Origin of the sequence: Roseovarius sp. MBR-78 (assembly GCF_040547535.1) — a bacterium.
GTDB lineage: Bacteria > Pseudomonadota > Alphaproteobacteria > Rhodobacterales > Rhodobacteraceae > Roseovarius.
This window is the reverse complement of sequence record NZ_JBEPPX010000008.1, coordinates 107,840-160,873: the sequence shown is the minus strand read 5'-3', so window position 1 is coordinate 160,873 and position 53,034 is coordinate 107,840. Positions and strand designations below refer to the sequence as shown.

Genomic DNA, 53,034 nt, shown 5'->3' with positions numbered 1-53,034 from the left:
GCGGCACATCCCGCGCGGGCCGAGCGTGCGGGCGCGTTCGACTATTACGTGCTGGCGCTGAGTTGGTCGCCGACATGGTGCGCGCTCGAAGGCCGCGCGCGCGGGGCCGCGCAATGCGACCGGGCGCATGGCTGGGTGCTGCACGGGCTCTGGCCGCAAAACACGCGCGGCTGGCCGTCCTATTGCCAGACCGCGCAGCGCCCGCCCTCGCGTGCCATGACCGCGGGCATGGCCGATATCATGGGCGCGCCCGGCCTGGCCTGGCACCAGTGGAAAAAGCACGGAACCTGCTCCGGCCTGTCGGCGGCGGATTATTTCGCGCTGTCGCGCCGCGCCTATGCGCGCGTGAACCGCCCGGCGGTGTTTCGCAAGCTCGACCAGCCGGTGAAACTGCCCGCGCGCGTTGTCGAGGAGGCGTTTCTCAAGGCCAATCCGGGGTGGGGGCGCGACATGCTCACCATCACCTGCCGCGCGGGCCGGATCGAGGAGGCGCGGCTCTGCCTGTCGAAATCGCTCGATCCGGTGCCTTGCGGGCGCGATGTGAGCCGCGATTGCACGCTGGGCGATGCGCTGTTCGACCCGGTCAGGTAATCGCCGGTCCCAAGGGGTTTCTTCTTGGCAAAAATACCCAGATCGCGCGGGTTGCTGCCGCTCACACCGCCCGCGCGATGAGCGCGACCACCACCACCGGCACCAGCAGCGCGTGCAGCACATGATCGAACCAGTTGCTGCTGCCAAGGCCCGCGACCCACAGCGCCTGTCCGGCGACGGCGACGAGCGGCAGGAATACCGCCCCCGACCAAGCCCCGTAGCCACAGACCGCCAACACCATTGCCGCCACCGGCACGGGGGCATAGCCCAGCCGGTAGAGATCGACCGGCACCAACCCCATCGCCGAGGCGAGAAATATCCCGTAGGCCGCGAGGAATATCAGCAACTCCGCCGTGGCAAACGGCACCACCGGCAGCCCCCAGGCCGCCGCCACGTGGCGCAGCGCCAGCGCGGGCAGCATCACGCCCAGTGGTGACAGGAGCGCCATCGCCCCCGCCACCACGACGTTGCCCCGCCATGCCGGCACCAGCGCCGCCACCGCCACGCCTGCCGCGCTCGCCCCCGGAGGCCCGGCCCAGAGACCGGCCAGCGCGAACCCGGCCCAGCCCAGCACCACCGCCAGCCCGGCCCATTCCAGCGCGCCCCTCATCGTGCCGCCAGCCATGAGGCACCCATGATATGCGCCGCGATCCCGCGCTTGCCGCCGGTGGAATGCACCAGCACGATCACGTCGCCCACCCGGCGCAGCATCGGATAGCGCAACGCGCCCGGCCCGCTGAGCCGATGAACCTCGCGCCAGCTTGCGCCCTCATCCCCGGATATCGACAGGATCAGCGCCTCGGGGGCGGTGGCATCGTCATTGGCGGCCATCAGGATGCGCCCGTCGCCCAGTGCCAGCGCCGCCACCGGCGCGCTCGGGTTGGGGCGGCTCGTGGGTTCGGGGGCGCTCCAGCTTTGCCCGCCATCCGCGCTGCGGCAAAGCCAGAGCGTGCCGCTGCGGTCGAAATCGCGCAGGAAGGCCAGCGCGCGCTGCGCATCAAGCGGCACGATCATCGGCTGAATCACCTTGGCGTGGCGGCTGCGCATCCAGCGCCGGTCGCGCACGCGGCCGCTCGCGTCAAAGCGCACCAGCGCGCCGAAGGTCGGCCCCATCTCGAAATAGGCGGGCAGGGCGTGGCTGCCATCGGCATAGGCCAGCATTGGCGATTTCATGAGGAAAGAGCGCCCGAGGATTGGTGACAGGTCAAGCTTGCGGGCCGTCACCGGCCCGGTGCGCGACAGGGTGACATCGGCAATCACCGCCATCGCCCAGCCGCCCACCGAGACCACCGTCGCGAAAAGCCGCCCCGGTGCGGCCTCATGCGCGACGGTATTGCCCAGCGTCACGACAAGTTGCCGCGGCTCCAGTGCGCGGCCAAGCGCCGTGCGGGTCAGCCGGGGGGCGGAGTCCGAGACCTGCCAACCATCCGCGTGCCGTATCAGATCGACACCCCGAATATCGACATCGGGCTGCGCCTCGGCAGAGCCCTCGAACCAGAGCACCGACATGCCGCCCTCACGCGGCAGGATTGCGGGGGCGTGGGCCTGTCCCGTCGAGGGGCGATAATCGAGCACGGTCTCGAACCGCCCGTCGCCAGTTGCAGGCAGTGGGGCAGGCAGGGCAAATAGCCAGCAGAGCGGGGGATCGCGCCGGATCGTCACCGCGCTGAGGACAAGGCTCAGCGCGGCGAGCGTGAAGATCGTCAGCGAAACTGCGTCCAAGTCAGGCGACCTTGAGGACGATCTTGCCGATATGGGCGCTCGATTCCATGCGCGCATGAGCCGCCGCCGCCTCGATGAGGGGATATTCGGAATCCATCACCGGCGCGATGCGCCCCGCCTCCAAGAGCGGCCAGACATGCGCGCGCAAGCCCTCGGCGATGCGCGCCTTGGCGAGATCGCTTTGCGGGCGCAGGGTGCTGCCGGTTATCGTCAGGCGGCGCACCATCACCTGCGCGAAATTCAGCTCCACCTTGGGCCCTTGCAGAAAGGCGATCTGCACCAGCCGCCCGTCATCGGCGAGCGCGCGCACGTTGCGCGGCAGATACGCGCCGCCCACCATGTCGAGGATCAGATCGGCCCCGCCCTCGGCGCGCAGCACCTCGACGAAATCCTCGTCGCGGTAGTTGATCGCGCGCTCTGCGCCCAAGCTCTCGCACACGCGGCATTTCTCTGCCGATCCGGCGGTGGTGAACACCCGCGCGCCAAAGGCATGGGCAAGCTGAATGGCCGTGGTGCCGATGCCGCTTGATCCGCCATGCACCAGAAACCGCTCGCCCCCCTTGAGCGCGCCGCGCTGAAACACGTTGGTCCAGACGGTGAAAAACGTCTCGGGCAGGCAGGCTGCCTCGCGCAGCGCCATGCCCCGTGGCACGGGCAGGCAATGCGCGGCAGGCGTCGTCACATATTCAGCATAGCCGCCACCGGGCAACAGCGCGCAGACCTTATCGCCCACGGCCCAGCCGCTGACGCCCTCGCCAAGCGCCACGATCTCGCCCGCGCCTTCCAGCCCCGGCAGGTCTGATGCCCCCGGCGGCGGCGCATAGCTGCCCGTGCGCTGCAACGCGTCGGGCCGGTTCACCCCGGCCCATGCCAGCCGGATCAGCACCTGCCCCGCCGCCGGTTCGGGCACCGGGCGGGTGGTGGCGCGCAGAACCTCCGGGCCGCCCGGCGCGGTGATCTCGACTGCTGTCATGGTGGTGCTCATGTCGTGCCTTTCTTCAGTTGCGGGCCTGCCAGCGCCCCGGCATTCCTGCCTGTTGCCTGTCTTCCGGGGCCTTTATGCGGCCCATAAACGCCAATGGCCCGGCCATCAGGCCCGCGACAAGCCGGTTCTCGCGCGCCTTGGCCTTGAGTTTCTCGATCTGCATCACGTCCTCGATCCGGCGGTCGAGAAACTCCCATGTTCGCGCCTGCCCGTCGCTCTCGTCGCCCAGCCAGTAGAGCACCGTCGCGCCGTAGACGCCCGACAGCGTGGCGCGTTTGGTATACCAGTTGATATCCCGCGAGGTATCGCCCAGCGCCGTCCAGATGCGATCGGCGGTGCGCCACATGGCGCGGGTGCCGTCGGGGCCATGTTGCGGCAGCGCAAACAGCGTCATCCCGCGCCGCACCAGCTCGCGGTCCTCGACCAGTTCAAGCCGCGTGCGCACGGCAAACGCCACCCGGTCGCGAAACCGCATCGCGCCGAGATCGGCCTCTTGCAGCGCGGCCACCATCGCGGCGTCGCCCGCCTCGTGATAGGCAAGCGCCAGATCGACCGCCCCGCGCGGGCAAACCGCATCGACAATCGCAGGCTCGATTTCGGCCTCTGCAGCGGCAAGGCGCAGCACCGTCTCGCTCCATCCGTCAAAGGGCACATGCGGTTTGGCAGCCTCCAGAAGGCGGGTTTTCACGTCGGTCTCGGACATCGGGTTCCCCTTTTTGCGCACCCTAGACAAGGCGGGGGCGCTTTGCTATACGGCCATCTCCTGCAACTTATTGCAACTTCAACTTGGGAAGGTGGTGACACCACATGCAGGTTAGTGTTCGCGACAATAATGTCGATCAGGCGCTCCGCGCCCTGAAGAAGAAATTGCAGCGCGAAGGCGTTTTCCGCGAAATGAAGCTCAAGCAACATTTCGAGAAACCGTCCGAGAAAAAAGCGCGCGAGAAGGCCGAAGCGATTCGCCGTGCCCGGAAACTGGCGCGCAAGAAGGCGCAACGCGAAGGTATGCTCTAAGCTACGCTGCGATATCATCGCGACACCAAAGACGACCCCCGAGCGGATGCTTCGGGGGTTTGTCGTTTTACGGGGCCTTTTGTTATTCCGCGACCGGCAGGAATGGCGACGGCGCGCCCACGGAAATCAGGCTCAGCCGGTGCATCGCCCGCGTGCAGGCGACGTAGAGCATGTTGCGATCCATCTCGGTGGCATAGACCGCAGCGCTTGCATCGGGCACGATCACGCGGTCGAATTCCAGCCCCTTGGCAAGATGCGGCGTGCAGACCAGAAGGCCGGTGGAAAACCCGGCGCTGCCCTCTTCGAGCAGGCGCGCGTCGATGCCCGCGCCGGTGAGCGCCTTGTGCAGGCGCTTTGCCTCTCCTTGGGTCTTGGCGAGGATGGCCAAGGCGCTGTGATCGGAGGCGGCGAACGCCTCTATCATCGCGGTGATCCGCGCCAGCGCCTCCTTGGGCGTCTGCACCATGTGCAGATCCGGCTCCGGCCCGTGGCGCTCCATCGCGATCAGGTCGGGGTTGGGCGAGATTTTCAGGGCGAATTGCATGATTTCCCAGGTCGAGCGATAGCTCTTGTTGAGCGTCACGCGATGCGCGTCATCAAGCACCGCCTCGATCCGCTCGGGCGTCGAGGCGCTATAGGGGTTCACCGATTGCGTGGCATCACCAAGGATCGTTTTCCGGCACGGGAAAAGCCGCGCCAGAACCGCGTATTGAACCGGGGTGTAATCCTGCATCTCGTCCACCAGCAGGTGTTTGACAGTGCCATAGGGGCTTTCGACGCCTTCGGTCAGCATCTTGAGGTAGATGAGCGGAAACACATCGGCATAATCGAGCTTGCCGCCTTTGGGGGCGAAAAGCTCGGGGCGCTCCAGCCAGTCGTAGAATTTCTTGTAGGCCTTGCGTAGGGTGGTGCGGTTGACCATGCCGCGCACCGCCTTGCGGATCACCGCGCGCTCTTCCTTGCGCAGCTCGATATTGTATTGCGCCTCGAACGCCTGGATCGCCTGATTGCCGGTGGTGGTGATGCGCTCTGCCATCGGCAGGCGGCGCAGGCGTTGCCATGTCGTCTCGAACACGAAGCCGGGCAGGGGGCGCTTGCGGATCACGAGGTCTTGCGGCTGAAACGATGTTTTTTCAAGGTGTTGGGCGTAGGATTCGATCTGGCGCAGGAAATCCGGGGCGGCCTTGGCACGGATGCGCTCCTTCATCCCGGCGTCGTCTGTCTCGAGCAGGCGGGCGGTTTGCTCGAAAAAGCTCTGAAACCGGATCTTGTTGCCAAGTATCTGCGCGGCAAGGGTTTCCATGCCGATCTCGGGCACGGTTTCCTCGCCAAGCTCTGGCAGGACGTTGCCGATATAATCGGCAAAGACCCGGTTGGGCGAAATGATGAGGATATCGCCCGAGGTCAGCGTGTCCTTGAACCGATAGAGCAGAAAGGCGATCCGGTGCAGCGCGATAGAGGTCTTGCCTGACCCGGCAACCCCCTGGATAATCAGGGTTTTCGCATCGGCATCGCGGATGATGGCATTCTGGTCGCGCTGGATGGTGGCGACGATGTTCTTCATGCCCTCGTCGCTGGCCTCGGCGAGGGCATCCTGCAACACGTCATCGACGATATTCACGCTGACATCGAGCATGAATTCCATCTCGCTGTTCTTGATGCGAAACTGCCGCTTGAGCATCAACTCTCCGGGGATCGTGCCGGAGGGGGCGACATATTGCGCGGGGCCGGTCTCGAAATCGTAAAACAGCGACGAGACCGGCGCGCGCCAGTCATAAACCCACGCCTCCTGCGTGTCCTCGTCGCGGAAATCGTGGATGCCGATATAATGCGGCACCGCGTCGCCCCGCCCTTCGCGGCGGAAATCGAACCGCCCGAAATAGGGGGATTTCCGCAGCTTCTCAAGCTTTTGCGCCTGCACGCGCAGTACGTCCGACGAGCGCATCATCTGGTCGATGGATTGCCGCATGGCCGCCTTGTCGAGGTGGTCCATGTCGCGGCGATGCTCCCACATATGCTCGTGGGCGGCCTGTATCTCGTGCCGGTATTCGTCAAGGCGCGTGCCGATGGTGGCAAGGTTGGCGTCGATGCAGGACAGGCAGTCTGCAAGACGCCTGTCTTCGAGTGGTCTGTGGTTGGTCATGGGGGCGGCGTTTGGCGGAAACCGCGCCGGGTTGCAAGCGATCAGCGCAAGGGGCGCGCGACTGTGACACCGGTCGCGGCGCGGGTGGCGGGATTCGGCCTGCTTGCAAACCGGGCCGGGCGGGGCGATTGTCGCGCCATGGAACCCGTGCCCGATAGCCCCCGCCTGCGCATCCGCATCGTCTTTGGCGATGGCGAGATGATCGGCCCCGGCAAGGCCGAATTGCTGGAGCGGATCGCGCGTTGCGGCTCCATCGCGGCGGCGGGCCGCGAGATGGGGATGAGCTACAAGCGCGCCTGGCAGTTGATTGGCACGCTGAACGCGATGTTCCGCGCGCCGCTGGTCGAGAGCACGCGCGGCGGCCCCGGTGGCGGCGGGGCGGTGCTGAGCGAACTGGGGCAAGAGGTTCTGACGCTGTATCGCGCGTTCGAGGATGACGCCGCCCAAGGCGGCGCGGCACGACTGGCGGCGATGCAGGCGTTGCTTAGGGATATTCCCGAGGGAAAATAACGGTTGACCGGCGGGGTGATCCGGGGCGATATGTTTCTTGGAATATATCAGCCGGGGGCAAGATGCTTTTCAACCGCCGATTCCTTCTTGCAGCGATTGCGGCCCTTGGCCTTGGCCCCGCGCTGGCGCAAGACGATGCGCCGGTGATCGCCGCCGCCTCAAGCCTGCAATTCGCCGTTGAAGACGTTGCCAAAGCCTTCACCGCCAAGACGGGCCAAAAGCTGCGCCTGTCGTTTGGATCAACAGGCAATATGTCACGCCAGATCCGCGAAGGCGCGCCGTTCGAGATGTTCCTTGCCGCCGATGACGCGACGCCCACAGCATTGCACGCCGATGGCCTGACGCGCGATGCGGGCATGGTCTATGCGGTCGGTCGGGTCGTTCTGGTCGCCCCCAACGGCTCTGCCCTTAATGTGGAACAGGGGTTTGACGGGGTGCGGACGCTGCTGGACAGCGGGCACCTGACCCGCTTTGCCATCGCCAACCCCGATCACGCACCCTATGGCATTGCCGCGCGCGAGGCGCTGATCGCGCGCGGGCTGTGGGACGATCTGCAACCGGTGCTGGTGCTGGGCGAGAACGTGAGCCAAGCGGCACAGTTTGCGCTCTCGGGCAATGTCGAGGGCGGGATCATCGCCTATTCGCTGGCGCTCGCGCCAGAAGTGGCCCCGCGCGGCACCTACGCGCTGATCCCCGAGGACTGGCACGAACCGTTGCGTCAGCGCATGGTGCTGCTGAAGGATGCAGGCCCCGTAGCCAAGGCGTTTTACGCTTACATGCAGCAACCGGCGGCGCGCGCGATCATGGCGCGCTACGGCTTTACCCTGCCTGAGGGCGAATAACGCATGGATTGGGCGGCGCTTTGGCTGTCGCTGCGGCTGGCGGGGTGGACAGTAGCGATCCTGCTGCCGGTCGCGGTGCTGGCGGGGCGGTTTTTGGCCTATCGGGAATTCCGCGCCAAGGGTCTGGTCGAAGCGCTGGTGATGCTGCCCCTCGTGCTACCGCCCACGGTGTTCGGCTTTTATCTGCTGGTCGCCTTCGGGCGCAATTCGCCGGTGGGCGATCTGTGGCAGGGCCTGTTCGGCCATCAACTTGTGTTCACCTTCGAGGGGTTGGTGCTGGCCAGCGTCATCTTCAACCTGCCCTTTGCCATCCAGCCCGCGCAGCGCGGGTTCGAGGCGGTGCCGGTCGAAGTGCGCGAGGCGGCACGCTGTTGCGGCATGTCGCCGCTGACCGCCTTGCGCAAGGTCGAATTGCCACTGGCCTGGCCGGGGGTGATGACGGCGATGGTGCTGACCTTCGCGCATACATTGGGCGAGTTTGGCATCGTGCTGATGGTTGGCGGCTCGATCCCCGGTGAGACCAAGACGATTGCCATCGCGATCTATGACCGGGTGCAGGCGTTTGACGATCAGGGCGCGGCCACCATGTCCGCCGTGCTGGTGGCAATCTCGCTTTTCACCATCGCGCTGACCTATCGGCTGTCGGCGCGCATGGGGCGGAGGCTCTCCTGATGGCGCTAGAGGTCATGGTGCAGGCCGCATCGCCCATCCCGCTTGATATCGCGTTCCGGGTGGAACCGGGGGAACTCTTGGCGTTGGTCGGGCATTCCGGTTCGGGCAAGACGACGCTGTTGCGCAGCATCGCGGGGCTGTGGCGGCCCGAGCATGCGCGGGTGGCGGTCAATGGCATTCCATGGCTGGACACCGCCGCGCGCGTCGATCTGCCGGTGCATCGCCGCGCGGTTGGGGTGGTGTTTCAGAATTACGCGCTTTTCCCGCATATGACGGCGGCGCAAAACGTGATGGCTGCGATGCAGGCCCCCGATCGGGCCGAGGCGGAACGCATTCTTGATCTGGTCAACTTGCACAATTTGGCCGACCGCAGACCCGCGCAGCTCTCTGGCGGGCAGCAACAGCGGGTGGCGGTGGCCCGCGCCTTGGCGCGCCGCCCGCAGGCGCTCTTGCTGGATGAGCCATTCTCGGCGGTGGACCGCGCCACGCGCGAAAGCCTTTATGGCGAGATCATCGCGCTGCGGGCGTCCTTGGCCATGCCGGTGGTGCTGGTGACGCACGATATGAACGAAGCCCAGCTTTTGGCCGATCGCATGGTGGTGATCGACAAGGGCCACACCGTGCGTGAGGGCACAACAGCCGAGGTCATGGCCGACCCGGACGCCCTGCGCGCCATGGGCATCCGCGAGGTGGCGGCGATGCTGCCCGCCACCGTGGCCGAACATCTGGCGGACGGGTTGACGCGGCTGGATGCGCCCGGCGGGCCGCTGTTCCTGCCCGGCGTCACGGCGGCCCCCGGCGCATCGGTGCGGGTGCGGATCATGGCGCATGAGGTGATCCTGTCGCGCGCGCGCCCCGAGGGGTTATCGGCGCAGAATATCATCAACGGCACCGTCGCGCGGATTGTCGAGGGCAAGGGGCCGGCGGTCACCGTCCATGTCGCCATCGGCGCGCATGAAATCCTTGCCCGCATCACACGGCGCGCCGCCGCTCAGTTGGGGTTGCACCCCGGCGAGACCGTTCATGCCATCGTCAAATCCATGTCGGTCGCCCGCGATCACGTCGCGCGCACCATCGACGGGGCGCACCCATGACCCGCCCGCGCCGTCCTGCGCTCAGCTTTGGCATCGGCGCCGCTGTTGGCACTGTGGGCGGGCTCATTGGCCTTGGCGGGGCCGAGTTCCGCCTGCCCGCGCTGGTCGGTGCCTTGCGGTTTTCCGCGCGCGAGGCGGTGGCGGTCAACCTTGTCGCCAGCTTTATCGTGCTCGCCGCCGCCCTGCCGTTTCGCGCCGCATCGGTGCCGGTGACTGTGATTGCCGCGCATCTCCCGGCGGTTCTGGGGATGCTGGCGGGGGCGATGTCTGCCGCATGGGTCGGCGCGGGCTGGCTGCGGCGCGCGTCAGACAAGCTTTTGGGGCGGCTGATCCTCATCCTGCTGGTCGTGCTGGGGACCGTGCTGATTACTGAGGGGCTGTTCGAGGCAGAACCTGTGCGACGGGTCGGCGAGGGGATGGTTGCCACCGTGCTGGTTGCGGCCGCCTGCGGGGTGGTGATCGGCCTTGTGTCCAGCCTTCTGGGCGTGGCGGGGGGCGAGTTGATCATCCCCGTTTTCATCCTTCTGTTCGGGGTTGATGTGAAAGCTGCGGGGTCGATGTCGATGCTGGTCGGTATGCCAACCATCGCCGTTGGCCTCACGCGCCACTTCGCCGCCGGGTCGGTTTTGCGCGAGCGCGCGGTGTGGCACGCGACGATTCTGCCGCTTGGGGCAGGCTCGATCCTTGGCGCGATCCTCGGCGCGCTGGCGCTTGGGCTGGTGCCCTCTCACGCGCTCAAGACCGGCCTCGGCGTGATCCTGATCTGGTCGGCCTGGGGCGTGTTCCGGCACCTGCCATCCCGCGCGCCATCGCGGGCACCGTGAGATTGCCCCACGCCCCCCGACAAACGCGAAAACGCCGCCCCGAGGGACGGCGTTTTACAGGGTCGTTCAATGCAGGTGCTCAGAACCCGAGACCGGCATATTTGTTCTTGAACTTCGACACGCGGCCACCGGCATCGGTCAGACGGGTGCCGCCGCCGGTCCAGGCAGGGTGCACCGACGGGTCGATATCGAGCGAGAGCGTATCGCCCTCGGACCCATAGGTGGAGCGCATCTGCACGATGGTGCCATCGGTCAGCTTGACGTCGATGACATGGTAATCGGGATGGATGTCTTTTTTCATCAGGCCAGTCCTTACGCCGATTTGCCCTTGAGGGGCTTGTAGTGGGTATCTTCGACGATCCGGGCGGATTTGCCCCGGCGCGCGCGCAGATAGTAGAGCTTGGCGCGGCGCACGCGGCCCCGGCGCACAACCTCGATGCTGTCGATATTGGTCGAGTAGAGCGGGAACACGCGTTCCACCCCCTCGCCAAAGGAAATCTTGCGGACGGTGAATGATCCCGCGATGCCCTTGCCGTTCTTGCGGCTGATGCACACGCCTTCGAAGTTCTGCACGCGGCTTCGCGTGCCTTCGGTCACCTTGTAGCCGACGCGAATGGTGTCGCCAGCCTTGAAATCGGGAATTTCCTTCCCGAGCGAGGCGATCTGTTCCGCCTCGATTTGCGCGATAATATTCATCGCTTAAGTCTCCTGATCTGCCTGCGGTTTGTCCCGCAAGGATTGCGCGCGTCCTCAGAGCTCTTGGTCTTCTTCCGGGTCCGCAGATGCGCCCGCCAGAGATTCAGGCCGTCCTATTTTCGTGTCACGTTGTCTTCCGGGGCTGTCGTATAGGGCCGAAGAAAGCGCCGACAGGATACCAACAGAAAACGCACCGGATACCGCCAAGGCGATTCCAGCCTCGCGGGGTATAGGCGGGAACGTCGTGGCGATCAAGCCTCGGTGTCAGAATTCAACGCCCGCCTGTGCCTTGATGTTCTGCTCGCGGAAGGGGTGCTTGATTTCCTTCATCTCGCTGACCAGATCGGCGATCTCGATGAGCGGGGCCTTGGCGCTGCGCCCGGTTAGAACGACATGGGTCATCGGCGGCTTTTCCTCGGCGAGAAAGCGGACCACCTCGTTGATATCGAGATAGTCATAGCGCAGCGCGATGTTGATTTCGTCGAGCAAAACCATGCGGTTGGCCTCGTTCCTCATGAGCGCCTTGGCCGTCTCCCACGCCGCTTGCGCCATCTCAGTATCGCGCTCGCGGTCCTGCGTGTCCCAGGTGAAGCCCTCGCCCATGACGTGAAAGGCGCAGATATCGGCGAACCGCTCCTTGAGCACGTCGCGCTCGCCGCTTGGCATGGAGCCCTTGATGAACTGCACTACCGCGCATTGCATCCCATTGCCGATGCAGCGCAGAATCATGCCGAAGCCAGAGCTGCTCTTGCCCTTGCCATTGCCGGTATGGACGATGATGAGCCCCTTTTCGCCGGTCTTGGTGGCCATCATCTTGTCGCGCGCGGCCTTGATCCGCTTCATCTTTTCGGTATGCGCTTGCGGGTCGGTGGTCATCGGCGGCTCCTGCGTTAAGGGTGTGTCATAGGGCGTAGCCGGGTCTCTGCGTCCGGCAAGGCGTTCGTCACCCGATATCGTGCGCGCGCCACAGGTCTGGGCGGCGTTCGGCGGTGAGCTGTTCGGACATCGCGCGCCGCCACGCGGCAACCTTGGCATGATCGCCCGAGGTCAGCACCTCGGGGATCGGGCGGCCCTGCCATTCGGCGGGGCGGGTATAGTGGGGATGTTCCAGCAAGCCATTGGAATGGCTTTCTTCTTCGGTCGAGTCCGCGTTGCCCAGCACACCGGGGATAAGCCGCACGGTGGCGTCAATCACCGCCTGCGCGGCGATCTCTCCGCCGGTCATGACGAAATCGCCGAGCGAGATTTCCTCGATTCCGTAATGCTCGATCACCCGCTCATCCAGCCCCTCGAACCGCCCGCAAATCAGGGTGACGCCGGGGCCCGCGGCGAGGCTTCTGGCGCGGGCCTGCGTGAAAGGCGCACCGCGCGGGCTGAGATAGATGAGCGGCCAATCGGCGGGGGTGCCTGCCATTGCCGTGTCGATGGCGCGCCCCATCACATCGGCGCGCAGCACCATTCCCGCGCCGCCACCGGCGGGGGTGTCATCGACGTTGCGGTGCTTGCCTTCGCCAAACTCGCGCAGGTCGATTGTGTCGAGCGACCACAGCCCCTCGCACAGGGCGCGCCCGGTCAGGCTCGCTCCGAGGATGCCGGGAAAGGCCTGTGGCAACAGCGTGATGACCCGCGCGGTCCAACTGCCTGCAAAGACCGGGGCGGGGGTCATCAGGTCGCGCGGCGTCAGCGAGGGGCGGATGCTCTTGCGACCGTGAGACTTGGACATGTGCGATTTGGGGGCGTCGGTCATGGCGCTCAGAATATCCCCTCGGGCGGGTCGGCAACAAGACGCCCCGAGGCAAGATCGACCGTCGGCACCGCCTCGCGGGTGAAGGGCAAAAGCACGGTGCGGCTCTCGCCCGGCAGCTCTATCTCCAACAGGTCCGCCGCCCCGTGGTTGAGCACCGCGCGCACGCGGCCAAGCAGGGTGCCGCCGCTGTCATGGACGCAAAGCCCAATCAAATCAGCATGATAGAATTCATCCTCGGGCAGGTCCGGCAGGCGGTCGCGCGGCACGTATAGCCGCGTGCCGCGCAGCGCGTCGGCTTGTTCCTTGGTCGCGATGCCCGTCAGGCGTGCGGTGAGCGCGCCCGATGTCTGCCCGGTGAGGGTGACCTCGAATTCCCGCGCGCGATCCTCGGTGCAAAGCGGCCCATAGGCGGCGATGTCCTCGGGCGTCGCGGTAAAGCTCTTGAGGCGCAGCTCTCCCTTGACGCCGAACGCCCCGGCGATGGCCCCAACGCAGACCGTGTCACTCATCTCGTGGTCCTTTCGCGGCAAATCATCAGCGGGTTTCCACCGGCACATCCTGACGGCGGTGCTCCCATCCGGCAAGTTCAAGCTCGGGGGTGTCACTCTCGGTCTCGGGCCAGCCGATGCAGAGATAGGCCACAAGCGTCCAATCCTGCGGAATATCAAGGTCTTGGCAAAGGCGCGCGGGATCGAGGATCGACACCCAGCCAAGGCCGAGGCCACGCGCGCGCGCCGCGAGCCAGAATTGCGCGATGGCCCCCACCACCGAATAGCGGCGCATCTCGGGCATGGTCTGCGCGCCAAGGCCCGCGCCTTTTGGCGTCGCCTCGTCGCAAAACACCGCGAGTTGAACCGGGGCTTCGCGCATCCCGGAGAGTTTCAAGCCGCTGTAAAGGCGCGACTTTTCGCCGTCATAGCCGTCAAGCGCGGCGGCATTGGCGGCGGTGAAATTGGCGAGTGCGGCGGCGCGGGCGGCGGCACTTTGCACCCGGACCACGCGCCACGGCTCGCTCAGCCCCACCGAGGGCGCAAGCGAAAACGTGGCGAGGCAATCGCGCAGGATCGTCTCGTCCACGGGATCGGTGCGAAAGCGGCGCACGTCGCGCCGCCGTTGCATCAGGCGCAGAAGATCGGCCTGGAAGTCTGCGGAAAACTCTGACATTCCAGTGCCTTGCGTGCCTTATTCCTCTGCCGGGGCCTCGGCTGCCGCAGCGGCCTTCTCGGCCTTTTGGGCGGCGCGTTCCTGGGCTTTCTTGCCCGGCTCGGCCTTTTTGAGGTTGGCACGCTCTTTCTTGGCGATCACGCCTGCGGCTTCCAGCATCCGGCTGATGCGGTCGGTGGGTTGCGCGCCTTGCGACAGCCAGTGCTGGATGCGCTCGATATCCATCTTCACGCGGTCTTCGCTGTCCTTGGGCAGGAGCGGGTTGTAGGTGCCCAGCTTCTCGATGAAGCGGCCATCGCGCGGCATCCGGCTATCGGCGGCGACGATGCGGTAGAAGGGGCGTTTCTTGCTGCCACCACGGGCAAGGCGGATTTTCATGGCCATTTGAGTGTCTCCTTTAATGGCGGGGGTTGGGCGAGGAAATCCCCGCCCTAGGATTGATGCTTTCGGTGATGACGGATCACCTCGGCGATGATGAAGTTGAGGAATTCGCGGGCGAATTCCGGGTCGAGATCGGCGGATTTCGCCAGGTCTTCGAGCCGTTCGATCTGCGCGGCCTCGCGCGCGGGATCGGACGGGGGAAGGTCGTGTTCGGCCTTGAGCTTGCCCACGGCCTGCGTGTGCTTGAACCGCTCCGCAAGCGTGAAGACAAGGATCGCGTCGAGCCGGTCGATACTCTCGCGGTGCTCCCTGAGCAGTTGCGCAGCAAGGGTGGTTGCATCAGTCAATGGGCATCCCCTTCGGCCTGAAGGACGGGTCGCAGTAATGCGCGATCTCAAGCTCGATCCCGTCGCGGATCTGCCCCGAGGCGGCGGCAGCGGGCGCAGGGTGGCGATAGACCGCGTCAGAGCCGTCGATGGTAGCGGCCTCGCGGTCCTTGGTGCAGCCAAGACGCTCGGCAAGGCGGATGCTGTCGAGGTTCTTGGGGTCGATATAGCTCACCGCCCCCTCCCAGCCCTGGCGCTCGTAGAAATGGCGGCGCACGGCGTGGGTGGCCTCAAGCGCGTAGCCGTGGCCGGCCTTGTTTGGCCAGATGATCCAGGCGATTTCGCGCTCGGGCCATTTGGCCGGAAACCAGCCCCCGGCCATGCCGAGGGTCTCATCCGTTTCCTTGTCATGGACCATCCACATGCCGAAGCCGCGCACGGCCCAATGGCCGATCTCGGCGGCGTAGAGCATCCACGCCTCGTAGGCATTGAGCGGCCCGCCCATGAAGCGCGAGCGGTAGGAGGCGAAGGTTGCCTTGAAATCGGGATAGTCGCCCGCCTCTGGGCCGCGCAGCACCAGCCGCCGCGTTTCGATCACGGGGATGTCGGGGTAGTTGCTCATGCGTAGGCCTCGACCGAGCCATCGGCGTCGGGGCCGGGATGGCGATAGAGGAGGTCGCGGCCCATGTGGATATTGTCATACTCACGCTCGAACCACGCGCCGAGGCGTTCCGCGAGCGCGATGGAGCGGGTGTTGCCGGGGACGATATTGGAGGTAAGCGTGGTAAAGCCGAGCACCTCATAGGCCCATTGGCGGGCGCGGAGTGCTGCCTCATGGGCGATGCCGCGCCCCTCGAAGCCGTCGAACACGACCCAGCCCAGTTCCGGCTCTGGCCAGCCTTCGGGATACCAGATGCCGGTGATGCCCGCGGGCGTGCCGCTTTCCTTGTCCTCTATCGTGAAATAGCCATAGCCGTGGATATGCCAGTGCCCGACATTGAGCGCGAACCAGCGCCACGCTTCGCCCCGGTTGGCGGACGGGCCAAACCCCGCCGCGCGGGTCTGATCCATCAGGAAGGCGATCATCGGCTCGATGTCACACGCTTCTGGCCCGCGCAGGGTAAGGCGGGGCGTGTCGAGCACGGGGGCGGAGGTGAGGGGGGCAGACATCTGTTTATTTCTTCTTGCCAAGGCCCGAGAGGCCGGGGGGCAGGCCCATGCCGCCGCCCATGCCGCCCAGACCGCCGGGCAGCTTGCCGCCCATGGCCTTTGCTGCCTCTTCCATGGCCTTGGGGTCGTTCATGTCGGGCATTCCGCCCTTGCCCATCATGGATTTCATCGCCTGCTTTAGCATCCCGCCCTTGCCCTTGCCGAGTTTCTTCATCATGTCGGCCATCTGGCGGTGCATCTTCAGAAGCTTGTTGAGGTCCGACACATCCTGCCCGGCCCCCTTGGCGATGCGCTTCTTGCGGCTGGCCTGCAACAGCGCCGGGTTGGCGCGTTCCTTTTTCGTCATCGACTGGATGAGGGCGATCTGGCGGGTGATGACCTTGTCGTCAAAGCCCGAGTCCTGCACCTGTTTGGCCATCTTGCCCATGCCGGGCATCATGCCCATCAGCCCCTCCATGCCGCCCATCTTCTGCATCTGCTCAAGCTGGCCCTTCAGGTCGTTCATGTTGAACTGACCCTTCTGCATCCGGCGCATCATGCGTTCGGCCTGTTCGGCCTCGATGGTCTCCTGCGCCTTTTCCACCAGCGCCACGATATCGCCCATGCCGAGGATGCGGCCGGCGATGCGCTCTGGATCGAAGGTTTCGATCGCCTCCATCTTCTCGCCAAGGCCTACGAAGCGGATGGGCTTGCCGGTGACGGCGCGCATCGACAGCGCAGCACCACCGCGCCCGTCGCCATCCATCCGGGTGAGGACAACGCCGGTCACGCCGATCTTGTCATCGAATTCGGTGGCGACATTCACCGCGTCCTGACCGGTCAGGCCATCGACCACCAGCAGCGTCTCGCGGGGGTTGGCCACGTCGCGCACGGCGGCGGCCTGCGCGATCAACTCGGCGTCGATATGCAGCCGCCCGGCGGTGTCGAGCATGTAGACATCGTAGCCGCCAAGGCTCGCCTGCGTTTTCGCCCGTTTGGCGATGGCGACCGGGTCTTCGCCCTTGACGATGGGGAGCGTATCAACCCCGATCTGGCGGCCCAGAATGGCGAGCTGCTCCATCGCCGCCGGGCGGTTGGTATCGAGCGAGGCCATCAGCACGCGCTTGCCCTCGCGATCCTTGAGGCGCTTGGCGAGCTTGGCGGTGGTGGTGGTTTTCCCTGAGCCTTGCAGGCCGACCATGAGGATGGGCGCGGGCGGGTTGTCGATCTTGAGTGCGCCGGGATCACCCTCGCCGCGCAGCGTGTCGATGAGCGCGTCATGGACGATCTTGACGACCTGTTGGCCCGGCGTCACGGATTTGGTGACGGCCTGACCGGTGGCCTCGCGCTCCACCCGCTTGATGAAATCGCGGGCCACGGGGAGGGAAACATCGGCCTCCAGAAGCGCCACGCGGACCTCGCGCAGGGCGGATTTCACGTCCTCTTCCGAGAGCGCGCCCTGTTTGGTGAGCCGGTCAAGGACGCCGGAGAGACGGTCGGACAGGTTTTCGAACATGGCCGGGCCTCCTTTGCCGGTCGCCCCCGAGCGGCAGGGGCCTATCAAAACATAACTGCCCCCACGGGCGCAACGCGCTGGTGGAGGGCGATCCCGGACCAATGCCCAAGGGACCGGAAGCGGCCTGCCTCCGGGGATTGCAGGGCGTTTACGGCGTGGGCATGCCTGAGTCAAGCCTCGGTGATTGCAACCGCGACGGGGCCGCCGCATAGTGGTCGGTGCAGTGCAACAGGCGGGGATCGCGATGGAAAACTGGGACGAGGTGCGCACCGCCTTTCATGTCGCGCGGGTGGGCACGGTGAGCGGCGCGGCCGAGGTGCTGGGCGTGCATCATGCCACCGTCATCCGACATATCGATGCGCTGGAGGAGCGGCTGGGGGTGCGCCTCTTTCAGCGGCACGCGCGCGGCTATACCCCAACCGAGGCGGGGCGCGACCTGTTGCGCGTGGCGCAGGCCACGGATGACCAGTTCGGCCAGTTGGCAGGCCGCATCAAGGGGCGCGGCAACGAGGTGTCGGGCGAATTGGTGGTGACCTCGATCGGCGGGCTGAGCCATCTGCTTGCCCCCGCGCTGGCAGAGTTTCAGCGCGGCTATCCCGATCTGCTGGTGCGCTATCTCACCGGCGACCGGCTGTTTCGTCTCGAATATGGCGAGGCGCATGTGGCGGTGCGGGCGGGGGCCGTGCCCGACCAGCCCGATAACGTGGTGCAGCCGTTCTTTCGGCAGGATTTCGCGCTTTATGCCAGCGAGGGCTATGTCGCGCGCCACGGGATGCCGCAGGGCTGCGGCGATTTCGCCGCGCATCGCTTCGTGGGGGCGGATGACGCCGAGACGCGCGCGCCGTTCCATCGCTGGCTCCATGATAACGTGCCGGGAGAGAATATCGTGTTTCGCTCGGGCGATGTGCACGCGCAGCGCAATGCGATCCTCGCCGGGGCGGGGATCGGGTTTACCTCGGTGTTGCAGGCCGCCGAGGTGCCGGGGCTGGTGCAGGTGATGGCGCCCAAGGCCGAGTGGGCGGCGCCGCTCTGGCTGGTGACGCATATGGATTTGCACCGCACCATCAAGGTGCAGGCGCTGCTTGGCTTTCTCAAGGCGCGTGCGCAGGGCTGGCAGGGCGGCTGAACGTCAAAGAAACCCCGCCCCCCGCAAGGCGCGGCGCAACTCGCCGAGCGCGGGCGGCAGCGGGCCGGTGTGATCGGGGGCCGGGGCAGGCAGATCGCTGATCGCGCCGGTGGTCCACAGATCGGCCTCGGCCATCACCTCGATCTGGCGCACGATGGCGTTGAATGCTGGCTGGCGCGTGCGCCGCTGGATGAGAGCGACGCGGCAGCCGGGGCGCATCACGAAGGGCGCGAGGTGAAAGGCCGAGCCGTCGGGGCCGATGATCGCCTTGGCCGCACGATAGCAGGCGATCTGCTCGGCGATGGAATGGCGCTCGGGGTAAAAGATGTGGTAGCCCGCGCGCGACACCCAGCGCTCTATCTTTTGCTCGAACGGCACCTGCTTGCTGGCGGGCTTGAGGCGGCGGCGCGAGATATAAAGAAGCTCCGGCCCGTCGGGGGCAATGGCGGCGCAGAGATGGCGGCGCATATAGGCGCGGGCCTCGGGCGTGCCGTGGCTCCAGTCGAGATGGCCAAAGCCCTGGGTCGGGATGATCGCCTCATCCACGCGGGTGGGGGCCTCGACAAGGTGCAGCGGCAGCCCCTGGCACAGCATGTCGAGCAGCGGGCGCAGGCGGCGGGCGATGATGGCGGCGATGTCGCGCCCGGCCATCGGCACAAGCGCGATGCCGTCGGGGCGGGCGTCCAAATGATCGAGCGCCCAGAGACGTGGCAGCGCCTCGAGCAGGAAATGCCCGAAATGATGCCGCCCGACCCCGGCGAAAAGCCAGCGGCCGGGCAGGGCTTCGGGCATATCGGCGGGGGCTGCGGGATCGGCGGTAAACCCGTTGGGGCCGATGCGCGTGCGCGCCGCCGCGATGGGGTGCCCCTCGGCGTCGAGCACGCCGCAGGCATGGCCGCGCCCCGGTGCCATCGGCATGAGGATGGCTTCCGGCACGCGCTCGATACAGGGCGCGGGCAGGTGGCGCAGATCAGGGATCACCGGGCAGCTCGCTTTGCAGGAACCGCTCGAACGCGTCGAGATGAACCGCCTCGAACTGGCCAAAGCCCTGCATCCAGATCGAGGCGTCGCGCAACGCGTCCGGCTCCAGCTTGCACCAGACCACGCGCCCGCGCCGCTCCTGGCTGATCAGCCCGGCGCGGCTGAGAATGCCCAGATGCTTGGAAATCGCGGCAAGGCTCATTTCGAACGGTTCGGCCACGTCGGTCACGGCCATGTCATCCTCAAGCAGCATGGCGAGGATCGCGCGGCGCGTGGGATCGGCGAGGGCGGCGAAAACCGTGTCGAGGGCGTGGGCCTTGTCCATGCCGGTGTTAAGCCCGAGCGCGCGGCACGCGTCAACGGGCATCCCCGCCGCGCGCCGCCAAAGCGCCGTTTTTCGCACCAATCTGGCCGGAAAGGGGGTTTGATCTCGAACAAGGCAATGTCAGGCTGGGGGCGCTACGATCCGCAGACCATTCAAGGAAACGCGAAAGGAAAGCATATGTTCTCGAAAATCATGGTTCCCGTCGATCTCGTTCACAAGGACACCCTGCAAAAGGCGCTCGACGTGGCGGGCGACATGGCGAAGCAATACGGCGCGTCGATCGACGTGGTGAGCGTCGGCGGCGAGTTGCCCGGCGAGCTGGGCCACACGCCGCGGGAATTCGGCGACCGGTTGCAGGGCTTTGCCGATGAGTTGCGCGAAAAATACGGCGTCACGGTCAAGGCCGATCCGCTGATGGCGCATGATCCGGCGGTGGAGACCACGGCGGAGCTGATGAAGGCGATCGACAAGATCGGGGCCGACCTGGTCATCATGGCTAGCCACAAGCCGGGATTTGTGGAGCATATCTTCAGTTCTCATGGTGGCTATATCGCGCAGCACGCCAAGGTGTCGGTCTTCGTGGTGCGGTGATACTCAACCGTTCGGTTGAACATGCCGCAGCCGCCCGATGCCCATGCGGGGTGGCTGTGGCAGACTGCCACTGCCGTTTCTTCTTGGTATAAATACCCAAAATATCAATGGCTTGCAGATGTCGCCCCGGCGCGTTCGGCGCGCTTGACTCCGGCCGCCCCTGACCTTAGCACATGGCTCAAGTTCCGAGAGGGGTGCGCGTGTCCGATCCAGACGACAGCGAGCGGCTACGCCAGCTTGAGGCGCGGATCGCTAGGCTGCGTGGCGGCGAGGCGAAGCGCCCTCATCAGGAAGAGCATTATTCCCAGGCGCAGCATGCCTGGCGGATGGTGATAGAGCTTGTTGCCGGTCTGTTGATCGGTTTCGGCATGGGATATGGGCTGGACCTGCTGTTTGGCACGCTGCCGGTTTTCCTTGTCGTGTTCACATTGCTGGGTCTCGCGGCGGGCATCAAGACGATGATGCGCACCGCCGCCGAGATGCAGGAGACGAAAACGCCCGATACGGGCGGGGATGAGAGGGCGAAGGATGGCGACTGAAGCGCATGGGGCCGAAGAGCCCGGTCTGGTTTTTCACCCGATGGATCAGTTCATGGTCAAGCCGCTCTTCGGCGAGGGTGCGGTCGGCATCTTCACGCTGACCAACGTCACGCTATGGATGGCGGTGACCGTGGCGGCGATTTTCGCGCTGCTGGTCCTAGGCACTGCCGGTCGCGCCACGATCCCGAGCCGCACGCAATCCATCGCCGAGCTGGCCTATGATTTCGTGCGCAAGATGGTCGAGGATGTGGCGGGCAAGGATGGCCTTGTCTTCTTTCCCTACATCATGACGCTGTTTCTCTTCATCCTCTTTGCCAACATGCTGGGCCTTCTGCCGATGGCCTTCACCACCACCTCGCACATCGCGGTAACGGCGGTGCTGGCGATGCTGGTGTTCCTCACCGTGACCATTGTCGGTTTCGTGCGTCACGGTGCGGGGTTCCTGAGTCTCTTCTGGGTCACTTCGGCGCCTCTGCCGCTGCGCCCTGTGCTGGCGCTGATCGAGGTGATTTCCTATTTCGTGCGTCCCGTCAGCCATTCCATCCGTCTTGCCGGCAACATGATGGCCGGGCACGCGGTGGTGAAGGTGTTCGCGGCTTTCGCCCCGATGGTCATCCTCTCCACCGGCATCGGCCTTCTGGTCACGCCGCTGTCGGTCCTGGCCATCGCCACCATCTATGCGCTCGAACTGCTGGTGGCCTTCATTCAGGCCTACGTGTTCACGATCCTGACCTGCGTTTACCTCAAGGATGCGCTGCATCCTCATCACTGAGTTACGGTGGGCATAGCCCACTTCCACGAGCTACGAAGCACTGCCAATTCCAACGTAAGGAGACACACTATGGAAGGCGATATCGTTCAAATGGGTGCATATATCGGCGCTGGTCTTGCCTGCATGGGCATGGGCGGGGCAGCGATCGGTGTGGGCAATGTTGCCGGCAACTTCCTCGCCGGCGCGCTGCGCAACCCCTCGGCCGCTGGCGGCCAGACCGCGACGCTCTTCATCGGCATCGCATTCGCCGAAGCGCTGGGGATTTTCTCGTTCCTCGTCGCGCTGCTGCTGATGTTCGCCGTCTGATCCTTACGGGTATCTGATCCTTACGGTCGGGGGGCGGCAGTTGCGCGCCTCCCGGTGTATTCGGACCTTTCCCGAGGGAGACTGACATGGCGAGCGAAGCAAAAGCGGCCGAGAGCGCGACGGGTCTGCCGCAGCTCGATTTCTCGACATTCGGCAACCAGATCTTCTGGCTTCTGGTGGCGTTGGTCGTGATCTATTTCATCCTGTCGCGCATCGCGCTGCCGCGTATTGCGGCTGTGCTGGCAGAGCGGCAGGGAACCATCACCAACGATCTTGCCGCCGCTGAGGACCTCAAGGCCCGCGCGGTCGAGGCGGAAGAGGCCTACAAGAAGGCCCTCGCGGATGCCAAGGCCGAGGCGCAGAAGATCATCGCCGAGACCAAGGCGGCGATCCGAGAGGATCTTGACCGCGCCAATGAGAAGGCCGATGCCGAGATCAAGGCGCGCACCGACGAGGGCGAGAAGCGGATCGCCGAGATCCGCGCCGGTGCGCTCGATGCGGTCAAGGCCGTGGCCGGGGATGTGGCGGGCGAGCTTGTCGCCGCAATGGGCCAGAAACCCGATGGGCGGAGCGTCAACGCGGCGGTCAATGCCCGGATGAAAGGATGAATGCGATGCGCAAGTTGATCCTGACGGCGGGTGCCGCGCTTGCCGCAAGCCCGGCGCTCGCGGCCTCTGGCCCGTTCGTGTCGCTCTTCAATACCGATTTCGTGGTGTTGTTGGCGTTCCTGATCTTTGTCGGGGTGTTACTCTATCTAAAGGTGCCGGGCCTTCTCGGCACCAAGCTTGACGAGCGTGCCGCCGGTATCAAGGCCGATCTCGACGAGGCGCGCAAGCTGCGCGAAGAGGCGCAGCAGGTGCTGGCAAGCTATGAGCGCAAGCAAAAAGAGGCGCAAGAGCAGGCCGACCGCATCGTGGAGCACGCCCGCAAGGAGGCCGAACAGGCCGGCGAGGATGCCAAGGACGAGATCAGGCGCTCGATCGAGCGGCGTCTTCAGGCCGCCGAGGACCAGATCGCCAGTGCCGAGGCGCGCGCGGTGCGCGACGTGCGCAATCAGGCGATTGCCGTGGCCACCGCTGCGGCGCGCGACGTGATCGCCAAGAAGATGAGCGCCGACGATGCCGACAAGCTGATTGATGCAGGCATTGGCGAGGTCGAGGCCAAGCTTCACTGACATCCACGGCGCGAGAGCCAATCAGACAGGGCCGCGCTCCCGCAAGGGGCGCGGCCCTTTCGCGTGGGGTATCGGCGCGATTGAGGGTTTCACATTGCCCCTGTGGTGGGATATGTCGGCGGGTGACCAAGGACGGGAGCCGGGTGACATGGTATTCGACTACGACCTTTTCGTGATCGGTGGCGGATCGGGCGGGGTGCGCGCGGCGCGCGTGGCCGCGCAGGGCGGCGCGAAGGTCGCGCTCGCCGAGGAGAGCCGCTATGGCGGCACCTGCGTGATCCGGGGCTGCGTGCCGAAAAAGCTGATGGTTTACGCCTCGGAATTTCCCGACGCCATTGCCGAGGCACGGGCCTTTGGCTGGGACGTGACGCAAGGGGCGTTCGACTGGCAGGCCTTCCACGCCAAGCTCGATGCCGAGCTGGACCGGCTGGAAGGGGTCTATCGCGGCATTCTGGGCAATAACGGCGTCGAGACCTTCGATATGCGCGCGCGGCTGGTTGATCCGCACATGGTCGAGCTAGCCGACGGCACGCGGCTGAGCGCGCGCCATATCCTGATCGCCACCGGCGGCCATCCGGTCAAGCCCGATCTGCCGGGGGCCGAGCACGCGCTGGTAAGCGATGATATCTTTCACCTCGAGCGGCTGCCGAAATCCATCCTCATCATCGGCGGCGGCTATATCGCCTGCGAGTTTGCCTGCATCCTCAACGGGCTTGGCGTGGAGGTCACGCAATTCTATCGTGGCGCGCAGATCCTGCGCGGTTTTGACGAGGAGGCGCGCGGGCTTGTGTCCGATGAGATGATCCAATCTGGGATCAACCTGCATCTGGGCACCAATATCGCCGAGATGGAGAAGGCCGAGGGCGGCTATCGCGTCTGTGGCACCAACGGGCAGGAGGCGGTCTTTGAGCAGGTGCTCTTTGCCACCGGGCGCGCGCCCAACACGCGCGATCTGGGGCTGGAGGCTGCGGGCGTCGCGGTGGGGCGCAAGGGCGAGATCGTGGTTGATGACTATAGCCAGACCAGCGTGCCCTCGATCTATGCCATTGGCGACGTGACCGACCGGGTGAACCTGACGCCGGTGGCGATCCGCGAGGGCATGGCCTTTGTCGAGACGGTATTCAATGGCAACCCGACGCCGGTGGATCACGACCTGATCCCGACCGCGATTTTCACCCAGCCCGAGATGGGCACCGTCGGCCTCTCTGAAGAAGAGGCGCGCGAGCGTGGACCGGTGGAGATTTACGCCACCGCGTTCAAGCCGATGCGCGAGAGCTTTGCCGGGCGCACGACGCGGGTGCTGATGAAGCTGGTGGTCTGTGCCGAGACGCGGCGCGTGCTGGGATGTCATATCGTCGCCCCCGGCGCGGGCGAGATGATCCAGCTTGCCGGGATCGCGGTCAAGATGGGCGCAACCAAGGAAGATTTCGACCGCACCGTGGCGGTGCATCCGACCATGTCGGAAGAGATCGTGACGATGAAAGCACCGGTGCGGACCGCTTGATTTTTCGGGCATCGCGCACAGGTAGGAAAGCAGGTCCGCCAGAGGCGGAAAAGCAAGGGAAGGTTCAACATGGCAGGTAACAATGGCGGCCCCTGGGGCGGTGGCGGCAATCGCGGCGGCGATGACGACCGGCGGCCCCCTGGTGGCGGCAGGCGTCCGCCCGAGGGCGGGCAACTGCCCGAGATAGACGAGCTTGTGCGCAAGGGGCAGGACCAGCTCCGCGTTCTGATGGGCGGGCGCGGTGGCGGTGGCCGTGGCGGTGCCGGCGGCGGCGGCGAGGGGCCGCAATTCGGCAAGGGCACGATTGGTCTTGCGGCGCTGGGTGCCGTGGCGCTCTGGCTTTTCGCGAGCGTTTACACGGTCAAGCCCGAGGAACAATCGGTCGAGCTTTTCCTCGGGGAATTCTATGCCACCGGCCAGCCCGGCCTCAACTTTGCGCCGTGGCCGGTGATGAGCTACGAGATCGTCAACGTCACCTCGGAACGGACCGAGGATATCGGCCAGCGCCAAAACCGGGGCAACGAGGGGCTGATGCTGACCACCGATGCCAATATCGTGGACATCAATTTCCAGGTGGTGTGGAACATCGCCGATCCGTCAAAGCTCTTGTTCAACATCCGCGATCCGCAACTGACCGTTCAGGCGGTGTCGGAATCGGTGATGCGCGAGATCATCGCCGCGTCGAACCTTGCGCCGATCCTCAACCGTGATCGCGGGATCATCGCCGATACGGCGATGCAGAATATACAGGCGACGCTTGACGAATATGACAGCGGCATTCGCGTGGTGCGGGTCAACCTCGACAAGGCCGACCCGCCGCGCGAGGTGATCGACGCCTTCCGCGAGGTGCAGGCCGCCGAACAGGAGCGCGACCGGCTGCAACGTCAGGCCGATGCCTATGCCAACCGGGTGCTGGCCGAGGCACGAGGTGAGGCGGCGCAGATCCTTGCCGAGTCCGAGGGCTACCGCGCCCGCGTGGTCAACGAGGCCAAGGGGGACGCGAGCCGCTTTACCTCGGTTCTGACCGAGTATCAAAAGGCCCCCGAGGTCACGCGCAAGCGGCTCTATCTCGAGCGGATGGAGCAGGTTCTGGGCGATATCGACAAGACGATCCTCGATCAGGCGATCATCGGCGGCGATGGCGGCAACGGGGTGGTGCCCTATCTGCCGCTCAACGAATTGCGCCGCAACACCACGACAAGCCAGGGGAACTGAGATCATGAACAAGCTGAAATTCGTTATCCCGTTCGTTGTTGTTGTCCTGTTCCTCGGTATGTCGTCGATTTTCGTGGTGGACGAGCGCGAAAAGGCGCTGGTGCTGCAATTCGGCCAGATCAAGGATGTGAAGGAAGAGCCGGGCCTGGCCTTCAAGATCCCCTTCATCCAGGAGGTCGTGCGCTATGATGATCGCATCCTGTCGCTCGATACCGACACCATCGAGGTGACGCCGTCGGATGATCGCCGCCTCGTGGTCGATGCCTTCGCGCGCTACCGCATCAACGACGTGGTGCAGTTTCGTCAGGCCGTCGGCGTGGGCGGGCTGCGCGTGGCCGAGGACCGGTTGTCATCGGTGCTCAATGCGCAGATCCGTGAGGTTCTGGGCGCCGATCAGGTCACATCCGACACGATCCTGTCGGAAAACCGCCGCGACCTGATGCGCCGCATCCAGCGGCAGGCGCAGGCGAGCGCCGCCGGTCTTGGCCTCGACGTGGTCGATGTGCGGCTCAAGCAAACCAACCTGCCGGAGCAGAACCTCGACGCGACATTTGCGCGGATGCGGGCCGAGCGCGAGCGCGAGGCCGCCGACGAGATCGCGCGCGGTAACGAGGCCGCGCAGCGGGTGCGGGCGTTGGCCGACCGGACAGTGACGGAAACGCTGTCGGATGCCGAGCGCGAGGCGCAGGTGATCCGCGGCGAGGCCGATGCAGAGCGCAACGGTATCTATGCCGAAGCCTATGGCTCGGACCCGGAGTTCTTTGCCTTCTACCGCTCGCTCCAGGCCTATGAAACGGCATTGCAGGGCAGCAATTCGTCGATGGTGATGACACCGGACAGCGAATTTTTCGACTATCTTCGCTCGGGTAACGTTGAGCGATGATCGAAACCGCGCTTCTGGCGCTGGGGCTGGTGCTGATCGTGGAGGGGCTGGTCTATGCGCTGGCCCCTTCGCTTATTGATAGGATGCTGCTGGCGCTGGCGACGATCCCGCCCGAGGCGCGGCGGCTGATGGGTTTGTTGGCGCTGGTCAGCGGGCTGTTGCTGGTCTGGGCGGCCAAGGCGCTCGGGGCTTGATTTTGCGGCATGGACGCGGTCACATGGTTGTGAATTTCCGGCACGGGCTTTGCGAATGCCCTTGGCGCACTTACATCTAGGCCACAGAGGCGGGGCGCGGGTTTTGCCGACGCCTCAAGAGATGAACCAGAGGAGAATCCGGCGTGACCAAATCAATCGTTGCCGCGACACGACATCAGGCAGGCACCGCGATGCGGGCGGTCTGGCTGATGGCGCTCATCGTGGCGCTTGTGCTGGCGCAGGCGATCGCCGCGCGGGCGCTGCCGCAAAGTTTTGCCGATCTGGCCGAGAAAATCAGCCCGGCCGTTGTCAACATCACCACTTCGACCGTGGTCGAGCGGGGCACCGGGCCGCTGCCCATGGTGCCCGAAGGCTCGCCCTTCGAGGATTTCTTCGAGCGCTTTCGCGACCAGATGCCCCAGGGCGATCAACCCCGGAAATCTTCGGCGCTCGGCTCGGGTTTCGTGATTTCCGAGGATGGTTATGTGGTGACCAATAACCACGTCATCGAAGGCGCTGACGAGATCAGCATTGAGTTCTTTTCCGGCGAAAACCTGCCGGCCAAGGTCGTGGGCACCGATCCCAAGACCGATATCGCGCTGTTGAAGGTCGAGCCCGCGAAGCCGCTTCCCTTCGTCAAGTTCGGCGATAGCGACACCGCACGCGTGGGCGATTGGGTGCTGGCGATGGGCAATCCGTTAGGCCAAGGGTTTTCGCTGTCGGCGGGGATCGTTTCGGCGCGCAACCGGGCGCTCTCGGGCACCTATGACGATTACATCCAGACCGACGCCGCGATCAACCGGGGCAATTCGGGCGGGCCGCTGTTCAACATGGCGGGCGACGTGGTCGGCGTGAACACCGCGATCCTGAGCCCCACCGGCGGCTCTATCGGGATCGGCTTTTCGATGGCGTCGAACGTGGTGACGCGGGTGGTCGATCAGTTGCGCGAATTCGGCGAGACGCGGCGCGGCTGGCTCGGTGTGCGCATCCAGGACGTGACCGAGGATGTGGCCGAGGCGATGGGCCTCGACAAGGTCGCGGGCGCGCTGGTGACCGATGTGCCGCCGGGGCCCGCCGCCGATGCCGGAATGCTGGCGGGCGACGTGATCCTGAGCTTTGACGGGCGCGATGTCGCTGATACGCGCGGCCTCGTGCGGCAGGTGGGCAACACCGCTGTGGGCAAGGCGGTGCGCGTCGTGGTCTATCGCGACGGCAAGACCCGCACCCTCAAGGTGACGCTTGGCCGCCGCGAAGTGGCCGAGGGCGCGATCCCGGTCGCGCAGCCCGGCAAGCCGGACGCCCCGCAGGAGAAATCCATGAAGGGCCTCACCGTGCAGCCTCTCGATGACGAACTGCGCGCGCAGCTCGAGCTTGATCCGGACATGGCCGGGCTGGTCGTGACCAAGGTGGACGAGCTGTCGGAGGCCTATGAAAAGGGGCTTCGGGCGGGCGATGTCATCACCGAGGCGGGCCAGCAGAAGGTGGCGAGCATCCCCGATCTCGAAGCGCGCATTGCCGAGGCTCGCGAGGCGGGGCGCAAATCGCTGCTGCTGCTGGTCCGGCGTGCGGGCGAGCCGCGCTTCGTGGCGATCAATATCGAGAAATAAGGGTCTGCCAGACCCCGAATCGGGAAAGGGCTCCGCTTTGCGGGGCCCTTTGCGGCTTTGGGGTCTGTTGTTGGCGGGACGCGTCTTGGCACCGCGCTTGACAAGCCCCCGGCCGCGCGCGACACACCGCCACATGATGATGATGGTTTTTCAGGTGGCCGTGGGCGGCGCGCTGGGCGCGGTGCTGCGCCTTGGGGTGACGCTGGGCATGGCGCGGGTGGCGGGCCCCGGCTTTCCCATGGGCGTGCTGGCGGTGAACGTGCTCGGCTCTTTCCTGATCGGGGTGCTGGCGGTGCTGTCGTTCCAGCGCGGGTTCGACCACCTCAACCCGTTGCTCATCACCGGGGTGCTGGGTGGGTTTACCACGTTTTCCACCTTCTCGCTTGAGGCGCTGACGCTGATGGAGCGCGGCGCGCTTGGCGCGGCGCTGGCCTATGTCGGGCTGTCGGTGGGGCTGTCGTTGGGGGCGGTGGCGCTGGGCGCGTGGTCGGTTCGGGCGCTGGCATCATGAGCGGGGTCGAGACGCGCAGCGTGGCAGCAGGCGACGGTGATCAGCGGCTTGATCGCTGGATGCGGCGGCAGTTTCCGCACCTCACCCAAGGGCAGATCGAAAAGATGTGCCGCAAGGGCGAGGTTCGCGTCGAGGGCGGACGCGTGAAACCGGCGACGCGGCTGGAAGAGGGCCAAAGCGTGCGCCTCCCGCCGATCCCCGATCCCGCGAGCAAGCCGAAATACGACACGCCCCGCATCAGCGAGGCCGATGCCGCGATGATCCGCGCCTGCGTGATCTACCGCGACGACCATGTGATCGCGCTCAACAAGCCGCCGGGCCTGCCGGTGCAGGGCGGCAGCGGGCAGGCGCGGCATGTTGACGGGCTGTCGGAGGCGCTGCGCTTTGGCGCGGAGGACAAGCCGCGCCTTGTACACCGGCTCGACAAGGATACCTCGGGGGTGCTGCTGCTGGCGCGCACGCGCGAGGCCGCCAAGGGGCTGACGGCGGCGTTCCGGCACCGCAACACGCGCAAGATATACTGGGCCGCCGTCGCAGGCGCGCCCAACCCGCGCCGGGGCACGGTGCGCTACGGGCTGGTCAAGGCCGCGGGCCACGGCGCTGGCGGCGAGGGCGAAAAGATGCACTGCATCCACCCGCGCGAGGTGGCGGGCACCGAGGGTGCCAAGGCCGCGACCACCGATTACACGATGATCGAGAACGCGGGCGGGCGCGTGGCGTGGATGGCGCTTAGCCCGGTGACGGGCCGCACGCATCAATTGCGCGCGCATATGGCCGAAATCGGGCATCCCATCGCGGGCGATGGCAAATATGGCGGCTCGGGGCAGGAGAACATGGGCGATGGCTGGGGCGCGCAGCTTGGCGGCGAGGTGAGCCGCAAGCTGCACCTGCACGCGCGCTCGCTGACCATCGAGCACCCGGTGACGCGGGCGATCCTGCACCTGACCGCGCCGCTGCCCGAGCATATGGCGCGGACATGGGATCTGTTTCAGTGGCGGGCCTCCGACGCCCCCGAAGACCCGTTCGAGGATTTTGCATGAGCGGGCCGCTGCGGCTTGTGATCTTTGACGTGGATGGCACGCTGGTGGACAGCCAGGGCGATATCCTCGCGGCGATGGCGGCGGGGTTTGCCACGGTGGGCGCGCCGATGCCCGCGCGCGAGGCGGTGCTGGGGATCGTCGGCCTGTCGCTCGACGTGGCGGTGGCGCGGCTGGCCCCGCATCTGCCGGGGCCCGCGCGCGCCGCGATCGTCGAGGGCTACAAGGCGGCCTATATGGCGCTGCGCGCCGAGCAGGGCGTGGCCGCATCCTCGCCGCTCTATCCCGGCGCACGCGAGACGCTGGACGCGCTGCATGGCGTGCCCGAGATCGTGCTGGGCGTGGCCACCGGCAAATCGGCGCGCGGTCTGGCCAAGCTCATCGAGGGGCACGCGCTGGAGCGCTATTTCGTCACCCGGCAGGTGGCTGATCACCACCCGTCCAAGCCGCACCCGTCGATGCTGCGCGCGGCGCTCGACGAGACCGGCATCGCCCCCGAGCATGCGGTGATGGTGGGCGATACCAGCTATGACATGGAGATGGCGCGCGCCGCAGGCATCGCGGGGATCGGCGTGACATGGGGCTATCACCGGCCCGAGGCGCTGGGCGCGGCGGCGCGCTTGGCGGATGATTTCGGCGCGCTGGCGGCGCTGCTGGCAGAGGATTGGGGGGCCTGGGCATGAGCGAATGGGCGGCCAAGCGGTTCTGGAGCGCGGCAGAGGCCGAGGCGGTCGCGGGCGGCTTTGGCGTGCGGCTCGACGGGCGCGCGGTGCGTACGCCTGCCAAGGCCGAACTGGTGGTGCCGACCCGCGCCTTGGCACGCGAGATCGCCGCCGAGTGGGACGCGCAGGAAGGCGTGATCGCCCCCGCCACCATGCCGATGACCCGTGCCGCCAATGCCGCCATCGACCGGGTGGCCCCGGAACGCGAGGCGGTGGCCGCGCTGTTGGCGGAGTATGGCGGCAGCGATCTGCTGTGTTACCGGGCCGAAAGCCCCGCCGAGCTTATCGCGCGGCAGGCGGCGGCGTGGGATCCGCTGCTTGACTGGGCCGAATCGGCCCTGTCGGTGCGGCTGCGCACGACCTGTGGCGTGATGCATGTGGATCAGGACGCGGGCGCGCTCGACCGGCTGCACGAGGCGGTGCGAATGCTCGATATTTGGGCATTGACCGCGGTTCACGATCTTGTCTCGCTCAGCGGATCGCTGGTCATCGGCTTTGCCGCGCTGCGCGATCATGCCCCGGCGGGCACGCTTTGGCATATCTCGCGCATCGACGAATCCTGGCAACAAGAGCAATGGGGTAGCGATGACGAGGCCAGCGCCGTGGCGCAGAGGAAAGAATGTGACTTTCTCAACGCCAAACGCTTTCACGATCTTTCGCGGCCCGGCGTCGAGGGGTGATTTCGGGCGGTTGTCGTAGGGGAAGGGCCTGCGGCTGTTCCGGTTTGCCCGAACAAACTCTTGACGTAGCGCGGTGAATCCACACAAACTCACGGTCACTGATGGGGGAGGGATCCTCTGTCCAGTGTCATATGGGCCTTGCGACAACGTGGGGTCTCAAAGAACCGCCCTTGAAAGGGCGGGAAATCAGGAAGAGGTAAACATGAAAAAAACCGTATTTCTGGGCGCTCTGACCGTTGCCGGCCTTGTTGGCGGCGCGGCGGCTGCGGCCACGCTCGACGACGTGAAGGCGCGCGGCAAGCTCAACTGCGGCGTGACCACCGGTCTCGTCGGGTTCGCGGCGCCCGATGCCAACGGCGTCTGGGAAGGCTTTGATGTGGCGGTGTGCCGCGCGGTGGCTGCCGGTGTTCTTGGCGATCCGACGGCGGTGGAATTCGTGCCCACGACCGGCAAGACCCGCTTTACCGCGCTTGCCTCGGGTGAAATCGACATGCTGGCGCGCAACACCACCTGGACCTTCTCGCGCGATACTGACCTCAAATTCGATTTCGTCGGTGTCAACTACTATGACGGCCAGGGCTTCTTGGTGCCCAAGGCGCTGGGCGTAAGCTCGGCCAAGGAACTCGACGGCGCGACTGTCTGCATCCAGACCGGCACCACGACCGAGCTCAACCTCGCGGATTTCTTCCGCAAGAACAACATGAGCTACGAGCCGGTGCCGGTCGAGACCAACGCCGAAGGCCAGCAGCAATACCTGGCCGGGGCTTGCGACACCTACACCACCGACGCATCGGGCCTTGCCTCGACCCGCGCGGCGTTTGAGAATCCGACCGATCACGTCATCCTGCCCGAGATCATCTCGAAAGAGCCGCTTGGGCCGCTTGTGCGCCACGGCGATAACGAGTGGGGCGATATCGTGCGCTGGACGCTCAACGCGCTCATCACCGCCGAGGAATTCGGCGTGACCAGCGCCAATGTCGCGGAACTGGCCTCTGGCCCGACCGACAGCCCCGAAGTCAACCGCCTGCTCGGCACCGAGGGCAACCTTGGCGAGATGATCGGCCTTGACAAGGATTGGGCAGTGCGTGTGCTTGCCGCCGTGGGCAACTATGGCGAGGTGTTCGAGAAGAACATCGGCGAGAAGACCCCGATTGGCCTTGCGCGCGGTCTGAACGCGCAGTGGACCGATGGCGGCATCCTCTACTCGCCGCCGTTCCGGTAAACCCGGCACTGACAGAAGGGCGCGGTCATCCCGCGCCCTTCACAGCTTGCGATTATCGAAAACAAGCCCACCAAGAATCGGCCCACGGCGGTATCGCCGATAAAAAAACCGGGTTGAACAACAGGGAAATACAGATGACGACGATGACCGACCCTCCGCAGGCGTCGTTCCGGCTGTCGCAGTTGATCTACGACACGCGGTATCGCTCCTACACGTTCCAATTCATCGCCTTGATCCTGCTGGTCGCGCTGATGGCCTATCTTGGGGCGAACCTGGTGACGAACCTCGCCGAGCAGGGGCAGAACATCGCGTTCGGCTTCCTGGCAGAGCCGTCGGGCTATGACATCAACCAGCGCCCGATCGAGTATGACAGCCAGTCGAGCCATTTGCGGGCCTCTTTGGTGGGGGTGCTCAACACGCTGATCGTGGCCTTTCTGGGCTGCCTTACCGCGACCATTCTCGGGGTGGTTGCCGGGGTGCTGCGGCTCTCGCCCAACTGGCTGGTGCGCAAGCTGATGGCCGGGTATGTCGAGGCGTTCCGCAACGTGCCGGTCCTGATCTGGATCCTCATCATCTTTACCATCATGACGGCGGTGCTGCCTGCACCGAACGCGTTCCGGGGCGATAACGCGTCCGCCTCGATGCTGTTCGATGCCTTCGCCTTTACCAATCGGGGTGTCTATACGCCTGCGCCGATCTGGGGGGCGGGATCGCTGGTGGTGGTGCTGACCTTCCTCGCCTCGATCTTTGGCATGTTCTACTATCGCCGCTACGCCACCAAGCTGCTTTACGACACCGGCAAGCTTATCCCGATGGGTTGGCCCTCGCTGGTGATTCTGGTCGTGCCGTCGATCCTTATGTTTTTCGTGATGGGACAGCCGATCAGTCTCGATTACCCGGCGCTGAAGGGGTTCAACTTCCAGGGTGGGTTGCATATCCGCGGCTCGCTTATCGCGCTGTGGTTCGCGCTGGCGATCTATACCGGGGCCTTCATCGCCGAAAACGTGCGCGCGGGCATTCAGGCCGTCAGCAAGGGGCAGACCGAGGCGGCGGCGTCGCTTGGGATGCGGCCCAACCGGATCATGAACCTGGTGATCCTGCCGCAGGCGCTCCGGGTCATCATCCCGCCGCTCATCTCTCAATATCTCAACCTCACCAAGAACTCGTCGCTGGCGATTGCCGTAGGCTATATGGATGTGACCGGCACGCTGGGCGGCATCACGCTCAACCAGACCGGGCGCGCCATCGAATGCGTGCTCTTGCTGATGATATTCTATCTCACCATCAGCCTCGCCATATCGGCGGTGATGAATGTCTATAACAAATCCATTGCGCTGAAGGAGCGGTGAGCCATGTCGCAAGATAACATCGCTTTCCACCGCAAGCACATGCTGCCCGAGGCGCCGCCACCGGCGACAGAGACGGGGGCGATCAAGTGGCTGCGCGAGAACCTCTTTTCGTCGATCCCGAATGGTATTCTGACCGTGGTCTCGGCCTATGTGGTGCTGACCATCGTGATGGCCGCGGCACCGTGGTTTTTCAACGGGGTCTGGGACAGCCCCAGCCTGACGGCCTGCCGCGAGATACTCGACGGGCGCACCGGGGCCTGTTTCGCGGTGCTGACCGAACGGTGGAACCAGCTCTTGTTCGGGTTCAAATATCCCGAAGAGCTCTACTGGCGGCCGACGCTTGCCTTTGTGCTCCTGTTCGTGGCCATCGCGCCGGTGCTGTTCATCAAGTATCTGCCGCGCGCGCTGCTGGTGCTCACGGGGCTTTACCCGTTCGTCGCCTATTGGCTGATCTGGGGCGGGTCGATCATGGTGCCGGTGGTGGCGCTTCTGGGGGTGCTGTTCGGCACCTTTGTCTATCGTCGCACCATGACCGTGAGCGCCGGTGTCGCGGTGCTTGCGGGCATTGTCGCGGCGATGGTGTTCTGGTGGGCTGCGGGGGCCGTGACCGCGGGCATGTCCGGGGTCATGGCGCTGGAGCCGGTGCCGTCGCGCGATATGGGCGGGTTCATGATCAACCTGATGCTGGGCGTGGTCTGCGTGTCGCTGTCGCTGCCCTTTGGCATCCTGCTGGCGCTGGGGCGGCAATCCTCCATGCCGATTATCAAGTGGATCTGCGTGGTGTTCATCGAGTTCATCCGCGGTGTGCCGCTTATCACGCTGCTGTTCGTGGCCAACGTGGTGCTGGCCTATTTCCTGCCGCCGGGCACGACGTTTGATTTGATTCTGCGGGTGATCATCATGATTACCATGTTCGCCTCGGCCTATATCGCCGAGGTGATCCGGGGCGGCCTCGCGGCGCTTCCACGCGGGCAATACGAGGCCGCCGACAGCCTTGGCCTCGATTACGCGCAGTCGATGCAGTTCATCATCCTGCCGCAGGCGCTCAAGATATCGATTCCGGGCATCGTCAACGTGGCGGTGGGGCTGTTCAAGGATACCACGCTCGTCTCTGTCATCTCGATGTTCGATATCGTCGGCATGATCCGTGGCCCGATCCTCGCCTCGGCGGAGTGGAACGGCGTTTATTGGGAGCTGTTCGGCTTTGCCGCGCTGCTGTTTTTCATCACCTGCTACGGTATCTCGCAATATTCGCAATGGCTGGAGCGCGAGCTTCAGACCGATCACCATTAAGGGGAGGGTCAGGGACAATGGCCGCAGAATCACAGTTGAAGGTTTCCGACGAGGTTGCCGTCGAAATCGACAAGATGAACAAGTGGTATGGCGCGTTCCACGTGCTGCGCGATATCGACCTGACGGTGTATCAGGGCGAGCGGATCGTGATCGCGGGGCCGTCCGGCTCTGGCAAGTCTACGCTCATCCGCTGCATCAACGCGCTGGAAGAGCATCAGAAGGGCACGATCACGGTGGACGGCACGGTGCTGTCCAATGACATCAAGAACATCGACCGCATCCGCTCCGAAGTCGGCATGGTGTTCCAGCATTTCAACCTGTTCCCGCATCTGACGATCCTCGAAAACTGCACGCTCGCGCCCATCTGGGTGCGCAAGACGCCCAAGCGCGAGGCCGAGGAAATTGCCATGCACTTCCTCAAGAAGGTGAAGATCCCCGAACAGGCCGACAAATATCCCGGCCAGCTTTCGGGCGGGCAGCAACAGCGCGTGGCGATTGCCCGCAGCCTGTGCATGAAGCCGCGGATCATGCTCTTTGACGAGCCGACATCGGCGCTTGACCCCGAGATGATCTCGGAGGTGCTCGACACGATGATCGAGCTGGCCGAGGAAGGCATGACCATGCTCTGCGTCACCCATGAGATGGGATTCGCGCGCAAGGTGGCGAACCGGGTGATCTTCATGGATCAGGGCCAGATCGTGGAGCAGAACGAGCCGGAAGAGTTCTTCAACAACCCGCAGAGCGAGCGCACCAAGCTGTTCCTGAGCCAGATCCTCGGGCATTGACACGGCAGGGGGCGCTGCCCCCGTCGCGCGAGGCGCGACCCCCCCGGAATATTTGGAGCAAGATGAAGGGGCGGTCCGTTGGGCCGCCCTTTGCCGTCAGACCCAGGGTGACTGCCGGGCGCGCAGAACGTGGATGGCGGCGCGCAACTCGTCGGCGATTTCCCCCTCGCGGGGATCATCGCGCAGCGTGTCGATAAGCGCCTCTGGCGGTATCGCGGGGCGGCGCGGCCATGTCAGCGCGGCAAGGAGGCTGCGGGCGCGTTCGGGCAGGCGGTCGGGGATGTCATACCCGTTCAGCGTGGCCCAGACGCCCGACCAGAGGCGGGCAACGCTCCACGGGTTATAGCCGCCACCGCCCAGCACCAAAAGGCGCGGGCTGAGCGGGCGCAGCGCGGCAAGGGCGGCCCAATGCGCGTTGTTCGAGAGACAAAGGCGCGAGAGCGGGTCCTCGGTCACGGCATCGGCCCCGCATTGCAGCACGATGGCCTCTGGCCGCATAGCCTGCACCGCCGGAAGGATCACCTCGTGGAGCGCCATGGCGAACCCGTTGTCATTCGTGCCCTTGGGCAGGGGCAGGTTGATGGCAGACCCGCCCGCGCGATCATCGAGCGCGCCGGTGAAGGGCCAGCGCCGCGCCTCATGGGTGGAGATCATCAGCACGCGCGCCTCGCCGTGGAAGGCCGCCGCCACCCCGTCGCAATGATGCGCGTCGATATCGACATAGGCGATGCGCGTCAGCCCCTGCGTCAGCAGCGCCTTGATCGCCAGCACAGGATCGTTGAGATAGCAAAACCCGCCCGCGTGATCGGCCATGCCATGATGTGTGCCGCCGCCGGGATTGTAGACCACGCCGCCACCGCGCAGCATATCTGTCGCCAGAAGCGAGCCGCCCGCAGCGGTGGCCGGGCGGCGAAACATCTCGGCAAAGACGGGGTTGGAGGGCGTGCCAAGATGGTGGCGGGCGCGGGTGGCCTCGCTCACGCGGCCCGCGGTCTCGGCACGTTGCAAGGCGGCGATATAGTCAGGGGTGTGAAAGGCCATGAGGGCCTCGGGCCGCGCGCGCGGGCTGTTGACATATTGCGCATCCGTCAGCCAGCCCAGCGCGCGGCAGAGGTCGATCACCGTGGGCACGCGCGGGATCGAGAGCGGGTGGCGCGCCCCGTAGCTTGAGCCGCGATAGATTTCGGAGCCGATGAATCGCGGCGCGGTCATTGCCCCTCGGTGAGCCTGCGCGGCAGGATGAAAGCAATCACGCTGCCAGTGCTGTCCGCCAGGTCGCGCCAGTCCGCGATGTCGAATTCGGCCACAAGCGTGGCCCCGGTGGGATAGTCGCCAAAGCGATCGTTATCGGGTGCCGCCGCCACGAGGGACGCCGCGAAATCGGCGATGCCGGGGTTGTGGCCGATCATCAGCACGGTGTCGCCGCTTGCGTGGCGCAGGGCGGCGCGCATCGCGGGCGGCTCTGCCAGGTAAAGGCTGTCGAGCAGGGTAGGTGCGCGCGGCAGGGCGAGGCGCGCGAGGGTTTCCTGCGCGCGGGTGGCGGTGGAGCAGAGGATTTCATCGGGCAGATGGCCATGCTCGCGCAGCCAGTCGCCCAAAGCCGTGGCCGCGCGGCGACCGCGCTTGTTGAGCGGGCGGGCGTGGTCGGCCATGCCCGGATCGCCCCAATCGGATTTGGCGTGGCGCATCAGGATCAGACGCTTCATCCGAAATATCCCATGTGGAAGGCCGATTGCGCCTCTGTCCGGCCATAGGCTTGGCTGATCGGGCAGGCGCGCCGCACCGCGCAGCCGCGCGCGCGGCAGTCATTTCCGGTGCGGTCGAGATCGGCCTTGCAGGCGGGCACGTCATAGCCATCGGCGGATAGCGCATCCACCGGGCAGGCGCTGCGGCAGGGCTGATCGGGGCAGCGCGCGCAGGGCGAGGGCGCGGGGGCTGGCAGGTCAAGCCGGTGGGCAAAGGCCAGCGCACCGCGATAGGAGACCATCAGCCCGGCGGTATCGTGCACCAAAAGCCCCACCGGCGAGGCCCATGCCCGCCCCGAGCGCCGCGCCCAGCCGGTGAATGGCTGCCAGGGCGGCCCGCCAAAGGGAAAGAGCGCGCGCGCCCCGAGCGCATCGGCCAGCGCGTCGATCACGCGGATCGACCAGCGGTTCATCGGGTCGCGCGCGCCGTCGTGGTATTCGGGTGTCTGGGTGAAATGCTCCCAGAAGCCGGGACCGGCGGGGCCGAGAAGAACGAGGCTCGTATAGCCCGGCACCTCGTCCTCGTCGAGAGGCAGCGCGCCGAGGGGGGCGAGGTGATGGCCCCCGGCCCTGCTGGCAATCTGGTCAAGCGCGGGTGGGGTGCTCATGGGCAAGGCTCAGGCCGGGGCGCGTTTCGTCAAGGGGCCCGCATCGCCGCGGATGAGCGAGCCGGCCCCGTGCTCGGTGAACAGCTCCAGCAGCGTGGCATTGGGCGCGCGCCCGTCGAGGATGACCACAGCGCGCACCCCGCCCGCTATGGCCGCAAGCGCGGTCTCGGTCTTGGGGATCATGCCGCCCGCGATCACGCCTTCGCGGGTGAGGGTGCGGATTTGTTCGGGCGTCAGTTCGGTCACCACCCGGCCCTCGGCATCGAGCACGCCATCGGTATCGGTAAGCAACAAAAGCCGGTCGGCGCGCAGCGCGGCGGCGATGGCCCCGGCGGCGGTGTCGCCGTTGATGTTGTAGGTCTCGCCCTCAGGCCCCGCGCCAAGCGGCGCGATCACCGGTATCACGCCCGCGTCAAAGAGCGTATGCAGGATGCCGGGATCAATCGCGCTCGGCTCTCCCACGAGGCCGAGATCGGCGCTGGCCTGCGTGCAGGTAATAAGCCCGGCATCCTTGCCCGAAAGCCCCGCCGCGCGCCCGCCCTGACCACCGATGGCGGCGACGATGCGCTTGTTGACGGTGCCCGAGAGCACCATTTCCACCACCTCCATCGTGGCGGCATCGGTGACGCGCTTGCCTTCCTTGAAATCGGAGCGGATATCGAGCCGCGCCAGCATCTCGTTGATCATCGGCCCGCCGCCGTGGACGATCACCGGGTTGACGCCCACTTGCCGCATCAGCACCACGTCGCGCGCAAATTCGGCCATTGCCTGCGTGCTGCCCATCGCGTGGCCGCCCAGCTTTATGACGACGATGGCACCGGTGTAGCGTTGCAGATAGGGCAGCGCCTCGGAGAGGGTGCGGGCGGTGGCGATCCAGTCGCGGTTCATGGCTCTGGCCTTCATTGCTGTCTCCGGGGTCACGCGTCTGCACTTGTTAGCCGCTGCGCGACGACCTGCCAAGGGCCGTTGATCTCGGGCGCGGTCGGGCTAGGGTGCAGGCATGAGGTCCGAGGGAGAGCGCCATGACCGAGACACGCACCTTGCTTTTGACCGGCGCGAGCCGGGGGATCGGCCACGCCACCGTGCGCCGGTTCAATGCCGAGGGCTGGCGGGTCATCACCTGTTCTCGCCATCCGTTCCCGGCCGAATGCCCGTGGGGCGGCGGCCAGGCGAATCATGTGCAGATCGACCTCGCAGACCCCCGTGACGTGATCGAGAAGGTCGAGGTGATCCGTGCGATGCTGGGCGGGCGTCTTGACGCGCTGGTGAACAATGCGGGCATTTCCCCCAAGGGCGAGGACGGTGCGCGGCTCAACACGCTCAATACCGATCTGCGGACCTGGGGGCATGTGTTTCACGTCAATTTCTTTGCCTCGGTGGTGCTGGCGCGCAGCCTGCGCGACGAGTTGGCCGCAGCGAAGGGCGCGGTGGTCAACGTGACCTCTATCGCCGGGGCGCGGGTGCACCCCTTTGCGGGCGCGGCCTATGCCACATCAAAGGCAGCGCTGGCGGCGCTCACCCGCGAGATGGCGCATGATTTCGGGCCCTTGGGCGTGCGCGTCAACGCTATCGCGCCGGGCGAGATCCGCACCGATATCCTGTCGCCGGGCACCGAGGAGCTGCGTGAGACAATCCCGATGCGCCGCCTTGGCGAGCCGGAGGAGGTGGCCGATACGGTCTATTTCCTGTGCACCGCGCCCTCGGCCTATATCTCGGGCACCGAGATCGAGATCAACGGGGCGCAGCATGTGTGACGGGGGGCTTGAGGGGGGATGGTTCGAGATGAGCCGCGCGGGGGCAGGGGGCAAATAGCGGCTCACGACCAAAGCCGCCCGTTCACCCCTCCTGGCCGAGCGCCGCGATTGTGGCGCGCAGCGTGGCCAGCCCCTCGCCCTTTTCCGAGGATGTGAGGATCAGTTCGGGATAGGCCGCCGGGTGCGGCGCGAGGCGCGCGCGGACCTGTGCAAGCACGCTGTCGCGGGCCTCCGCCCCGATCTTGTCGGTCTTGGTCAGCACGCATTGGAACGGCACGGCGGCGCGGTCGAGCAGGGCCATGATCTCTTCGTCCACCGGCTTGATCCCGTGGCGGGCATCGACCAGAACGAAGGCGCGGCGCAGGTTGGCGCGGCCCGAGAGATAGGTCTTGAGCAGCGCCTGCCACTTGCGCACCACGTCGACCGGCGCGTTGGCAAAGCCGTAGCCGGGCAGATCGACGAGGTAATGGCTGTCGCCGAGGGTGAAGAAATTCACCTCCTGCGTGCGGCCCGGCGTGTTCGAGGCGCGCGCCAGCGCCTTGCGCCCGGTGAGCGCGTTGATGAGCGAGGATTTGCCCACGTTGGAGCGCCCCGCGAAACAAAGCTCGGTGCGGTCGGCGGGGGGCAGGCCGGACATGGCGACCACCCCCTTGAGGAATTCGACCGGTCCGGCAAAGAGCCTGCGCCCGGCCTCGGACGCGGCGGCCTCGGGGGCGGGGGCTTCGGGAAAGGCAAGCTGCATGGCGGGCCTACCGGAGCCGGACGCGGGGCGCGGGCGTCATTTCTTTTTCTCCGGGGCGGGTTTGTCGCCACGCTTGAAGCTCGACATGATGTTGCCGAACACGTCGGGCTTGTGCCCGTGGCTGCGCATGATCGCATATTGTTGGGAAAAGGTAATCATGTTGTTGGCGATCCAGTAGATCACCAGCCCGCTGGCAAAGCTGCCGAGCATGAACATGAACACCCAGGGCATCCAGGCAAAGATCATCTTTTGCGTGGGATCGGTGGGCGACGGGTTGAGCTTTTGTTGCAGCCACATCGACACGCCGAGGCCCAGCGGCAGGATGCCGATGAAAATGAGCGCGAGGACCGAGCCGGGCTCGGGCGCGGCCCAGGGGAAGAGGCCCCAAAGGTTGTAGAGCGACGAGGGATCGGGGGCCGAAAGGTCGCGGATCCAGCCAATCCACGGCGCGTGGCGCAATTCCAGCGTGACAAAGATCACCTTGTAGAGCGAAAAGAAGATCGGGATCTGCAACAGGATCGGCAGACAGCCCGCCGCCGGGTTGACCTTTTCCTTCTTGTAGAGCGCCATCATCTCCTGCTGGAGCTTCTGGCGGTCGTCGCCGGCGATCTCCTTGATCTTCTCCATCTCGGGCTGGAGTTCCTTCATCTTGGCCATCGAGACGTAGGATTTGTAGGCCAGCGGCAGCACCAGCGCCTTGATCGCCAGCGTAAGCGCGATGATCGCCCAACCCATGTTGCCGATCATCAGGTTGAACCAGTGCAGCGCCGCGAAGATCGGCTTGGTCAGGAAGAAAAACCAGCCCCAGTCGATCGAATCGAGAAAGCGATCAACGCCTTCCTCGTTCTGGTAGCGGCGGATGGTGGCCCATTCCTTGGCCCCGGCAAAGAGGCGGCTCTCGGCCGTGATCGTCTCGCCGGGGGCAAGCTGGCGGGTCTGCTGCACGGTCTCGGTCTGGTAGATGCCGCGCTGCGGGTCGTATTTGGTGACCGCCTTGAAGGGCGTGCCGGGGGCCGGGATAAGCGTCGTCATCCAGTAATGATCGGTAAAGCCGAGCCAGCCGCCCTCGGCCACTTGCGTCACCTCGGCGGGGGCGCCTTCGCGGGGGTTGAACGGGTAGTCCTCGACATCGTCATAGTCGATCTCGGCCAAGGTGCCGTCGGCCATGCCGATAAGGCCCTCGTGGAGAATGAAGAAATTCTTCAGGTCGGCGGGCCGTCCGTGGCGGGCGATGATGCCGTAGGGCGCGAGGCTGACTGCCGCGTCGGTCCGGTTCTCGACCGATTGGCGCAGCGAGAACATGTAATCCTCGTCGATGGATATCTCGCGGCGGAAGGTGAGGCCCGCGCCATTGTCCCAACTCAGCATGAGCGGGGTGCCGGGGGTGAGCGTGGTGCCGCGCTCGACCGTCCAGAGCGTGTTCGGTCCCGGCACCAGTTCGGCGGTCAGGCCGCTGCCTGGAGCCCAACCGTGAAGCGCGTAATAAGGTGTCTGGCTGCCCACCGGCGAGAGCAGGCGGACGATCGGGGCGTCGGGGTCGATGGTTTCGCGGTAATCCTTCAGCGACAGCTCGTCGATGCGCCCGCCCTTGAGCGAGATCGAGCCGGTGAGGCTTGGAGTGTCGATGGTGATGCGCGGCACGTCGGCAGCGGCCTCCGAGGCGGTCGCTGTCTCGGCACCGGCGGTGCCGGGGGCAAGGGCGGCCGCTGCCGGGTCGGCGCTCGGGGGCGGGGCGAGCAGGCCATCGGCCTGTGTCTCAGCGACCGGCGCGTTGGGGTCAGAGGGCGTTGGCTCTGGCGGGGGAAACATCACGAACCAGACGAGGATCACGAGAAAGCTGAGCGCCGTCGCGAGAATGAGGTTCTTGTTCTGATCGTCCATCGCCGGGACCCGTCCGTCATGTTTCTGCCTTGGGGGGTTCAACAGAGTGAGGCCCCAAAGGTCAAGCGGATTCCGGGCTTGGGCGGTCTCTGTGTGCGCTCGGGTGGGGGATGTGATCGCAGCCAGAGGGCTGACGGCTGCCCGCAGGCGGTGGGCCGCGCCGCGGTGTCGGGGTGCTCAGCCCCTTTCGGCGGGCGGCGGGCGCGCCGGTATGGCGACGATGCCGAGGCCGTTATCGTTGCCGGGGTCATTGCCGTTGGCGGCGGCAAGGGCCTCGGCGATCATGGCCCGCGCGTTGCGGGTGCCGGGCTGTGCCTCGAGGCACAGCCCGGTCGCGATGCGGAGCGCCTCGGCCCCGCGGATACCGCCAAGCGCCGCCGTGGCATGTGCCTCAAGCCGGGCCGCGAGACGCCGGGCGCTGGTATCATCAAGGCCGCGCGCGCCATCGGGGATGATGCCAAGCCGCCCCGCCCCCAGATCATAGAGCGCATCCTCGCGCCGCAGGCCGTGCGACAGCCGGTCAAGGCAGGTGGTCACCACCCGATCGCCAAGCGGGCCCTGCACCCCGTCAAAGCCCCGGATCGCGAGCGTAATGCAGAGCACCGGGTGATGCGCGCGGCGCGCGGCGCGCAGGCGGTGATCGAGGGCGGTGGCCATTTCCGTCATCTGGCCTGTGGTGGCGGTGCGCGGGCGCGCCCTGGTGCCCCGCGCGGCCCCGCGCGGCAGCAGCATCAGCGCAAAGGGCAGGCCGAGCGCCAGCGCCGCCGGGCCGAACCACAGCAGCGCCAGCCCGAGCGCCAGCGCGAGCAGCGCCAGTTGCGGCCCGCGCAGGGCCGCGATCACGTTTCGCAGGGCATGTTGTGCCTGATGCATCGCCACCTCCGTCACCTCTGCACGCAGCCTAGGCGCGTGCGGTTAACGGAGTATTGGCATCCCCGGCTCTTTTGCCTCGGATTTTACCGAGTCGCGCCGCAGCCCCGCGAAATCGAACAGCGCGGGATCGAGCAGATGCGAGGGCCGCGTGTTCATCAGCGCGCGGAACATCTTTTGCCGCCGCCCCGGATGGTTGGCCTCCCACCCGTCGAGCAGGCGCTTGACCTGCTGACGTTGCAGCCCGTCCTGCGACCCGCAGAGATCGCAGGGGATGATCGGGTAATTCATCGCCCGCGCGAAACGGTCGCAATCGGCCTCGGCGACATGGGCGAGGGGGCGGTAGACAAACAGATCGCCCTCCTCGTTCACCAGCTTGGGCGGCATGGTGGCGAGCCTGCTGCCGTGAAAGAGGTTCATGAAAAAGGTCTCAAGGATATCGTCGCGATGATGGCCGAGCACCACCGCCGAGCAGCCCTCCTCGCGGGCGATGCGATAGAGATTTCCCCTGCGCAACCGGGAACATAGCGCGCAATAGGTGCGCCCCTGCGGCACCTTGTCCATGACGATGGAATAGGTGTCCTGATACTCGATCCGGTGCGGCACGCCCATGCGGGTGAGGAAGTCCGGCAGCACCGTGGCCGGGAACCCCGGCTGCCCCTGATCGAGGTTACAGGCCAGAAGATCGACCGGCAAGAGACCGCGCCATTGCAATTCGAGCAGCACCGCGAGAAGCGTATAGCTGTCCTTGCCGCCCGAGAGGCAGACCAGCCATCGCGCGCCCGGCTCGATCATGCCGTATTGCTCCACCGCCTCACGCACGTTGCGCACGATGCGCTTGCGCAGCTTGCGAAACTCGCCGCTTTTGGGGGCACCGTGAAACAGCGGATGGATATCGTCGGGCGTGTCGGTCATGGCCCGCGCTTTAGGGCCTATCGCGGCACCGGGCAAGGGTTGTGTCTGTCAAATGAGCAGAGATGTCTCAACTCTGATCCCTAAAACATAGGGTCGCGCCAACCCTCGACTTTGCCCGAACAGACCCAATCCTTGCTCGAATGGAGCGAGCCAACCCAATATATATTAACGCGTCCCGTCGCGTCGCTTCCGGTTCTCCAGCTATGGCGTTTGCCCTGTCTGATACCCGTCGCACCGCAATCGTGTCTTCCGGCTTCGCGTTCGTTGCAGTATCTGGCGTAAACGCGGCCACTGCAATTGTTCGTAAAATAAGATATGAACGCGCCATCCTTCCACTTGCTGGTAATGCTCACGCATTTGTTGGCTGTGGCAAAGCACCCGTCACTGTCTTGCGCCACGGCAGGGGTCGTGAGCACTGATACTGCAAGCGCGACAAGTTGATAATTCAGTTTGAAAACTTTCATGATGAAACCCTCTCTTACGCTATGTGTCGACGTCCGCAGACAGCTAGTATTTCCAGAACGCCAACGAACGGCGCTCACGGCTGAATGCCCCCATGGTGGTATCGAAGACGATAGGCTCCGACGACGGGTAAACCTCACCATCATCATGGGTATGAGTGCTCAAGTAGCAATACTCTCTACTTTTGCTGCCATACCACAACGTAGCGTGCAAGAATTTTCTTGCGTGAGATACTCGGAGTCATTTGAAGGCCAAAGGGAAGACGTGACCCGCATCTTGAGGCACTCGACCCACGCACCACAACTTATTGCAGTTACCCCCAACAAATAGCTTTACAGCCCATGAATAAGCCCCCACCATATCTGGTATGGGCGGTCGGATACACCTCCGCTCGTAGAGCAGGCACCTAGCGTTTGGGGTGCAAGGCCACCCCCGCGCTATAGCATATGAGGCGGCGTCATGGCACTTTCCGAGCACGATCTGAGCGCGGATCTTCATCCGATCGACCTTGTCGAGCATATCGCCGAGAACCACGACTGGGAGTTTGACCGCATCGGCGACGATCAGATCGCGATGGCGATCGAGGGCCAGTGGCGCACCTATGCGATCACGCTGGCCTGGTCGGGCCATGACGAGACGCTGCGCATGGTCTGCACCTTCGAGATGGAGCCGCCCGAGGACCGTTTGCCGGTGCTTTACGAGATGCTCAACCATGTCAACGATCAGTGCTGGTCGGGTGCCTTCACCTGGTGGGGCGAACAAAAATTGATGGTGTGGCGCTATGGCCTCGTGATGGCGGGCGCGCCGGGGGCGACGGCCGAGCAGATCGACACGATCCTGGGCGCGGCGGTGACGGCGGCAGAGCGCTATTACCCGGCCTTCCAACTGGCGATCTGGGGCGATACATCCCCGCGCGCCGCGATGCAGGTGGCCATTGCAGAGGCCTACGGTCGGGCGTAAACCTGCAACCCGCGACAACAGGCGCGGGAGAGTGTCATGACCATGCAGGATATCGCGGGGCGCGGCCTCGTGCTCTTGGGCTGCGGCAAGATGGGCGGCGCGATGCTGCGCGGCTGGCTCGATGGCGGGTTGGAGGCGGGCGCGGTGCATGTGGTCGATCCGCATCCGGCGGATTGGCTGGAGGGGGCGGGCGTGCATGTCAACGCCGATCTGCCCGAAGCGCCGGGGATCGTCATCGTCGCCGTCAAGCCGCAGATGATGGGGGCCGCGCTGCCCACGCTCAGGGGCTATGGCAACGGGGCGACGCTCTTTGTTTCGGTTGCCGCCGGAACCTCCATCGCCACCTATGAGGAGATGCTGGGCGCGCGCACGCCCATCGTGCGGGCGATGCCCAACACCCCCGCCGCCGTGGGGCGCGGGATCACCGCGATCATCGGCAATGGCCATGCCACATCCGCGCATCTCGATGCCGCCGAGGCGCTGCTCGGGGCGGTGGGGCAGGTGGTGCGGCTGGAGGACGAGGCGCAGATGGACGCGGTCACCGGCCTCTCGGGCTCCGGCCCGGCCTATGTGTTCCACATGATCGAATGCATGGCGCGCGCGGGCGAGGCGCAGGGGCTGGCCCCGGACCTGGCGATGCAATTGGCGCAGGCGACGGTTGCGGGGGCGGGCGCGCTGGCCGAGGCCGCGGGCGCGACGCCCGCCACGCTGCGCGAGAATGTCACAAGCCCCAATGGCACCACGCAGGCGGGGCTGGCTGTTCTGATGGACGAGGAGCGCGGCCTGCCGCCGCTGATGGCGCGCACCGTGGCCGCCGCCACCGAGCGCTCGCGCGAGTTGCGCAATGGCTGAGATCACCTTTGATGATTTTCAGAAGGTCGATATCCGCGTGGGCCGCGTGGTCCGGGCCGAGCCCTACCCGGAGGCCCGCAAGCCCGCGATCAAGCTGTGGCTCGATTTCGGCCCCGAGATCGGCGAGAAGAAATCGAGCGCGCAGATCACCGCGCATTATGACCCCGAGGCGCTGATCGGGCGGCAGGTGCTGGCGGTGGTGAATTTCCCGCCCCGGCAGATCGGCAAATTCATCTCCGAGGTGCTGGTGCTGGGGGTGAGCGACGCAGATGGCGGCATCGTCCTCATTGGTCCCGATCTCGACGTGCCCCTGGGCGGGAGGTTGCATTGAAACGGATCCTCATCACCCGGCCCATGCCCGCGCGCGTGATCGCCGAGGCCGAGGCGCATTTCGAGGTCGAGATGCGCGAGGACAACACGCCGCTGAAACCGGGACAGATGAAGGGCGCGCTGGCGCTTTACGATGGTATCCTGCCGACGCTGGGCGATCAGTTTGCCGCCGAGGTATTCGCGGACGCGACAGGCTGCCGTTGCCGCATCCTTGCCAATTTCGGGGTGGGTTATAACCATATCGACGTGGCCGCCGCCCGTGGCGCGGGCATCGCCGTGACCAACACGCCCGGTGCCGTGACCGATGCTACCGCCGATATCGCGCTGATGCTGATGCTGATGAGCGCGCGGCGCGCGGGCGAGGGCGAGCGGATGCTGCGCGCGGGGCGCTGGACGGGGTGGAACCCGACGCAGATGCTGGGCACCCATGTCACGGGCAAGACCGTGGGCATCGTCGGCATGGGGCGCATCGGGCAGGCGATTGCGCGGCGCTGTCACTACGGGTTCGGGATGGCGGTGGCCTATCACAACCGCTCGGCCAAGGCAGTGGATTTTCCGGCGCGGCAGGTGGAAAGCCTTGCCGCGCTGGCGGGGCAGGTGGATTTTCTCGTTCTGGCCGTGCCCGGCGGGGCCTCGACGCAGGGCCTGATCGGAGCCGAGGTGCTGGCGGCGATGCGGCCCACGGCGCATCTGGTAAACATCGCGCGCGGCGACGTGGTGGACGAGGCCGCGCTCATCGACGCGCTGCGCGAGGGTCGGATCGCCGGGGCGGGGCTTGACGTCTATGCACGCGAGCCGGAGGTGCCGGAGGTGCTGCGCAAGCTGGAGAACGTGACGCTGCTGCCGCATCTGGGCACAGCCTCGCAGGAGGTGCGCGAAGCGATGGGGCTGATGGCGGTGGAGAATCTGCGCGCGTTTTTCGCGGGCGAAGCGCTGCCGAACCCGGTGGCGTGAGTATCTATGGGAAGATGACGCGGCACCGCGTTGCGCTTGACGAGGCTGTGCGTTTCCGGTGATCTGGCCGGAAATCTTGAGGAGCAAGACCATGGTGCAGCCCGCGATCACCGGATCGGGCGTGTTCACGCCGCCGGAAGTGATCACCAACGAGGAATTGGTGGTGGCCTACAACGCCTATGCCGAGGCGTTCAACGCCACCCATGCCGAGGCGATTGCCGCCGGAGAGGTGGCGGCCAAGGCGCCGTCGTCCTCGGAATTCATCATGAACGCGTCGGGGATCGAGCGGCGGCATGTGATGGACAAGGCGGGTGTTCTCGACCCTGAGGTGATGCACCCGCTGCTGCGCGCGCGCGGCGATGACGAGCCGGGGATCATGGCGGAAATTGCGCTTGATGCCTGCGGCAAGGCGCTGGCGCAGGCCGGGCGCGCGGCGGGTGAGATCGACCTCGTGATCTGCGCCGCCTCGAACCACGAGCGGCCCTATCCGGCGGTTGCGATCGAGATACAGGAATTACTCGGCGCGGGCGGCTTTGCCTTTGACATGAACGTGGCCTGTTCCTCGGCCACATTCGGCATTCAGGCGGCGGCGGACATGATCCGCGCGGGCAGCGCGCGCCGTGCGCTGGTGGTCAGCCCCGAGATCTGTTCGGGCCATCTCGAATGGCGCGACCGGGATTGCCATTTCATCTTTGGTGATGTGTGCACCGCGCTGGTCATCGAGGCGGCTGAGGAGGCGCGGGGGCCACATTTCCGCATCCTCTCGACGCGTTGCGCGACGCAGTTTTCCAACAATATCCGTAACAATAACGGCTTTTTGCGGCGCACGCGGCCCGGCCACATGGAGGACCGGCGCGACATGCTCTTCGTGCAGGAGGGGCGCAAGGTGTTCAAGGAGGTGCTGCCGCTGGTGTCGTCGCATATCGCGGGGCATCTGGACGAGGCGGACGTGGCGGCGGGCGATCTGCGGCGGCTGTGGCTGCACCAGGCCAACAAGACGATGAACGATTTCATCGGCCGCAAGGTGATGGGCCGGGTGCCCGAGTCGCATGAGCAGCCCAATATCCTCCAGGATTATGCCAATACCTCGTCGGCCGGGTCGATCATCGCGTTCTCGCACTATTCGGACGACCTTGCCCCCGGCGACCGGGGGCTGATCTGTTCGTTCGGGGCGGGCTATTCGGTGGGCTCGGTGCTGGTGGAGCGGGCGTGAGGCGCGGCGTTTTGGAAATGACAGCGCCGCGCAAGGCGGATAACAGGTGCGTCGTGGCCGGGGCACCCGGCGCGGGAAACACCTGGGGTTGATGAGTGTGATGTCGGTGATCGGAAGCTATCTCAAGAAACACACCGAGGCGCTGGTCAAGGATGTGGGCATCGAGGCGGCCTGTCGGCTCAGCGGCAAATCCAAGGCCACGCTGGGGCGGTATTATTCGGGGCATGACGAACATGCCGACCGGTTCATGCCGGTGGACACGGTCGCCGAGCTAGAAAAGGCGGCGAGCTATCCGCATGTCACCTCCGCGCTGGCCGAACTCAAGGGCATCCACCTGAGCCTGACCGAGAGCCTGCGCAATACCGGCGAAAAGGTCTCGGTCAACAGCGACGTGATCGCGCTGTCGCAGCGATTCGCGATGCTGATGGCCGAGTATCAGACCAGCATCGAGGACGGGACGATCTCGGTCAACGAGGCCAAGCGGCTGTTGCGCGAGACGACGCAATTGCAGCAGGTGCTGATCGAGATGAAGCTGCATCTTGAGGAAGAGGCGCGCTGAGCGCGCGGCCCGCCCCGATCAGCCGAAAAGCGCTGTCGAGGTGTCACTGAGCAGCGCCATGACCGAGGCGCGGAACCCCGGCAGAACCAGTGCGGACATAAAGCCGAGATGGAGCACCATGATCGCGTTGAGCGAGGTGCGGAACGGTTCTTTGCGGGTCTTGTGACGGAACACACCCTGGCCGATCTTGGCCCCGAGCGCGCCCCCCACAAGGCACAGCGTCAACAGCGTGCTTTCGGGCACGCGCCAGCGGCGGTGGATGGCGCATTGCTTGTCCCACCAGAACAACCCGAAGGTGACGAGGTTGAGCGACAGGAGATAGCTGAGGGCAAGAGCCAGCGGGGTCATGGCGGCCTATCGGGTGGCGGGCGGCGAAGGGGTGCCGACGGATGGGTTTCAGAGCGGTTTTCGCGCAGCCAGCGCCGCGCCGATGGTTCCATCGTCGAGATAATCCAACTCGCCGCCGATGGGAACACCCTGCGCGAGCGAAGTGAGGATAACCTTACCCAGAAGTTGATCGGCGATGTAATGGGCGGTGGTCTGGCCGTCGAGCGTGGTGCCCAGCGCGAGGATCACCTCGGCCGTTTCTTCCTCGGTCACGCGGGTCACAAGCTGCGGGATTCGCAGGGTCTCGGGGCCGACCTGATCGAGCGCCGAGAGCGTGCCGCCCAGCACATGATAGCGCCCGCGAAACGCCCCGCCCCGTTCCATCGCCCAGAGGTCGGCCACATCCTCGACCACGCAGATCTGGCCATTGGCGCGTTTCGCGCTCAGGCATATGTCGCAGACCTCAGACGTGCCGATATTGCCGCAGATGCGGCATTCGCGGGCGGTGGCGGCGACGGTCTGCATCAGGTCGGCGAGCGGCGAGAGAAGCAGTGCGCGTTTGCGGATCATGTGCAGCACCGCGCGCCGCGCCGAGCGCGGTCCGAGGCCCGGAAGCCGCGCCATCATGTTGATGAGGGCGTCAATGTCGCGGGTGCTGCTCACTCATATGATCCGTTCTGCCGGGTTGCGCCGTGGTCAAGGATATTTTCGGCAAGATGAAGCGCGCGGGTCAGAACGGCAGCTTCATGTCCTTGGGCAGGCCCATGCTCTCGGTGATCTTGCTCATTTCCTCTTGCGCGCGCGCCCCGGCCTTGGATTGTGCGTCCTTGATCGCGGCGAGGATCAGATCTTCGACCACTTCCTTGTCGTCGGCGTTGAAGATAGAGGGGTCGATGTCGAGCGATTTCAACTCTCCCTTGGCGGTACAGGTGGCCTTGACCAGCCCCGCGCCGCTTTCGCCCTCGACCATGATGCTGTGCATTTCTTCCTGGAGCGCGGCCATCTTCTGCTGCATTTCCTGCGCGGCCTTCATCATCTTGGCCATGTCGCCCATCTGGCCCAAACCCTTGAACATGTCTGTCTCCTATCTAGAGGTCTGTCGCCCGCTGGGGGCGGTATAAAGGATCGTTGCGACACATATTGCAGTGACGGCGGCGATGAACAAGGTGGGCGAGCCAAGGCAGCCCTCGGCGAATGCCGATTGCCGCAGGCCGGTCGGGTCGTCGCCGAAGCGGTCGCGCACGACGAGGAACACCAGAAGCGACCACAGCACTGTCACGATCAGCCCGCCCCACTGGCTACGAAAGCGGATCACGAGGGCCGTGGCGAGGATCAGGACCAGCGCCGGGACGGAGGAGAAATAATGCAGCATTTCGCTCCAGCCGGTGGCCTGGGTGCCGGCGCTCCAGCCTGGGCGAAGGCTGGCGCAGGCCCCGGCAAGGGCGGGGCCGGGCAGCAGCAGGCCGAGCATGGCGGGCCAGAGGCGATGGGCGATCATTCCTCGAACGGGTCCCATTCGTCCTCGACCTCGGGCAGCGCGTCGTGGCTTGCATCAGAGGTGATGTCCTCGACCGTGCGGATGCCGGTGATGCGCGCCTTGGGGAAGGCGTCGAACACGGCCCTGACCAGCGGGTGCTCGCGCGCCTCTGCCGTGCGCGCATCCTCTGCGGCGCTGCGCGCCTCGCGGATGGTGGCGGCGGTGGCGGAGTTGACAAGGCTCACCGCCCAGCGGGTGCCCGTCCAGCGTTGCAGCGCGCCGCCAAGCCGCGCGGCAAGATCGGCGGGGGCGTCGGGGGTGGGCGTGAACTCGATCCGGCCCGGACGATAGGCGGCGAGGCGCAGGCAGCCCTCGACCTCGATCAGCAGTTTCGCGTCGCGCCTGGCGCGGATGAGGTCAAGCACATGCTCGAAATCGGGGTAAGGCGCGAGCGCATCCTCGGGATTGGGCGCAAGGGCTGTGGCCTGGCCCGCGCCGCTGGCCCCCGGCCCCCTCGGTGCGGCTTGGGGCGCGGCATGGGTGGCGCGGGACGGCGGTGCGCCGCCTTGGGCCGCGCCACCCTGCGTTTGCGGGCGCGCGCCGTTGCCGCCGCCCGGTGCGGGTGGCGGGCCGTCCGAGAGACGGCGCACCAGATCCTCTGGCGTGGGCAGATCGGCCACATGGGTCAGGCGGATCACTGCCATCTCGGCGGCCATCATCGCGTTGGGGGCCTCCGCCACCTCGTCGAGCGCCTTCAGGAGCATCTGCCACATCCGGGTCAGCACGCGCATCGGCAGCGCCTCGGCCATCGCCTGCCCGCGCGCGCGCTCGTCCGGGCCGATGGTGGGATCGTCGGCGGCATCGGGCGTGATCTTGACCACGCTTACCCAATGGGTGATCTCGGCCAGATCACGCAGCACGGCGAGCGGATCGGCCCCTTCGGCGTATTGCGCGCCGAGCTCCGAGAGCGCGCCGCCCGCGTCGCCGCGCAGGATCATGTCGAAGAGATCGAGCACGCGGCCCCGGTCGGCCAGCCCCAGCATGGCGCGAACCTGTTCGGCGGTGGTCTCTCCGGCACCATGCGAAATCGCCTGATCGAGAAGCGAGGTGGCATCGCGCGCCGAGCCTTCGGCCGCGCGGGTGATGAGGGCAAGCGCCTCATCGGTGATCGCCGCGCCCTCGGCCCCGGCGAT

At 65.8% G+C, this 53,034-nt stretch carries 65 protein-coding genes (2 of these 65 only partly in view); 34 read left to right on the top strand and 31 right to left on the bottom strand.

Annotation, left to right across the window (positions count from 1 at the left end):
- A protein-coding gene (locus ABIE58_RS08940; RefSeq protein WP_354544352.1) for a ribonuclease T2 family protein crosses the window boundary here: on the top strand, positions 1-591 show its 3' portion. Its footprint begins 39 nt before the window's first position; only the last 591 of its 630 coding nucleotides appear in the window; the start codon falls outside the window, past its left edge; the stop codon is at positions 589-591.
- A gap of 61 nt (positions 592-652) precedes the next feature.
- Here ABIE58_RS08940 and ABIE58_RS08935 read toward each other — a convergent pair whose 3' ends face one another.
- Genes ABIE58_RS08935 through ABIE58_RS08920 form a run of 4 tightly spaced genes read right to left on the bottom strand, consistent with a single transcriptional unit; the run spans position 653 to position 4,001 of the window.
- Positions 653-1,216: a hypothetical protein gene (locus ABIE58_RS08935; RefSeq protein ID WP_354544351.1), complete on the bottom strand. Its 564-nt coding sequence runs from the start codon at positions 1,214-1,216 to the stop codon at positions 653-655.
- Positions 1,198-2,313: an exo-alpha-sialidase gene (locus ABIE58_RS08930; protein WP_354544350.1), complete on the bottom strand. Its 1,116-nt coding sequence runs from the start codon at positions 2,311-2,313 to the stop codon at positions 1,198-1,200. The genes ABIE58_RS08935 and ABIE58_RS08930 overlap by 19 nt, the downstream gene beginning before the upstream one ends.
- Position 2,314: 1 nt before the next feature.
- Positions 2,315-3,298: an NAD(P)H-quinone oxidoreductase gene (locus tag ABIE58_RS08925; RefSeq protein WP_354544349.1), complete on the bottom strand. Its 984-nt coding sequence runs from the start codon at positions 3,296-3,298 to the stop codon at positions 2,315-2,317.
- A gap of 13 nt (positions 3,299-3,311) precedes the next feature.
- The gene (locus ABIE58_RS08920) at positions 3,312-4,001 is read right to left on the bottom strand and encodes a COQ9 family protein (protein ID WP_354544348.1); all 690 of its coding nucleotides are present in this window, start codon (positions 3,999-4,001) and stop codon (positions 3,312-3,314) included.
- A gap of 104 nt (positions 4,002-4,105) precedes the next feature.
- Here ABIE58_RS08920 and rpsU point away from each other — a divergent pair, with 104 nt between their 5' ends.
- Positions 4,106-4,312, top strand: a complete 207-nt coding sequence (gene rpsU, locus ABIE58_RS08915; RefSeq protein ID WP_008207378.1) for a 30S ribosomal protein S21 — start codon at positions 4,106-4,108, stop codon at positions 4,310-4,312.
- A gap of 82 nt (positions 4,313-4,394) precedes the next feature.
- Here the strand turns inward: rpsU and ABIE58_RS08910 are convergent, their stop codons facing one another.
- A complete protein-coding gene (locus tag ABIE58_RS08910) occupies positions 4,395-6,455 on the bottom strand; it encodes a HelD family protein (RefSeq protein WP_354544347.1) in 2,061 nt (686 codons plus the stop codon).
- 138 nt (positions 6,456-6,593) lie between these two features.
- On the opposite strand from ABIE58_RS08910, the gene ABIE58_RS08905 reads away from it, so the two are divergent.
- The 5 genes from ABIE58_RS08905 (at position 6,594) to ABIE58_RS08885 (ending at position 10,397) form a co-directional block, all read left to right on the top strand.
- Positions 6,594-6,965, top strand: a complete 372-nt coding sequence (locus ABIE58_RS08905; protein ID WP_354544346.1) for a winged helix-turn-helix domain-containing protein — start codon at positions 6,594-6,596, stop codon at positions 6,963-6,965.
- A 62-nt stretch (positions 6,966-7,027) separates the two neighbouring features.
- A complete protein-coding gene (modA, locus tag ABIE58_RS08900; protein ID WP_354544345.1) occupies positions 7,028-7,807 on the top strand; it encodes a molybdate ABC transporter substrate-binding protein in 780 nt (259 codons plus the stop codon).
- Positions 7,808-7,810: 3 nt separating this feature from the next.
- Positions 7,811-8,479: a molybdate ABC transporter permease subunit gene (gene modB / locus ABIE58_RS08895; protein WP_354544344.1), complete on the top strand. Its 669-nt coding sequence runs from the start codon at positions 7,811-7,813 to the stop codon at positions 8,477-8,479.
- Complete coding sequence (modC, locus tag ABIE58_RS08890; RefSeq protein WP_354544343.1) at positions 8,479-9,573, top strand: molybdenum ABC transporter ATP-binding protein; 1,095 nt, start codon at positions 8,479-8,481, stop codon at positions 9,571-9,573. Before modB ends, modC begins: the two co-directional genes overlap by 1 nt.
- Positions 9,570-10,397, top strand: coding sequence for a sulfite exporter TauE/SafE family protein (locus tag ABIE58_RS08885; protein WP_354544342.1), 828 nt, complete (start codon positions 9,570-9,572; stop codon positions 10,395-10,397). Before modC ends, ABIE58_RS08885 begins: the two co-directional genes overlap by 4 nt.
- Before the next feature lie 79 nt (positions 10,398-10,476).
- Here ABIE58_RS08885 and rpmE read toward each other — a convergent pair whose 3' ends face one another.
- From rpmE to ffh, 11 genes are all read right to left on the bottom strand, one after another.
- Complete coding sequence (rpmE, locus tag ABIE58_RS08880; RefSeq protein ID WP_354544341.1) at positions 10,477-10,698, bottom strand: 50S ribosomal protein L31; 222 nt, start codon at positions 10,696-10,698, stop codon at positions 10,477-10,479.
- Positions 10,699-10,709: 11 nt separating this feature from the next.
- Positions 10,710-11,093: a 50S ribosomal protein L19 gene (rplS, locus tag ABIE58_RS08875; RefSeq protein ID WP_354544340.1), complete on the bottom strand. Its 384-nt coding sequence runs from the start codon at positions 11,091-11,093 to the stop codon at positions 10,710-10,712.
- 264 nt (positions 11,094-11,357) lie between these two features.
- Positions 11,358-11,969: a cob(I)yrinic acid a,c-diamide adenosyltransferase gene (gene cobO / locus ABIE58_RS08870; protein WP_354544339.1), complete on the bottom strand. Its 612-nt coding sequence runs from the start codon at positions 11,967-11,969 to the stop codon at positions 11,358-11,360.
- A 67-nt stretch (positions 11,970-12,036) separates the two neighbouring features.
- Positions 12,037-12,840, bottom strand: coding sequence for a tRNA (guanosine(37)-N1)-methyltransferase TrmD (gene trmD / locus ABIE58_RS08865; RefSeq protein ID WP_354544338.1), 804 nt, complete (start codon positions 12,838-12,840; stop codon positions 12,037-12,039).
- Positions 12,841-12,845: 5 nt separating this feature from the next.
- The gene (rimM, locus tag ABIE58_RS08860) at positions 12,846-13,349 is read right to left on the bottom strand and encodes a ribosome maturation factor RimM (RefSeq protein ID WP_354544337.1); all 504 of its coding nucleotides are present in this window, start codon (positions 13,347-13,349) and stop codon (positions 12,846-12,848) included.
- A 25-nt stretch (positions 13,350-13,374) separates the two neighbouring features.
- A complete protein-coding gene (bluB, locus tag ABIE58_RS08855) occupies positions 13,375-14,004 on the bottom strand; it encodes a 5,6-dimethylbenzimidazole synthase (protein ID WP_354544336.1) in 630 nt (209 codons plus the stop codon).
- A gap of 18 nt (positions 14,005-14,022) precedes the next feature.
- The gene (rpsP, locus tag ABIE58_RS08850) at positions 14,023-14,388 is read right to left on the bottom strand and encodes a 30S ribosomal protein S16 (protein WP_354544335.1); all 366 of its coding nucleotides are present in this window, start codon (positions 14,386-14,388) and stop codon (positions 14,023-14,025) included.
- Between the two features lie 47 nt (positions 14,389-14,435).
- Positions 14,436-14,732: a chorismate mutase gene (locus ABIE58_RS08845; RefSeq protein WP_354544334.1), complete on the bottom strand. Its 297-nt coding sequence runs from the start codon at positions 14,730-14,732 to the stop codon at positions 14,436-14,438.
- Entirely contained in the window at positions 14,725-15,333 is a 609-nt protein-coding gene (locus ABIE58_RS08840) for a GNAT family N-acetyltransferase (protein ID WP_354544333.1), read from the bottom strand. Before ABIE58_RS08840 ends, ABIE58_RS08845 begins: the two co-directional genes overlap by 8 nt.
- Positions 15,330-15,881 (bottom strand): GNAT family N-acetyltransferase, encoded by a 552-nt coding sequence (locus ABIE58_RS08835; RefSeq protein ID WP_354544332.1) that lies wholly within the window; start codon positions 15,879-15,881, stop codon positions 15,330-15,332. The genes ABIE58_RS08840 and ABIE58_RS08835 overlap by 4 nt, the downstream gene beginning before the upstream one ends.
- 4 nt (positions 15,882-15,885) lie before the next feature.
- Positions 15,886-17,376 (bottom strand): signal recognition particle protein, encoded by a 1,491-nt coding sequence (gene ffh / locus ABIE58_RS08830; RefSeq protein ID WP_354544331.1) that lies wholly within the window; start codon positions 17,374-17,376, stop codon positions 15,886-15,888.
- A gap of 244 nt (positions 17,377-17,620) precedes the next feature.
- Between ffh and ABIE58_RS08825 the strand changes: the two genes are divergently transcribed.
- Positions 17,621-18,502 (top strand): LysR family transcriptional regulator, encoded by an 882-nt coding sequence (locus tag ABIE58_RS08825; RefSeq protein ID WP_354544386.1) that lies wholly within the window; start codon positions 17,621-17,623, stop codon positions 18,500-18,502.
- 3 nt (positions 18,503-18,505) lie between these two features.
- Here ABIE58_RS08825 and ABIE58_RS08820 read toward each other — a convergent pair whose 3' ends face one another.
- Both ABIE58_RS08820 and ABIE58_RS08815 read right to left on the bottom strand, forming a co-directional pair.
- The gene (locus ABIE58_RS08820) at positions 18,506-19,483 is read right to left on the bottom strand and encodes a glycosyltransferase family 61 protein (RefSeq protein ID WP_354544330.1); all 978 of its coding nucleotides are present in this window, start codon (positions 19,481-19,483) and stop codon (positions 18,506-18,508) included.
- Positions 19,473-19,850 carry an ArsR/SmtB family transcription factor gene (locus tag ABIE58_RS08815; RefSeq protein WP_354544329.1) on the bottom strand — a complete coding sequence of 126 codons (378 nt, stop codon included), beginning with the start codon at positions 19,848-19,850 and terminating at the stop codon, positions 19,473-19,475. The genes ABIE58_RS08820 and ABIE58_RS08815 overlap by 11 nt, the downstream gene beginning before the upstream one ends.
- A gap of 135 nt (positions 19,851-19,985) precedes the next feature.
- Between ABIE58_RS08815 and ABIE58_RS08810 the strand changes: the two genes are divergently transcribed.
- From ABIE58_RS08810 to ABIE58_RS08720, 19 genes are all read left to right on the top strand, one after another.
- Positions 19,986-20,399, top strand: coding sequence for a universal stress protein (locus ABIE58_RS08810; protein WP_354544328.1), 414 nt, complete (start codon positions 19,986-19,988; stop codon positions 20,397-20,399).
- A gap of 200 nt (positions 20,400-20,599) precedes the next feature.
- Positions 20,600-20,938: an AtpZ/AtpI family protein gene (locus ABIE58_RS08805; protein ID WP_354544327.1), complete on the top strand. Its 339-nt coding sequence runs from the start codon at positions 20,600-20,602 to the stop codon at positions 20,936-20,938.
- Positions 20,928-21,710: a F0F1 ATP synthase subunit A gene (locus ABIE58_RS08800; protein WP_354544326.1), complete on the top strand. Its 783-nt coding sequence runs from the start codon at positions 20,928-20,930 to the stop codon at positions 21,708-21,710. Before ABIE58_RS08805 ends, ABIE58_RS08800 begins: the two co-directional genes overlap by 11 nt.
- 69 nt (positions 21,711-21,779) lie before the next feature.
- Positions 21,780-22,016, top strand: a complete 237-nt coding sequence (locus tag ABIE58_RS08795; protein ID WP_354537609.1) for a F0F1 ATP synthase subunit C — start codon at positions 21,780-21,782, stop codon at positions 22,014-22,016.
- Between the two features lie 86 nt (positions 22,017-22,102).
- Positions 22,103-22,624 carry a F0F1 ATP synthase subunit B' gene (locus ABIE58_RS08790; RefSeq protein WP_354544325.1) on the top strand — a complete coding sequence of 174 codons (522 nt, stop codon included), beginning with the start codon at positions 22,103-22,105 and terminating at the stop codon, positions 22,622-22,624.
- A 5-nt stretch (positions 22,625-22,629) separates the two neighbouring features.
- A complete protein-coding gene (locus tag ABIE58_RS08785) occupies positions 22,630-23,190 on the top strand; it encodes a F0F1 ATP synthase subunit B (RefSeq protein WP_354544324.1) in 561 nt (186 codons plus the stop codon).
- Between the two features lie 148 nt (positions 23,191-23,338).
- Positions 23,339-24,694 carry a glutathione-disulfide reductase gene (gor, locus tag ABIE58_RS08780; RefSeq protein WP_354544323.1) on the top strand — a complete coding sequence of 452 codons (1,356 nt, stop codon included), beginning with the start codon at positions 23,339-23,341 and terminating at the stop codon, positions 24,692-24,694.
- 69 nt (positions 24,695-24,763) lie between these two features.
- On the top strand, positions 24,764-25,909 hold the full coding sequence (hflK, locus tag ABIE58_RS08775) for an FtsH protease activity modulator HflK (protein ID WP_354544322.1): 1,146 nt from the start codon (positions 24,764-24,766) through the stop codon (positions 25,907-25,909).
- 4 nt (positions 25,910-25,913) lie between these two features.
- Entirely contained in the window at positions 25,914-26,792 is an 879-nt protein-coding gene (gene hflC / locus ABIE58_RS08770) for a protease modulator HflC (protein ID WP_354544321.1), read from the top strand.
- The gene (locus ABIE58_RS08765; protein ID WP_354544320.1) at positions 26,789-26,986 is read left to right on the top strand and encodes a DUF2065 family protein; all 198 of its coding nucleotides are present in this window, start codon (positions 26,789-26,791) and stop codon (positions 26,984-26,986) included. Before hflC ends, ABIE58_RS08765 begins: the two co-directional genes overlap by 4 nt.
- A gap of 191 nt (positions 26,987-27,177) precedes the next feature.
- Positions 27,178-28,593, top strand: coding sequence for a DegQ family serine endoprotease (locus ABIE58_RS08760; RefSeq protein ID WP_354544385.1), 1,416 nt, complete (start codon positions 27,178-27,180; stop codon positions 28,591-28,593).
- 133 nt (positions 28,594-28,726) lie between these two features.
- Positions 28,727-29,104 carry a fluoride efflux transporter CrcB gene (crcB, locus tag ABIE58_RS08755; protein ID WP_354544319.1) on the top strand — a complete coding sequence of 126 codons (378 nt, stop codon included), beginning with the start codon at positions 28,727-28,729 and terminating at the stop codon, positions 29,102-29,104.
- On the top strand, positions 29,101-30,144 hold the full coding sequence (locus ABIE58_RS08750) for an RluA family pseudouridine synthase (RefSeq protein WP_354544318.1): 1,044 nt from the start codon (positions 29,101-29,103) through the stop codon (positions 30,142-30,144). The genes crcB and ABIE58_RS08750 overlap by 4 nt, the downstream gene beginning before the upstream one ends.
- On the top strand, positions 30,141-30,824 hold the full coding sequence (locus ABIE58_RS08745; RefSeq protein WP_354544317.1) for an HAD-IA family hydrolase: 684 nt from the start codon (positions 30,141-30,143) through the stop codon (positions 30,822-30,824). Before ABIE58_RS08750 ends, ABIE58_RS08745 begins: the two co-directional genes overlap by 4 nt.
- Positions 30,821-31,543, top strand: coding sequence for an ATP12 family chaperone protein (locus ABIE58_RS08740; protein ID WP_354544316.1), 723 nt, complete (start codon positions 30,821-30,823; stop codon positions 31,541-31,543). Before ABIE58_RS08745 ends, ABIE58_RS08740 begins: the two co-directional genes overlap by 4 nt.
- Before the next feature lie 202 nt (positions 31,544-31,745).
- Entirely contained in the window at positions 31,746-32,765 is a 1,020-nt protein-coding gene (locus tag ABIE58_RS08735) for an amino acid ABC transporter substrate-binding protein (RefSeq protein ID WP_354544315.1), read from the top strand.
- 134 nt (positions 32,766-32,899) lie between these two features.
- On the top strand, positions 32,900-34,114 hold the full coding sequence (locus ABIE58_RS08730) for an amino acid ABC transporter permease (RefSeq protein ID WP_354544314.1): 1,215 nt from the start codon (positions 32,900-32,902) through the stop codon (positions 34,112-34,114).
- A 3-nt stretch (positions 34,115-34,117) separates the two neighbouring features.
- The gene (locus ABIE58_RS08725) at positions 34,118-35,407 is read left to right on the top strand and encodes an amino acid ABC transporter permease (protein ID WP_354544313.1); all 1,290 of its coding nucleotides are present in this window, start codon (positions 34,118-34,120) and stop codon (positions 35,405-35,407) included.
- A gap of 17 nt (positions 35,408-35,424) precedes the next feature.
- Complete coding sequence (locus tag ABIE58_RS08720) at positions 35,425-36,192, top strand: amino acid ABC transporter ATP-binding protein (protein ID WP_354544312.1); 768 nt, start codon at positions 35,425-35,427, stop codon at positions 36,190-36,192.
- Positions 36,193-36,288: 96 nt separating this feature from the next.
- On the opposite strand, the gene ABIE58_RS08715 is transcribed toward ABIE58_RS08720, so the two are convergent.
- The 4 genes from ABIE58_RS08715 to argB are packed head-to-tail and all read right to left on the bottom strand — an operon-like array spanning position 36,289 to position 39,448.
- Positions 36,289-37,404 (bottom strand): acetoin utilization protein AcuC, encoded by a 1,116-nt coding sequence (locus ABIE58_RS08715; protein WP_354544311.1) that lies wholly within the window; start codon positions 37,402-37,404, stop codon positions 36,289-36,291.
- Entirely contained in the window at positions 37,401-37,898 is a 498-nt protein-coding gene (locus ABIE58_RS08710) for a SixA phosphatase family protein (RefSeq protein ID WP_354544310.1), read from the bottom strand. The genes ABIE58_RS08715 and ABIE58_RS08710 overlap by 4 nt, the downstream gene beginning before the upstream one ends.
- Positions 37,895-38,545 (bottom strand): ferredoxin, encoded by a 651-nt coding sequence (locus ABIE58_RS08705; RefSeq protein ID WP_354544309.1) that lies wholly within the window; start codon positions 38,543-38,545, stop codon positions 37,895-37,897. The genes ABIE58_RS08710 and ABIE58_RS08705 overlap by 4 nt, the downstream gene beginning before the upstream one ends.
- A 9-nt stretch (positions 38,546-38,554) precedes the next feature.
- A complete protein-coding gene (argB, locus tag ABIE58_RS08700) occupies positions 38,555-39,448 on the bottom strand; it encodes an acetylglutamate kinase (RefSeq protein ID WP_354544308.1) in 894 nt (297 codons plus the stop codon).
- Positions 39,449-39,567: 119 nt separating this feature from the next.
- Here argB and ABIE58_RS08695 point away from each other — a divergent pair, with 119 nt between their 5' ends.
- The gene (locus ABIE58_RS08695; RefSeq protein ID WP_354544307.1) at positions 39,568-40,299 is read left to right on the top strand and encodes an SDR family oxidoreductase; all 732 of its coding nucleotides are present in this window, start codon (positions 39,568-39,570) and stop codon (positions 40,297-40,299) included.
- A gap of 82 nt (positions 40,300-40,381) precedes the next feature.
- Here ABIE58_RS08695 and yihA read toward each other — a convergent pair whose 3' ends face one another.
- The 4 genes from yihA to ttcA form a co-directional block, all read right to left on the bottom strand.
- Positions 40,382-41,041, bottom strand: coding sequence for a ribosome biogenesis GTP-binding protein YihA/YsxC (gene yihA / locus ABIE58_RS08690; RefSeq protein ID WP_354544306.1), 660 nt, complete (start codon positions 41,039-41,041; stop codon positions 40,382-40,384).
- A gap of 36 nt (positions 41,042-41,077) precedes the next feature.
- Positions 41,078-42,922 carry a membrane protein insertase YidC gene (gene yidC, locus ABIE58_RS08685; RefSeq protein WP_354544305.1) on the bottom strand — a complete coding sequence of 615 codons (1,845 nt, stop codon included), beginning with the start codon at positions 42,920-42,922 and terminating at the stop codon, positions 41,078-41,080.
- 177 nt (positions 42,923-43,099) lie between these two features.
- Positions 43,100-43,795 carry a hypothetical protein gene (locus ABIE58_RS08680; RefSeq protein WP_354544304.1) on the bottom strand — a complete coding sequence of 232 codons (696 nt, stop codon included), beginning with the start codon at positions 43,793-43,795 and terminating at the stop codon, positions 43,100-43,102.
- 42 nt (positions 43,796-43,837) lie between these two features.
- The gene (ttcA, locus tag ABIE58_RS08675; RefSeq protein WP_354544303.1) at positions 43,838-44,707 is read right to left on the bottom strand and encodes a tRNA 2-thiocytidine(32) synthetase TtcA; all 870 of its coding nucleotides are present in this window, start codon (positions 44,705-44,707) and stop codon (positions 43,838-43,840) included.
- A 921-nt stretch (positions 44,708-45,628) separates the two neighbouring features.
- Between ttcA and ABIE58_RS08670 the strand changes: the two genes are divergently transcribed.
- The 6 genes from ABIE58_RS08670 (at position 45,629) to ABIE58_RS08645 (ending at position 50,037) form a co-directional block, all read left to right on the top strand.
- Positions 45,629-46,129, top strand: a complete 501-nt coding sequence (locus ABIE58_RS08670) for a type III secretion system chaperone family protein (RefSeq protein ID WP_354544302.1) — start codon at positions 45,629-45,631, stop codon at positions 46,127-46,129.
- A gap of 36 nt (positions 46,130-46,165) precedes the next feature.
- The gene (proC, locus tag ABIE58_RS08665; RefSeq protein ID WP_354544301.1) at positions 46,166-46,981 is read left to right on the top strand and encodes a pyrroline-5-carboxylate reductase; all 816 of its coding nucleotides are present in this window, start codon (positions 46,166-46,168) and stop codon (positions 46,979-46,981) included.
- Positions 46,974-47,312: a tRNA-binding protein gene (locus ABIE58_RS08660; protein WP_354544300.1), complete on the top strand. Its 339-nt coding sequence runs from the start codon at positions 46,974-46,976 to the stop codon at positions 47,310-47,312. Before proC ends, ABIE58_RS08660 begins: the two co-directional genes overlap by 8 nt.
- The gene (locus tag ABIE58_RS08655; RefSeq protein ID WP_354544299.1) at positions 47,309-48,265 is read left to right on the top strand and encodes a 2-hydroxyacid dehydrogenase; all 957 of its coding nucleotides are present in this window, start codon (positions 47,309-47,311) and stop codon (positions 48,263-48,265) included. Before ABIE58_RS08660 ends, ABIE58_RS08655 begins: the two co-directional genes overlap by 4 nt.
- A gap of 91 nt (positions 48,266-48,356) precedes the next feature.
- Entirely contained in the window at positions 48,357-49,478 is a 1,122-nt protein-coding gene (locus ABIE58_RS08650; protein WP_354544298.1) for a beta-ketoacyl-ACP synthase III, read from the top strand.
- 100 nt (positions 49,479-49,578) lie between these two features.
- Positions 49,579-50,037: a hypothetical protein gene (locus ABIE58_RS08645; RefSeq protein WP_354544384.1), complete on the top strand. Its 459-nt coding sequence runs from the start codon at positions 49,579-49,581 to the stop codon at positions 50,035-50,037.
- An 18-nt stretch (positions 50,038-50,055) separates the two neighbouring features.
- On the opposite strand, the gene ABIE58_RS08640 is transcribed toward ABIE58_RS08645, so the two are convergent.
- The 5 genes from ABIE58_RS08640 to ABIE58_RS08620 all read right to left on the bottom strand — a co-directional run.
- A complete protein-coding gene (locus ABIE58_RS08640; RefSeq protein ID WP_354544297.1) occupies positions 50,056-50,385 on the bottom strand; it encodes a DUF1294 domain-containing protein in 330 nt (109 codons plus the stop codon).
- Between the two features lie 48 nt (positions 50,386-50,433).
- Positions 50,434-51,027 carry a recombination mediator RecR gene (gene recR, locus ABIE58_RS08635; RefSeq protein ID WP_354544296.1) on the bottom strand — a complete coding sequence of 198 codons (594 nt, stop codon included), beginning with the start codon at positions 51,025-51,027 and terminating at the stop codon, positions 50,434-50,436.
- Positions 51,028-51,094: 67 nt separating this feature from the next.
- On the bottom strand, positions 51,095-51,439 hold the full coding sequence (locus ABIE58_RS08630; RefSeq protein WP_354544295.1) for a YbaB/EbfC family nucleoid-associated protein: 345 nt from the start codon (positions 51,437-51,439) through the stop codon (positions 51,095-51,097).
- A gap of 9 nt (positions 51,440-51,448) precedes the next feature.
- A complete protein-coding gene (locus ABIE58_RS08625) occupies positions 51,449-51,862 on the bottom strand; it encodes a hypothetical protein (protein WP_354544294.1) in 414 nt (137 codons plus the stop codon).
- Positions 51,859-53,034, bottom strand: partial view of a DNA polymerase III subunit gamma/tau gene (locus ABIE58_RS08620; protein ID WP_354544293.1) — the 3' portion only. It continues 600 nt past the right edge of the window; the window shows 1,176 of its 1,776 coding nt (coding positions 601-1,776); its start codon lies off the right edge, out of view — the gene reads right to left on this strand; the stop codon is at positions 51,859-51,861. Before ABIE58_RS08620 ends, ABIE58_RS08625 begins: the two co-directional genes overlap by 4 nt.

Bases quoted from the DNA above. Each gene is read 5' to 3' on its own strand.
- ABIE58_RS08935 (WP_354544351.1), bottom strand. From the start codon at position 1,216: ATGGCTGGCGGCACGATGAGGGGCGCGCTGGAATGGGCCGGGCTGGCG.
- ABIE58_RS08925 (WP_354544349.1), bottom strand. From the start codon at position 3,298: ATGAGCACCACCATGACAGCAGTCGAGATCACCGCGCCGGGCGGCCCG.
- ABIE58_RS08920 (WP_354544348.1), bottom strand. From the start codon at position 4,001: ATGTCCGAGACCGACGTGAAAACCCGCCTTCTGGAGGCTGCCAAACCG.
- rpsU (WP_008207378.1), top strand. From the start codon at position 4,106: ATGCAGGTTAGTGTTCGCGACAATAATGTCGATCAGGCGCTCCGCGCC.
- ABIE58_RS08910 (WP_354544347.1), bottom strand. From the start codon at position 6,455: ATGACCAACCACAGACCACTCGAAGACAGGCGTCTTGCAGACTGCCTG.
- ABIE58_RS08905 (WP_354544346.1), top strand. From the start codon at position 6,594: ATGGAACCCGTGCCCGATAGCCCCCGCCTGCGCATCCGCATCGTCTTT.
- modA (WP_354544345.1), top strand. From the start codon at position 7,028: ATGCTTTTCAACCGCCGATTCCTTCTTGCAGCGATTGCGGCCCTTGGC.
- modB (WP_354544344.1), top strand. From the start codon at position 7,811: ATGGATTGGGCGGCGCTTTGGCTGTCGCTGCGGCTGGCGGGGTGGACA.
- modC (WP_354544343.1), top strand. From the start codon at position 8,479: ATGGCGCTAGAGGTCATGGTGCAGGCCGCATCGCCCATCCCGCTTGAT.
- ABIE58_RS08885 (WP_354544342.1), top strand. From the start codon at position 9,570: ATGACCCGCCCGCGCCGTCCTGCGCTCAGCTTTGGCATCGGCGCCGCT.
- rpmE (WP_354544341.1), bottom strand. From the start codon at position 10,698: ATGAAAAAAGACATCCATCCCGATTACCATGTCATCGACGTCAAGCTG.
- rplS (WP_354544340.1), bottom strand. From the start codon at position 11,093: ATGAATATTATCGCGCAAATCGAGGCGGAACAGATCGCCTCGCTCGGG.
- cobO (WP_354544339.1), bottom strand. From the start codon at position 11,969: ATGACCACCGACCCGCAAGCGCATACCGAAAAGATGAAGCGGATCAAG.
- trmD (WP_354544338.1), bottom strand. From the start codon at position 12,840: ATGACCGACGCCCCCAAATCGCACATGTCCAAGTCTCACGGTCGCAAG.
- rimM (WP_354544337.1), bottom strand. From the start codon at position 13,349: ATGAGTGACACGGTCTGCGTTGGGGCCATCGCCGGGGCGTTCGGCGTC.
- bluB (WP_354544336.1), bottom strand. From the start codon at position 14,004: ATGTCAGAGTTTTCCGCAGACTTCCAGGCCGATCTTCTGCGCCTGATG.
- rpsP (WP_354544335.1), bottom strand. From the start codon at position 14,388: ATGGCCATGAAAATCCGCCTTGCCCGTGGTGGCAGCAAGAAACGCCCC.
- ABIE58_RS08840 (WP_354544333.1), bottom strand. From the start codon at position 15,333: ATGAGCAACTACCCCGACATCCCCGTGATCGAAACGCGGCGGCTGGTG.
- ABIE58_RS08835 (WP_354544332.1), bottom strand. From the start codon at position 15,881: ATGTCTGCCCCCCTCACCTCCGCCCCCGTGCTCGACACGCCCCGCCTT.
- ffh (WP_354544331.1), bottom strand. From the start codon at position 17,376: ATGTTCGAAAACCTGTCCGACCGTCTCTCCGGCGTCCTTGACCGGCTC.
- ABIE58_RS08825 (WP_354544386.1), top strand. From the start codon at position 17,621: ATGGAAAACTGGGACGAGGTGCGCACCGCCTTTCATGTCGCGCGGGTG.
- ABIE58_RS08815 (WP_354544329.1), bottom strand. From the start codon at position 19,850: ATGCCCGTTGACGCGTGCCGCGCGCTCGGGCTTAACACCGGCATGGAC.
- ABIE58_RS08810 (WP_354544328.1), top strand. From the start codon at position 19,986: ATGTTCTCGAAAATCATGGTTCCCGTCGATCTCGTTCACAAGGACACC.
- ABIE58_RS08800 (WP_354544326.1), top strand. From the start codon at position 20,928: ATGGCGACTGAAGCGCATGGGGCCGAAGAGCCCGGTCTGGTTTTTCAC.
- ABIE58_RS08795 (WP_354537609.1), top strand. From the start codon at position 21,780: ATGGAAGGCGATATCGTTCAAATGGGTGCATATATCGGCGCTGGTCTT.
- ABIE58_RS08790 (WP_354544325.1), top strand. From the start codon at position 22,103: ATGGCGAGCGAAGCAAAAGCGGCCGAGAGCGCGACGGGTCTGCCGCAG.
- ABIE58_RS08785 (WP_354544324.1), top strand. From the start codon at position 22,630: ATGCGCAAGTTGATCCTGACGGCGGGTGCCGCGCTTGCCGCAAGCCCG.
- gor (WP_354544323.1), top strand. From the start codon at position 23,339: ATGGTATTCGACTACGACCTTTTCGTGATCGGTGGCGGATCGGGCGGG.
- hflK (WP_354544322.1), top strand. From the start codon at position 24,764: ATGGCAGGTAACAATGGCGGCCCCTGGGGCGGTGGCGGCAATCGCGGC.
- hflC (WP_354544321.1), top strand. From the start codon at position 25,914: ATGAACAAGCTGAAATTCGTTATCCCGTTCGTTGTTGTTGTCCTGTTC.
- ABIE58_RS08765 (WP_354544320.1), top strand. From the start codon at position 26,789: ATGATCGAAACCGCGCTTCTGGCGCTGGGGCTGGTGCTGATCGTGGAG.
- ABIE58_RS08760 (WP_354544385.1), top strand. From the start codon at position 27,178: ATGCGGGCGGTCTGGCTGATGGCGCTCATCGTGGCGCTTGTGCTGGCG.
- crcB (WP_354544319.1), top strand. From the start codon at position 28,727: ATGATGATGATGGTTTTTCAGGTGGCCGTGGGCGGCGCGCTGGGCGCG.
- ABIE58_RS08750 (WP_354544318.1), top strand. From the start codon at position 29,101: ATGAGCGGGGTCGAGACGCGCAGCGTGGCAGCAGGCGACGGTGATCAG.
- ABIE58_RS08745 (WP_354544317.1), top strand. From the start codon at position 30,141: ATGAGCGGGCCGCTGCGGCTTGTGATCTTTGACGTGGATGGCACGCTG.
- ABIE58_RS08740 (WP_354544316.1), top strand. From the start codon at position 30,821: ATGAGCGAATGGGCGGCCAAGCGGTTCTGGAGCGCGGCAGAGGCCGAG.
- ABIE58_RS08735 (WP_354544315.1), top strand. From the start codon at position 31,746: ATGAAAAAAACCGTATTTCTGGGCGCTCTGACCGTTGCCGGCCTTGTT.
- ABIE58_RS08730 (WP_354544314.1), top strand. From the start codon at position 32,900: ATGACGACGATGACCGACCCTCCGCAGGCGTCGTTCCGGCTGTCGCAG.
- ABIE58_RS08725 (WP_354544313.1), top strand. From the start codon at position 34,118: ATGTCGCAAGATAACATCGCTTTCCACCGCAAGCACATGCTGCCCGAG.
- ABIE58_RS08720 (WP_354544312.1), top strand. From the start codon at position 35,425: ATGGCCGCAGAATCACAGTTGAAGGTTTCCGACGAGGTTGCCGTCGAA.
- ABIE58_RS08715 (WP_354544311.1), bottom strand. From the start codon at position 37,404: ATGACCGCGCCGCGATTCATCGGCTCCGAAATCTATCGCGGCTCAAGC.
- ABIE58_RS08710 (WP_354544310.1), bottom strand. From the start codon at position 37,898: ATGAAGCGTCTGATCCTGATGCGCCACGCCAAATCCGATTGGGGCGAT.
- ABIE58_RS08705 (WP_354544309.1), bottom strand. From the start codon at position 38,545: ATGAGCACCCCACCCGCGCTTGACCAGATTGCCAGCAGGGCCGGGGGC.
- argB (WP_354544308.1), bottom strand. From the start codon at position 39,448: ATGAAGGCCAGAGCCATGAACCGCGACTGGATCGCCACCGCCCGCACC.
- ABIE58_RS08695 (WP_354544307.1), top strand. From the start codon at position 39,568: ATGACCGAGACACGCACCTTGCTTTTGACCGGCGCGAGCCGGGGGATC.
- yihA (WP_354544306.1), bottom strand. From the start codon at position 41,041: ATGCAGCTTGCCTTTCCCGAAGCCCCCGCCCCCGAGGCCGCCGCGTCC.
- yidC (WP_354544305.1), bottom strand. From the start codon at position 42,922: ATGGACGATCAGAACAAGAACCTCATTCTCGCGACGGCGCTCAGCTTT.
- ABIE58_RS08680 (WP_354544304.1), bottom strand. From the start codon at position 43,795: ATGCATCAGGCACAACATGCCCTGCGAAACGTGATCGCGGCCCTGCGC.
- ttcA (WP_354544303.1), bottom strand. From the start codon at position 44,707: ATGACCGACACGCCCGACGATATCCATCCGCTGTTTCACGGTGCCCCC.
- ABIE58_RS08670 (WP_354544302.1), top strand. From the start codon at position 45,629: ATGGCACTTTCCGAGCACGATCTGAGCGCGGATCTTCATCCGATCGAC.
- proC (WP_354544301.1), top strand. From the start codon at position 46,166: ATGACCATGCAGGATATCGCGGGGCGCGGCCTCGTGCTCTTGGGCTGC.
- ABIE58_RS08660 (WP_354544300.1), top strand. From the start codon at position 46,974: ATGGCTGAGATCACCTTTGATGATTTTCAGAAGGTCGATATCCGCGTG.
- ABIE58_RS08650 (WP_354544298.1), top strand. From the start codon at position 48,357: ATGGTGCAGCCCGCGATCACCGGATCGGGCGTGTTCACGCCGCCGGAA.
- ABIE58_RS08645 (WP_354544384.1), top strand. From the start codon at position 49,579: ATGTCGGTGATCGGAAGCTATCTCAAGAAACACACCGAGGCGCTGGTC.
- ABIE58_RS08640 (WP_354544297.1), bottom strand. From the start codon at position 50,385: ATGACCCCGCTGGCTCTTGCCCTCAGCTATCTCCTGTCGCTCAACCTC.
- ABIE58_RS08630 (WP_354544295.1), bottom strand. From the start codon at position 51,439: ATGTTCAAGGGTTTGGGCCAGATGGGCGACATGGCCAAGATGATGAAG.
- ABIE58_RS08625 (WP_354544294.1), bottom strand. From the start codon at position 51,862: ATGATCGCCCATCGCCTCTGGCCCGCCATGCTCGGCCTGCTGCTGCCC.